Genomic DNA, 57,671 nt, shown 5'->3' on the forward strand with positions numbered 1-57,671 from the left:
CATTGTCTGTGAAGTGATTCACATCCGCCGTGTCGATGGAGGCGCATTATAGGGAGCCGCCGAGGAATGACAAGCGGAAAAATGCATTTTTATTTCAACCGCTCACCTTTTCACCAAAAAGGCTATTTTTGGTGCTTTTTAATCTCTTTTGGCAGATCGGCCAGACTATTAATCACCCAATCCGCCGCATTCTCAGCTTCTGGCGTCACTGGCTTGCCGGTACGCACTAATATTTTAGTCCCTACACTCGCGGCTGCGGCTGCCTGCATATCTTCCAGTTTATCGCCCACCATATAAGAAGCCGCCATATCAATGTGCAGGAACTCCTGCGCAGAGATAAACATCCCCGGATGCGGCTTACGGCAATCACAGGTCTGACGATACGCTTCTACGGTTCCCTGCGGATGATGCGGACAATAGTAGATACCATCCAGATCCACACCGCGGTCGGCAAGTGACCAGTCCATCCATTCCGTCAGCGTCTCGAACTGCGCTTCGGTGAATTTACCGCGTGCAATACCAGACTGGTTCGTCACCACCACCAGCGCATAGCCCATCTCTTTCAACTGGCGCATGGCATCTATTACGCCCTCGATAAACTCGAACTCATCAATCTCATGGACATAACCGTGATCCACATTAATAGTGCCGTCACGATCGAGAAAAATTGCGGGTACTGATTTTGCCACCGGTTTGCTCCTGAAAAAGGCATGTTCAGCTAGTATCTCATGAATCGCAGCGCAATAAAGTGCTCATCGTACAGAGTTGGATTGATTTAGACGTCTGGATGCCTTAACATCCGTTTTGTTTACGGTCATCACCCGTATCTGGCAGAAGAAAATGCCACGGCTAACTTACATACGATAAAAATAATCTAATGATTAAACTTTCCAATATCACCAAAGTGTTCCAGCAGGGGAACCGAACCATTCAGGCGCTGAACAACGTCAGCCTGCATGTTCCTGCTGGTCAAATTTATGGCGTCATTGGCGCATCGGGTGCAGGTAAAAGTACGCTGATCCGTTGTGTTAACCTGCTTGAGCGCCCAACCCAGGGCAGCGTAGAAGTTGGCGGCCAGGAACTTACCGCCCTTTCAGAGAAAGAACTCACCAAAGCGCGTCGTCAGATTGGCATGATCTTCCAGCACTTTAACCTTCTGGCTTCCCGCACCGTGTTCGGTAACGTTGCCTTACCGCTGGAGCTGGATAACACGCCGAAAGAAGAAGTGAAGCGTCGCGTCACCGAGCTGCTCGACCTCGTAGGTCTGGGCGACAAACAGGATAGCTACCCGGCAAATCTGTCCGGTGGGCAAAAACAGCGTGTGGCCATTGCCCGCGCGCTGGCAAGCAATCCTAAGGTGCTGCTGTGTGATGAAGCCACCAGCGCACTGGATCCGGCAACCACGCGTTCTATTCTGGAACTGCTGAAAGACATTAACCGTCGTCTGGGCCTGACGATCCTCCTTATTACGCACGAGATGGATGTGGTGAAACGCATCTGCGACTGCGTGGCGGTCATCAGTAACGGTGAACTGATCGAGCAGGACACGGTAAGCGAAGTGTTCTCGCATCCGAAAACCCCGCTGGCGCAGCAGTTCATCCAGTCCACGCTGCATCTGGATATTCCGGAAGACTATCTGGAACGTCTGAAAACAGAAGCAACAGCAGACAGCGTCCCGATTCTGCGCATGGAGTTCACCGGCCAGTCCGTTGATGCTCCCCTGCTTTCCGAAACCGCACGTCGCTTTAACGTGAATAACAACATCATCAGCGCGCAGATGGATTACGCCGGTGGCGTGAAGTTCGGCATCATGCTGACAGAAATGCACGGCACACAAGAAGAAACCCAGGCAGCCATTGCCTGGCTGCAAGAACATCACGTAAAAGTAGAGGTACTGGGTTATGTCTGAGCCGATGATGTGGCTGCTGGTTCGCGGCGTTTGGGAAACGCTGGCAATGACCTTTGTCTCTGGCTTCTTTGGTTTTGTGATTGGCCTGCCGGTCGGCGTGTTGCTGTACGTGACGCGTCCGGGTCAAATCATTGAGAACGCGAAGCTGTACCGTACGCTCTCTGCGCTGGTGAACATCTTCCGTTCTATCCCGTTCATTATTCTGCTGGTGTGGATGATTCCATTTACCCGCGTGATCGTCGGAACGTCTATCGGTCTGCAGGCGGCGATCGTTCCGCTGACCGTTGGCGCTGCGCCGTTTATCGCCCGTATGGTGGAAAACGCCCTGCTGGAGATCCCTACCGGTTTGATCGAAGCGTCCCGCGCGATGGGCGCCACGCCGATGCAGATCGTCCGCAAGGTTCTGCTGCCTGAGGCACTGCCAGGGCTGGTGAATGCGGCAACCATTACGCTTATCACCCTGGTCGGTTATTCCGCGATGGGCGGTGCCGTAGGCGCGGGCGGTTTAGGTCAGATTGGTTACCAGTACGGCTATATTGGATATAACGCGACCGTGATGAATACCGTTCTGGTATTGCTGGTTGTTCTGGTTTACTTAATCCAGTTCTCTGGCGATCGCATCGTCCGGGCTGTTACGCACAAATAACGTTACACACAACATAAACTCTACGAGTTAAGGATAAAACATGGCGTTTAAATTAAAGACCTTCGCAGCAGTAGGCGCGCTGATCGGCTCTCTGGCACTGGTGGGTTGCGGTCAGGATGAAAAAGATCCGAACCACATTAAAGTGGGCGTTATCGTAGGTGCAGAACAGCAGGTTGCAGAAGTTGCTCAGAAAGTAGCGAAAGAGAAATATGGCCTGGACGTGGAGCTGGTGACCTTCAACGATTACGTTCTGCCGAACGAAGCGCTGAGCAAAGGTGATATCGACGCGAACGCCTTCCAGCATAAACCATACCTGGACCAGCAGATCAAAGATCGCGGCTATAAACTGGTGGGCGTGGGTAACACCTTCGTTTATCCAATTGCCGGTTACTCTAAGAAAATTAAATCCCTGGACGAGCTGCAGCCGGGCTCTCAGGTTGCCGTCCCTAACGACCCAACTAACCTTGGTCGTTCTCTGCTGCTGCTGCAGAAAGTGGGCCTGATCAAACTGAAAGACGGTGTTGGCCTGCTGCCAACCGTTCTGGATGTCACCGAGAACCCGAAAAATCTGAAAATTGTTGAGCTGGAAGCACCGCAGCTGCCACGTTCTCTGGACGATGCGCAGATTGCCCTGGCCGTTATCAACACCACGTACGCCAGCCAGATTGGCCTGACCCCAGCTAAAGACGGTATCTTCGTTGAAGATAAAGACTCTCCATACGTAAACCTGATCGTGACTCGCGAAGACAACAAAGACGCGGAAAACGTGAAGAAATTCGTACAGGCCTATCAGTCTGACGAAGTTTACCAGGAAGCCAACAAAGTGTTTAACGGCGGCGCTGTTAAGGGCTGGTAATCTCACCTCAGTGTAATATCATCAGGACGGGCTTATGCCCGTCTTGTCATTTGTGCAGTCAACTGATTCAATATCTGACGTTTTGATTATCCATTGAGGAAATATTATGCGTGCTTTACCGATCTGTCTTTTAGCACTCATGCTGAGCGGCTGTTCTATGCTAAGCAGATCTCCCGTTGAACCTGTTCAAAGCACGGCAACCCCGCCAAAGACCGAGCCTGCGAAACCGAAAGTGGTTCGCCCTGCGCCGGTTCGCATTATCACGAAAGCGGATGAACTCGTCGGTAAACCGTTCCGTGAACTGGGCGAAGTGAGCGGCGAATCCTGTCAGGCGACCAATCAGGACTCACCACCGAATATCCCGACAGCGCGTAAACGCATGCAGATTAATGCCGCAAAAATGAAAGCCAACGCGGTCCTGCTGCACAGCTGTGAAGTCACCAGCGGCACGCCGGGCTGCTACCGTCAGGCGGTGTGCATCGGTTCTGCGCTGAACATCACGGCGAAATGAGTGCATTTCAGTTCGAGCAGATAGGCGTTATCCACTCTCCTTACAAAGAGAAGTTCGCCGTCCCCCGCCAGCCCGGTCTTGTCACCAGCGGACGCGGTGAGCTTCACCTGATTGCGCCTTACAATCAGGCCGATGCGGTACGCGGGCTTGAGGCGTTCAGCCACCTGTGGGTGGTGTTCGTGTTTCACCAGACGATGGAAGGCGGCTGGCGTCCTACCGTGCGTCCTCCTCGTCTTGGCGGCAATGCGAGAATAGGGGTGTTTGCGACGCGCTCGACCTTCCGTCCAAACCCGGTTGGCATGTCGCTGGTTGAACTGAAAGGCATACGCTGCCAGAAAGATCGGGTGATACTGGAGTTAGGTAGCCTGGACCTTGTCGACGGCACGCCGGTGATCGACATCAAACCCTATTTGCCCTTCGCCGAAGCCCTTCCGGACGCGCGTGCAAGCTATGCTCAGGACGCCCCACAGGCGGACATGCCTGTATATTTTACGCCTGAGATAACCGCTCAGTTCGGCCAACTGGAGAAACGCTATCCTCGCTTACGGGATTTCATCACCGAAGTTCTGGCACAGGACCCGCGTCCGGCCTACCGTAAAGAAGAGGAAGCAGGCAAAACGTACGCCGTCTGGCTGCTCGATTTTAACGTTCGCTGGCGCGTCACCGAGGCAGGTTTTGAAGTGTTTGCCCTTGAACCCAGGTAATTTTGTTCTCCTCTCTTTTGGCATCTTTGCCACACTGGTAAACTAAACCACTTTTTTTGTGTCAGGCTGGTGTTTCAGCCTGTTCCAATCGTCGAAATGGAACCGTAACAACATGCGTACTAGCCAATATCTGCTCTCCACTCTGAAGGAGACGCCTGCCGACGCCGAAGTGATCAGCCATCAGCTGATGCTGCGCGCCGGGATGATCCGCAAGCTGGCCTCCGGGTTATACACCTGGCTGCCGACCGGCGTGCGCGTCCTGAAAAAAGTCGAAAACATCGTGCGTGAAGAGATGAACAACGCCGGTGCTATCGAGGTGTCCATGCCCGTGGTTCAGCCCGCTGACCTGTGGCAGGAGAGCGGTCGTTGGGAACAGTATGGTCCTGAACTGCTGCGCTTCGTCGATCGTGGCGAGCGTCCGTTCGTTCTCGGCCCAACGCATGAAGAAGTCATCACCGACCTGATTCGTAATGAGCTGAGCTCTTACAAACAGCTGCCGCTGAACTTCTTCCAGATCCAGACCAAGTTCCGTGACGAAGTTCGCCCGCGTTTCGGCGTCATGCGCTCTCGCGAATTCCTGATGAAAGACGCCTACTCTTTCCATACCTCTCAGGAATCCCTGCAAGAGACCTACGACGCAATGTACGCGGCGTACAGCAAAATCTTCTCCCGCATGGGTCTGGATTTCCGTGCTGTGCAGGCTGATACCGGCTCCATCGGCGGTAGCGCATCTCATGAATTCCAGGTACTGGCGCAGAGCGGTGAAGACGATGTGATCTTCTCTGACTCTTCCGATTACGCGGCGAACATCGAATTCGCAGAAGCGCTTGCACCAAAAGAACCGCGTGCTGCGGCAACGCAAGAGATGACGCTGGTTGATACGCCAAACGCGAAAACCATTGCCGAGCTGGTTGAGCAGTTCAACCTGCCGATCGAAAAAACCGTGAAGACGCTGCTGGTGAAAGCCACCGAAGGGAGCGCTTACCCGCTGGTTGCCCTGCTGGTGCGTGGCGATCACGAGCTGAACGAAGTGAAAGCTGAGAAGCTGCCGCAGGTCGCCAGCCCGCTGACGTTCGCCACGGAAGCGGAAATCCGCGCCGTGGTCAATGCTGGCCCAGGTTCTCTTGGTCCGGTGAATATGCCGGTTCCTGTTGTTATTGACCGCACGGTAGCCGCGATGAGCGACTTCTCCGCCGGTGCGAACATCGACGGTAAACACTACTTCGGCATCAACTGGGATCGCGACGTGGCGACGCCGGAAGTAGCAGACATCCGTAACGTGGTCGCAGGCGATCCAAGCCCGGACGGTCAGGGTACCCTGATGATCAAGCGCGGCATTGAAGTCGGTCACATCTTCCAGCTGGGTGATAAATACTCGCGCGCGCTGAACGCCGCTGTTCAGGGTGAAGATGGCCGTAACCAGATCCTGACCATGGGTTGCTACGGTATCGGGGTGACGCGCGTGGTAGCTGCCGCCATTGAGCAGAACTATGACGAGCGCGGCATCGTCTGGCCAGACAACATCGCGCCGTTCCAGGTTGCGATTCTGCCAATGAACATGCACAAGTCTTACCGCGTGCAGGAGCTGGCCGAGAAGCTGTATGCCGAGCTGCGTGCACAGGGTATCGAAGTGCTGATGGATGACCGTAAAGAGCGTCCGGGCGTGATGTTTGCCGATATGGAACTGATCGGTATCCCACACACCGTCGTGATCGGCGACCGTAACCTCGACAGCGACGAGATTGAATACAAATACCGTCGCAGCGGCGAAAAACAGATGATCAAGACCGGCGACATTCTTGATTACCTGGTGAAAGCCATCAAAGGCTAAACAAAAAACCCCGCTCAGGCGGGGTTTTTTAATGGCTCAGCGTCAGCTTATTTACTGTTACAGTCTTTACCCGCAACAAACTTCGCGTCTTTATCTGCCACCAGCGTTTTCACCATCTCTCCACTATCCGGGTTTGGCTCCAGCGTAAAGTGACCGTCCACCGTCAGCAATACCGGTTTGCTGTCATTGCCGCGCGCCACCGCGTAATCACGTTCAAGCTGCGCATTGTTTGCCACGCTGACCTTCTTACCGGTTGCGCAGTCGGTAAAGATCGCCGCATCCGCCATATAGAAGTACATCCCCCGCATCGCCATCGGCGTCGCGGGCAGAGCCGCTTTTACCGGCGCCAGCGTGTAGTTAAACTGGGATTCAATTGGATTGCCTTCACGATCCAGCATCTCTATCCCCTCGCCTTTGGCGCGGAAATAAGTTTTCTCGCCAGCGGTATCCGTCAGAACCAGCTTCTCCGCCGTTCGCGCCCATGTTCCATAAGTTGCAAAAGAAGAAGGCTCTTTTGCGCCCTGATAGCGCTGGTTCATCACCCAGGTGCCGTCTTTTTGCAGGAACAGGGACGTTTCAATGCCTTCACAGTCCGCGCAAGGCAATACGCCGCGCCAGCTCTGCTGCATCGGTTTTAATTCTTCCGTCTGCGTGGGTTGTAAAACCTGCGTTTCGGAGCGGTTGTTACACCCGAAAAGCGCAAACAGCGTACTCACTGCCAGCGCTGACCATAATGCTTTTTTCACAATGAATTCCTTATGAAAAGTGTGTTCCCTTTCGTCACTCTGTGGGGCGACGAACTTTACCGCGTAGTGCTTTCACTGTGGATTTTTGGGCCTTCGAGGCCAGCCGACGCTCTTTCGATGCGCGGGTTGGCCGCGTTGCCCGGCGGCTTTTTTGTACTGCCGTTAATTCTTTGATGACCGCCACCAGCCTGGCTATCGCCGCTTCCCGGTTGAGCTCCTGGCTGCGGTATTCCTGGGCTTTGATCACCATCACGCCATCGCTGGTGATCAGGTGATGGCTGGCAGCAAGCAGACTTTCTTTATAATACTCTGGCAGGCTTGAGGCCCGAATGTCAAAACGCAAATGGATTGCCGTTGAGGCCTTGTTGACGTGCTGCCCACCTGCCCCCTGAGCACGGATGGCGGTGATCTCCAGCTCGTTGTCCGGAATGCTGACGTTTCGGGACAGGACGATCATGAGGCCGGTTGCCACGCCGTAAAATGAATTTCCAGATTATTCTGAGAATCAGAGAGCCAGATGGCACCGTCCTGAATCGTCGCCTGCAACACCATGGTCCGGCTGGCAAAGTCGCTCAGCTGCGCCAGTTGCTCATCATCCAGATACCAGACCGTGAGATTTTTAAACTGTCCGCACTTGCTCTTGTTTTGCTGCCACCAAATCTCCGCAGCGCGCTGATTATACGCGAATAAGGCCACTTCAGCGGACTGAGTGCAGGCCTTCTTAATTCTGCGCTCGTCCGGCAGTCCAAGTTCGATCCACAAATCGATACCCAGATGATCGTTGCGCAGCCAGGCTTCTGGCTCGTCTTCTGCGCTTAACCCACGGGTAAACTGCAGACGCTCGTCAGCGTACTTAATCCACGCCAGCAGGCGCAGCATCATGCGCTCCTGGGTTTCGGAGGGGTGGCGAGCCAGCGTCAGCGAGGCGTCCAGGAACTGGTTGCGATCAAGATCGGCCACATTGACCACTGCTTTATAAATTGTCGCTTTCAGCGCCATGAGAGAACTCCATTCGAATCAGGCGCTCATTGTAGCGAAAACCGCGGCAAAAGGCTGTTGTAGGGTGATAAATACACCGCTATCAAGGCGCTGATATTGCTTAAATGAGTATGGTATAGTCACCTTGCTAAACCGAGTTTATCTTCGTAGGCTTAATGATATCTCACAGTAAGTCAGTGCGCTGGCGGGAGGGGATGTGAATAATTATTGTGAGTTAATTCGCAAACGGTATGCGGAAATCGCCAGCGGAGATCTGGGGTATGTCCCGGACGCGTTGGGCTGTGTATTGAAAGTGCTTAATGAAGTGGCCTCTGATGAGGGCCTTTCAGAGTCGGTCAGGGAAAAAGCAGCGTATGCTGCGGCGAATTTACTGGTGAGCGATTATGTCGATGAATGATACTTATCAACCCATCAATTGTGATGACTATGACAACCTCGAACTCGCCTGCCAGCATCATTTATTACTGACGCTGGAGCTAAAAGATGGCGAAGTGTTGAAGGCGAAGGCCAGCGATCTGGTTTCACGTAAGAATGTGGAATACCTGATAGTGGAAGATGCCGGTGCGACGCGTGAGCTGCGCCTGGATAAAATAGCCAGCTTCAGCCACCCGCAAATCGGCACCGTCGTGGTGAGCGAATCCTGATGACATTAACGGGCAGCCTGGCTGCCCGTTACGCTTTCTGCCACTCAAACCTGACCCCCTCTTCCGCCCATCCCGCTTCCGTGATGAAAATGCCCGCAGCAGCAATCAATGTTTCACCATAGAACAGCAGCGGCGTGGTGTCGCGCAGCCACGGCGGCACGTTGCACTCCTGCCAGATTTTCTTCAGCTTGCGTCCCCCGTTGCGCCCGACAATATGCAGCATGCCGCCAGCCTTAAAGCGTACCGTTACCGGTTCTCCTGCCTCTGGCAGCCTCACATGACCAGACGGTATAAGAGAGACACGTCCTGCCTCACTGGGCAATATCAGCGGAAGCGCAGGAGAAAGCCAGTCGAGCACCACACTGGTCAGTGAGGGCGTTGATTTTACCCACCAGAGTTCCCCTTTGTAGCGCCTTACGTCAAAACCGTTCAGATGGACGCACGGGGAAGCATCCTCCCGCGCCAGGGCAACTTCGTCCCAGATACGGTTTAGCATCGCCCGCGACGGCATCGCGGCGTGATGAGAGGCCAGCCAGCGCCGTAGCAGCGCAGCGCGGCGCACCGGGCTCATCGCTTTCAGCGGTGCAATCGCCAGCGCTCCGTCTTCAGAAATCAGTTCAGCCAGCTCGTCACTCAACAGCTCGTCCAGCAGCGATTCCTGTTCGGCGCACAGCATAGCGCTTCTTGCCGTCGCGTCGGCGAAATGCGGCCAGCGCTCGCTCAATAGCGGGAGGACGCGCAGACGCAGAAAGTTACGGTCATAGCCGTCATCCTGGTTGCTCTCATCTTCAATCCAGCTGAGCTGATGTTCTCGCGCCCAGGCCTCAAGCGAGGCGCGCGTCTCGCCAAGCAGCGGACGCAGTAACGTTGTACCGGCAAACTCAGAACGCTCAGGCATTGCTGAAAGCCCTGCCGGTCCGCTGCCCCGCTTAAGCGCCAGCAGAAAGGTTTCACACTGATCGTCCAGGTGCTGGGCCGTGACAAGCGCTTCTCCTGTACGCAATGCCCCGGCAAAGGCGGCATAGCGAGCTTTACGCGCCTGCGCCTCAATGCCCAGCCCTTCCTCTGCAAGCGTGACGCGCTCGACGAGAAGCGGGATCGCCCACGCCGCACACATAGCTTCGCAGTGCGCCACCCACATCTCTGCGCGAGGACTTAATCCGTGATGAATATGTATCGCGCGCAGCTGGACGTCAGGCTCCCGATCGCGCCAGCACTTAAGGCGATGAAGCAGAACGGTGGAATCCAGGCCACCGCTAAACCCCACCAGCAGCTGGCGGTACGGTGAAACGGCGTGTGCGATAGCGGGTAAGGTCATAGGGAATTACACATAAAAAATGCCCGAACTGAACGGGCATTATCACACAGGACGAAGATTACTGCTGATAAAGCTCCAGCGGCAGGCCGTCCGGGTCGTTGAAAAAGGTAAAACGCTTGTCGGTGAACGGATCGACGCGGATCGCTTCACACGTCACGCCGTGCGCTTCCAGATGTTTTACTGCGCTATCCAGGTCATCGACGCTGAAGGCAAGATGGCGCAGGCCACAGGCTTCCGGGCGGGACGGACGCGCAGGCGGAAAAGGAAAAGAGAACAGTTCAATCACATACTGCCCGTTTAACGCCAGGTCGCCCTTCCAGGAGTCGCGCTCCTCACGGTAGGCCTCGCTCAACAGCGTAAAGCCGAGAATGTCGCAGTAGAAGGCCTTACTCTTCGCGTAATCGGTCGCAATGATCGCAATATGATGAACAGCTTTTAAACCCAGCATAGCTTCTCCTTTTTATGATGCCTGAACGTTACAACCGAAAACCCGCACCTGGCAAGCGGTCACTCTTATTTTAGGACTCGCACCCAGTACACGCCGTTTTCGTCGCGCTTCGCACCGTGGATATCCGTCTCAAAACCGGGATAGTGACGCCCTACCGAACAGAGCATCAGCAGGAAATCGAGCACGGCCCGACTCTCTTCGGTAATCATCTCTCCCGGCATGAGGAGCGGTACGCCCGGCGGATACGGCAGGATCATGTTTGCCGATACGCGCCCAACCAGATTTTCCAGCTCGACGGTTTCGACCTCCCCCCTCACCTGGCGCTGCCACGCCTTGTGCGGGGTAAACTTCATCTCCGGCAACACATCGAACGCCTGTAGCATCAGACGCGGCAGATCGTGCTGACGGATCAGCCTGTGGATCCCCTGGGCCAGATCCTGAATACGCATGTTACGGTAGAAGTCAGGATCCTCCGCGTAGAGATCCGGCAGCATGTTCTTCACCCGCAGGTTGAGATCGTAGGCGCGCTTAAATTCCATCAGACCGCGCAGCAGCCCCATCGCCCGGGTTTTATCGATCCCGATACTGAACAGGAACAGCAAATTATAGGGGCCTGTTTTCTCCACCACCACGCCGCGTTCATCAAGGAATTTCGCCACCAGCGCAGCCGGGATCCCTTCCTCGCTCATCTTGCCCTGCTCATCCATACCCGGCGTCAGGATCGTCACCTTAACCGGGTCGAGGAACATATGGTCACTATCGGCATCCCGGAAGCCATGCCAGTCTTCGGCGGGCGAAACCGGCCAGCATTCTGCTTCATCAATCTCTTCCGGCTGCCAGATATCAAAGAACCAGCCGTCGGCTTCCTCTTTCAGCCGCTGAACCTCTTTACTGAAATGCAGTGCGCGCTCCACAGAGCGATTGATAAGACGTTTACCGGGATTGCCGCGCAGCATCGCCGCAGCCGTTTCGATAGACGCCACCAGCGGATAGCTTGGTGAGGTGGTGGTATGCATCATAAAGGCTTCGTTAAAGGTCTCTTCGTCGTATTCGCCTTTGATGTGAATCAGCGAAGCCTGGGAAAACGCGGCCAGCATTTTGTGCGTCGACTGCGTTTCGAAGAACACTTTACCCGGCACGCGTTCACCGCTCATGCCGCTTTTACCCGCGTAAATCGGGTGGAAATTGGTGTACGGTACCCACGCGGAATCGAAGTGGATCGACGGCACGTCCAAAGTCTTTTTGATCCAGTCCGTGTTGTACAGCAGACCGTCATAGGTCGAGTTGGTGATCACCGCATGGACAGGCCAGCCTGCACCGGGCACTGCCGCGACCTTGCGTTCAATGGCTTCATGCGTGAACTCCCGCCGCGGAATACCGCCCAGAATACCGAGCGCGTTGCGCGTGGGCGACAGCCAGAGCGGTACGACGTCGCTCATCATCAGCAAGTGCGCCAGCGACTTGTGGCAGTTACGGTCAATCAGCAGGGTGCTGCCCGCAGGCGCGGCGTACATCCCGACGATTTTGTTCGAGGTCGAGGTGCCGTTGGTCACCATATAGCTCTGCTCGGCCCCAAAGGTGCGGGCGATATACTCTTCGGCTTCCAGATGCGGTCCGGTATGATCCAGCAGCGAGCCTAGTTCGGTGACTGAAATGGACACGTCCGCTTTCAGCGTGTTGCCACCAAAGAAATCATAGAACAGGCAGCCCACCGGGCTTTTTTGGTAGGCCGTTCCCGCCATATGCCCAGGCGTACAGAAGGTATATTTCCCCTCTTTCACGTAGGTGAAGAGCGCCCGGGTAAAGGGCGGCGTAATGTTATCGAGATATTCATTCGTGTATTGCTGAATTCGGGTTGCAATGTCTTCCGCCACGCCGAGGGAATATTCAAAGAACCACAGCGCCATACGCATATCATTGGCGCTGACGTCCATGGTTGAGTGGGTATTAATAAACGCGTACAGCGGGAGATATTCGTTCAGCTTGTTGATGTCGCTGCACAGTTCGAGGTCATATTCATCCCAGTCGAAGATCACGCCGCAGATACGCGGGTTATGCTCGATGAACTTCAGCAGATCGGCGCTGTTGTGCGGCCAAATTAGCTGATACCCGCGCGACTGCAGGGCTTGCTCCAGCTCCTTAATCGGCTCATCTTTATAAAAGACGCCGTGTGGCCCCATAACGGCAATGATATTCATGGGCTTCCTCCTTAAAAAACATTAGCTAAGCATAGTCCGGCTAAACCGCAGGTATAAAAAAAGCCGCAACATTGTGCGGCTTTTCAGATAATTGTGAGGCTTACGCGTAGCCGTAGGTCATCAGACGCTGGTAACGGCGGTTGAGCAGATCTTCTTTGCTCAGCGCGTCCAGGTCTGCCAGATCGGCCAGCAGCTGCGCTTTCAGGGACGCCGCCATCACTTCCGGCTTACGATGAGCCCCACCCAGCGGTTCCGGGATGATGGAATCGATCAGCTTAAGCTCTTTCAGACGCGGCGCAATGATGCCCATCGCTTCGGCAGCCAGAGGCGCTTTGTCGGCACTCTTCCACAGAATGGACGCGCAGCCTTCCGGGGAGATTACGGAATAGGTGCTGTACTGCAGCATATTCACTTTATCGCCCACGCCAATTGCCAGCGCGCCACCGGAACCACCCTCACCGATAACGGTACAGATGACCGGCACCTTCAGACGAGACATCTCGCGCAGGTTGCGCGCGATAGCTTCAGACTGACCGCGCTCTTCCGCACCCACGCCAGGGTAGGCACCCGGGGTGTCGATGAAGGTGATGATTGGCATGTTGAAACGCTCAGCCATCTCCATCAGACGCAGGGCTTTGCGGTAGCCTTCTGGGGCTGGCATACCGAAGTTACGACGGATTTTCTCTTTGGTTTCACGACCTTTCTGATGACCAATGATCATCACCGGGCGTCCGTCCAGACGCGCGATACCGCCTACGATAGCTTTGTCGTCAGCGTATGCGCGATCGCCTGCCAGTTCGTCAAATTCGTCAAACGCCAGGCGGACATAATCCAGGGTGTACGGACGCTGTGGATGGCGTGCCAGCTGGGCTACCTGCCATGCGCCGAGATCGGCAAAGATTTTGCGCGTCAGTTCTACGCTTTTCTCACGCAGACGATGCACTTCTTCGTCGATGTTAATATCCAGTTTTTCATCCTGACGGCTTACCGCTGTCAGAGAATCGATTTTCGCTTCCAGCTCAGCAATCGGCTGTTCGAAATCAAGGAAATTCAGACTCATAGTATTCCTGTATTAGTCAAACTCCAGTTCCACCTGCTCCGAACCAATGAGGCCACGGAGATCGTTCAGTAAACGATCGCTCGGAGAGACACGCCACGTTGCACCAAAGCGCAACCGCGCACGTGCATCCGCCCTCTGATAGTAGAGATGTACTGGAATTGTCCCCGAGCGGTGGGGTTCCAGAGACTGACGGAGTCGGTTTAAAAGCTGGTCATCAATTTGCCTGTCCGTCAGCGAGATAGCAAGCCCGCGAGCATATTTTTCCCGGGCTTCGTCAATGTCCATCACTTCGCGGGCGGTCATTTTAAGCCCCCCACTGAAGTCATCAAAGCTGACCTGTCCGCTGACGATAAGTATGCGGTCTTTTTCCAGCAATTGCTGGTATTTATCCAGCGCGTCGGTGAACAACATCACCTCCAGACGCCCGGAACGGTCATCCAACGTACAGATGCCGATACGATTGCCGCGCTTGGTGACCATAACCCTTGCAGCAATCACGAGCCCCGCAGCCGTGGTGATTTTACCACGTTCTGTCGGATGCATGTCTTTCAGCCTGTGGCCGCCGACATAGCGCTCAATTTCTTTAATGTACTGGTTGATCGGGTGCCCCGTCAGGTACAGGCCTAACGTCTCACGCTCGCCGTCCAGCACCACCTGTTCTGGCCACGGCTGGCAGTTGGAATAAGATTGCTCGATCTGCTCTGGCTCTTCCGCCAGCACGCCGAACATATCCGCCTGACCAATGGCTTCCGCTTTCGCGTGCTGATCCGCCGCTTTCAGGGCGTCGCCCAGCGAGTTCATCAGCGCGGCGCGGTGCGGCCCCAGCCTGTCGAACGCGCCGGACATGATCAGTTTTTCCAGCACGCGGCGGTTCAGCTTTTTGGTATCGGTACGGGCGCAAAGATCGAACAGCTCGCGGAAATACCCGCCGTTGTTGCGCGCTTCGATGATCGCCTCGATCGGCCCCTCGCCCACGCCCTTGATCGCGCCGATCCCGTAAACGATCTCCCCGTCGTCATTGACGTGGAAATGGTAGAGACCTGAGTTAATATCCGGCGGCAGGATCTTCAGCCCCATGCGCCAGCACTCATCCACCAGGCCCACCACCTTCTCGGTGTTGTCCATATCGGCGGTCATTACCGCAGCCATAAACTCCGCAGGATAGTGTGCCTTCAGCCACAGCGTTTGATACGACACCAAAGCATAGGCGGCTGAGTGAGATTTGTTAAATCCGTACCCGGCGAATTTCTCCACCAGGTCGAAGATTTTCATCGCCAGCTCGCCGTCGACGCCGTTTTTCTTCGCCCCGTCTTCAAAGATGGAACGCTGCTTGGCCATCTCTTCCGGCTTTTTCTTACCCATCGCACGACGCAGCATGTCCGCGCCGCCGAGCGTATAGCCGGAAAGCACCTGGGCGATCTGCATCACCTGTTCCTGATACAGGATGATGCCATAGGTTGGCTCCAGTACCGGCTTCAGGCTTTCGTGCTGCCACTGAACGTCCGGGTAGGAAATCTCTTCGCGCCCGTGCTTACGGTCGATAAAGTTATCTACCATCCCTGACTGCAAAGGGCCCGGACGGAACAGAGCCACCAGTGCGATCATATCTTCGAAGCAGTCGGGCTGCAGGCGCTTAATCAGATCTTTCATGCCGCGGGATTCAAGCTGGAAGACGGCGGTGGTCTCCGAGCGCTGCAGCATGTCGAAACTTTTCTTGTCGTCCAGCGGGATGGCCGCGATATCCAGCGGCGGCTCGCCGTTCTTCTCGCGGCGGGCGTTGATCATCTCCAGCGCCCAGTTGATGATGGTCAGCGTACGCAGGCCAAGGAAGTCGAACTTCACCAGCCCAGCGTATTCTACGTCGTTCTTGTCGAACTGGGTGACCGGATGCTGGCCCGCTTCATCGCAATACAGCGGCGCGAAGTCGGTGATTTTGGTCGGGGCGATAACCACGCCCCCCGCATGCTTACCGGCGTTACGCGTGACGCCTTCCAGCTTGCGCGCCATGTCGATCAGCGCTTTGACCTCTTCGTCCGCTTCATAGATTTCCGGCAGCTGCGGTTCAGCCTCAAAGGCTTTTGCCAGCGTCATGCCCGGATCGGGTGGCACCAGTTTAGAGATGCGATCGACAAACCCGTACGGGTGGCCCAGCACGCGGCCCACGTCGCGGATAACCGCTTTCGCCGCCATCGTACCGAAGGTAATGATCTGCGATACCGCATCACGGCCGTACATATCGGCCACATGCTCGATCACCTGGTCACGTTTCTCCATGCAGAAGTCAACGTCGAAGTCGGGCATCGAGACACGTTCCGGGTTGAGGAAACGTTCGAATAGCAGGTCGAATTCCAGCGGATCGAGGTCGGTAATTTTCAGCGCATACGCCACCAGCGAACCTGCGCCGGAGCCACGCCCCGGTCCAACCGGCACGCCGTTATCCTTCGACCACTGGATGAACTCCATAACGATCAGGAAGTAGCCCGGGAAGCCCATCTGGTTGATCACCTGGAGTTCAATGTCCAGGCGTTCGTCATACTCCGGGCGACGCTTTTTACGCTCTTCTTCATCCGGGAACAGGAATTCCAGACGCTCTTCCAGACCTTCTTTCGATTTCATGACCAGGAAATCTTCCGTGGTCATGTCACCCGTCGGGAACTGCGGCAGGAAGTATTCGCCAAGGCGGACGGTGACGTTGCAGCGCTTGGCAATCTCTACGCTGTTTTCCAGCGCTTCGGGGATATCGGAGAAGAGCTCACACATCTCCTCCTCGCTGCGCATGTACTGTTGTGCGGAGTAATTACGCGGCCGCTTCGGATCGTCGAGGGTAAAGCCATCGTGGATCGCCACGCGAATTTCGTGAGCGTCAAAATCGCCCGCCTCAAGGAACCGCACGTCGTTGGTGGCCACTACGGGCAACCCGCGCTCCTCTGCGAGCGCCACGGCGGCATGAAGATAGCTCTCTTCATCCTGACGACCGGTACGGATCAACTCCAGATAATAACGATTCGGGAAATATTCTTCATAGAACGAGACGCATTGATCCACCAGCGCGCTGTTACCGCGCAGCAGTGATTTTCCGACGTCACCCATGCGGCCGCCGGAGATCAGCAGCAGCCCTTCGTTGAGCTCGGCCAGCCAGTCACGGTCGATCCACGGCCCCAGCGCGCCATAGCCGCGCTGATAGGCTTTTGAGATCAGCAGGGTAAGGTTTTGATAGCCCGCGTTGTTCATCGCCAGCACGGAGATTTGCGTCAGTTCATCGCCGATGAGATCGCTCTGCACATGAAAATCTGCCCCGACAATAGGCTTCATCCCCGCGCCGTGCGCCGTTCCGTAGAACTTCACCAGGCCACACAGGTTGGTAAAATCGGTGATCGCCAGCGCAGGCATGCCAAGCGAGGCCGCCTTTTTTACCAGCGGCCCGGTCTTCGCCAGCCCATCGATCATGGAGTAGTCGCTATGCACCCGCAGGTGTACGAAACGTGGTTCAGCCATCTTCAGATTCCGCGTTACTTAATTGCTTGCGTAATGATTCAGGACACCCGTCCCAGGGCGCGTTTTACCGGGCCAAAACTGCGCCGATGGTGTTCGGTTGCGCCATGTTCAGCCAGCCTCTCCAGGTGGAAAGGTGTGGGATATCCCTTATGCTGGGCGAAACCATACTGAGGGTAAGTGAGATCCAGCGCGGCCATTTCGGCGTCGCGTGTCACTTTGGCAATAATAGAAGCTGCGCTAATTTCTGCGACCCGGCTATCGCCTTTGACCACTGCCATTGAAGGCATGGGCAATGCCGGACAGCGGTTGCCGTCAATCAGGACATATTCAGGGGAAATTTTCAGCCCCGCCACCGCACGCTGCATCGCCAGCATCGTGGCATGCAAAATATTCAGCTCGTCTATCTCATGCGGTTCAGCGCGCCCGAGGCTCCAGGCCAGCGCTTTCTCCTGAATCTCACTAAACAGCGCCAGCCGGCGCTTTTCAGACAATTTTTTTGAGTCGTTCAGCCCGACGATCGGCCGAGCCGGATCGAGGATCACCGCAGCGGTCACCACGGCTCCCACTAACGGACCACGACCCACTTCGTCCACCCCCGCCACAAGGTGGGTGTGAGGATAAACAAATTCCATCATTTTGCTAACTCCAGCACCGCATCGGCCGCTTGCTCATCAGCATTACAGCGGATCAGTTGATGCAGTTCGCGGAAGGTATCGTGCATCTGGTGGCTGGTTTTACCGTTGGCGAGCAGCGGCAGCAGGGCCTCCGCCAGCGCCTGCGGCTGGCATTCATCCTGCAGCAGCTCTTTCACCAGCTCGCGCCCGGCAAGCAGGTTTGGCAGGGAGACGTAATCTGTTTTCACCAGACGTTTTGCCAGCCAGAAGGTAAACGGCTTCATGCGGTAACCGACCACCATCGGGCATTTCGCCAGCATACACTCCAGCGCCGCCGTGCCGGAGGCCAGCAGTGCGGCATCGCTCGCATACATCGCTTCCCGCCCCTGCCCGTCCAGAAGACGGACGTGAAGATCCGGGGCGACGTCAGCTTTGATGCGCTCAAACTGCTCGCGGCGTTTGGCATTCACCAGCGGCACGACCACTTCAAGATCGGGATAGGTCTGGCGAAGAATTTGCGCAGTCTTAAGAAAATCGGCGCTCAGCATCTCAACTTCTGCGCCACGGCTGCCTGGCAGTAAGGCCAGACAGTGCACATCATGCGGGATGCCCAGCGCGTCGCGCGCCGCGTTTTTATCCGGATCCAGCGGCATCGCATCCGCCATGGTATGACCGATAAAACGGCACGGAACATTAAATCTGTCGTAAAACGCTTTTTCGAAAGGCAGGAAAGCCAGCACCAGGTGGGTGGACCGTCCGATTTTGAAAACGCGTTTCTGTCGCCACGCCCAGACGGACGGACTGACGTAGTGAATCGTCTTAATGCCCTGCTTTTTCAGATTCCCTTCGAGGGTAATGTTGAAATCAGGTGCATCGATACCGACAAACACATCGGGTTTAAGTTCGGTAAAGCGGCGGGTGAGATCGGCACGGATGTGCAGCAAACGGCGTAACCGTCCCAGCACCTCAACGATCCCCATCACGGCCAGCTCTTCCATTTCATACCAGGCTTCACAGCCTTCGGCCTGCATCAGCGGGCCAGCAACACCGACGAAGCGAGCATTGGGTACGCGAGCCTTAAGCGCACGGATGAGACCGGCACCAAGAATATCGCCGGAGGTTTCTCCGGCGACCAGGGCTATCGTAAGCGGACGACTGTCGACCATTAACGAATCAGACCCCTTGTTGAACGGTCAAAGAACTCCATGAACGCGTCCACTTCCGGGTGCTTTTTCGCCAGTTCGGCAATTTCCGGCTTCGCCTCTTCCAGCGTTTTACCGCTACGGTATAGCAGTTTGTACGCGTTGCGGATGGCAGTAATCGCTTCGCGACTAAAACCACGACGCTTGAGGCCTTCGATGTTCACGCCAAACGGCGTGGCATGGTTGCCCTGCGCAATCACATACGGTGGGACGTCCTGCGCCACACCGGAGCATCCGCCGACCATCACGTGCGCACCAATGATGCAGAACTGATGGACTGCGGTCATGCCGCCAATAATTGCGAAGTCATCAACTGATACGTGTCCTGCCAGCGTGGCATTGTTGGCAAGGATACAGCGGTCACCCACGGTACAGTCGTGCGCGATATGCGCATTCACCATAAACAGGTTATCGCTGCCCACCTTCGTCAACCCACCACCCTGTACTGTTCCACGATGAATGGTGACGCTTTCGCGAATACGGTTACGATCGCCGATTTCCACACGGGTCGACTCACCAGCATATTTCAGATCCTGGTTAACTTCGCCGATGGAGGCGAACTGATAGATCTCGTTATTGCAGCCAATGGTCGTGTGACCATTCACCACAACGTGAGATTTCAGTACTGTACCCTCACCAATTTCGACATGGGGTCCAACAATACAAAACGGGCCAATGTGGGCGTTAGCACCAACGATGGCACCCGTTTCCACAATGGCGGTAGGATGAATAAAGGCGGATTTATCAATCACGTATCAGGACTCCCGGCTACGAGCACACATCATCGTCGCTTCGCAAACAACTTTACCGTCAACCAGCGCTACGCCTTTGAAGCGAGTCAGGCCACGACGCGTTTTTTCAAAAGTGACTTCCATGATCATCTGATCACCAGGCACGACAGGGCGCTTAAAGCGCGCTTCGTCAATACCCGCGAAGTAATACAGCTCACCGGGTTCCAGTTTACCGACGCTTTTAAACGCCAGAATACCGGTAGCCTGAGCCATCGCTTCCAGAATCAACACACCCGGGAAGATAGGTTTACCAGGGAAGTGCCCCTGGAAGAACGGCTCATTCACGGAAACATTTTTCACTGCGCGCAGAAAACGACCTTCTTCAAAATCCAGCACACGGTCTACCAGCAGAAACGGGTAGCGGTGCGGCAGAAGTTCTAAAATCTCTTCAATATGCAGAGTATGAGTGTCAGTAGTCAAAATACTCTTCCTGTCAAAATGTACTGATAACAATAATAACACGGCCTGCCGGTTTATTAGAAAGCCGACAGGCCGGGAAAAATAGCGTTAAACGGATGACGCTTAGTCTTGTTGATCGATCTTGCGCTCAAGAGACTTGAGGCGCTTGCTCATATCATCAATGTTCATCACCAGAGCTGCTGTTTTACGCCATACCTTGTTGGGCTGGAGCGGAATGCCGGAGGAATAGACGCCAGGTTCAGTGATAGGACGCATTACCATGCCCATTCCCGTCACGGTCACCTTGTCGCAGATTTCCATATGGCCATTAATCACGCTCGCACCGCCAATCATGCAATAACGGCCAATTTTCAGGCTGCCCGCCATGATGACGCCACCCGCAACCGCGGTATTGTCGCCAATCACAACGTTATGCGCAATCTGGCACTGGTTATCGATGATAACACCATTGCCAATGATCGTGTCGTCAAGCGCGCCACGGTCAATGGTGGTACAGGCGCCGATCTCCACGCGATCGCCAATAATAACGCGACCAAGCTGCGGGATCTTAACCCAGTTACCGCGATCGTTAGCGTAACCAAAGCCATCAGAACCAATCACGGTGCTGGACTGGACGAGGCAGTTTTCGCCAATTTCAACGTCATGGTATACGGACACATTCGCCCATAAACGGGTCCCGGCGCCGATTTTCGTATTTTTCCCAACGAAGCAGCCCGCGCCAATGACGACGTTATCGCCCAGCTCGACGCCGGATTCGATAACCGCATTCGCACCAACGGCGACGTTGTTACCCAGCCTGGCCGTCTCATCAATCGCTGCGCTGGCAGCAATGTTCTGGGCCGGTTGCGGCGTGGTATCAAGAATTTGAGCCATGCGTGCATACGTCAGGTAGGGGTTTTTCACTACCAGCGCGCTTACAGTGGCAAATGGAAGATCGTCCTGCGTCAGAACAACAGCTGACGCCTGGCATTGAGCCAGTTGCTCACGGTACTTAGGGCTTACCATGAAGGTAATCGTGCCAGCTTTAGCAGATTGCATGGACGCAACAGCGGTGATGACGATATCGCCATCACCGTGTAATTCTGCATCCAACTGCTGAGCTAAATCAGCCAGTCGAATTGAAGGCATTACTTATTTAACCTGTTTCAGAACGTCAGCAGTGATGTCTTTAACATCTTTGCTGTTGAAAGCGACGGCGTTCGCATCAACAACCAGATCGATGCTCTGATCGGCAGCCACTGCTTTAACAGCGGTCTGAATGCGAGTCACCAGCTTGCCGCGTTCTTCGTTAGAACGACGCTGACGATCCTGCTCGAAAGCCTGCGCTTTCTGGGAGAACGCCTGGCGCTGAGCCATTACGTCTTTTTCCAGCTTGCTGCGGTCGCTTGCCTTCATGGTAGAACCATCACGCTGCAGACGCTGCATTTTGGACTGAAGATCGTTTTCCATACCCTGCAGTTCGCTTGCACGGCCTTTGAATTCGTTTTCCAGAGTCGCAGAAACACCTGTTTTCTGTGCAACCTGCTGGAACAAATTACCCATGTTGACGATTGCAATTTTGTCTGCTGCCTGAGCAGAAGTTGCCATCGCTAAACCGAGACCTGCAGCTAATAACCACTTTTTCACAATTAACTCCTTACCATCCCATTGGCACCAGAAGGTACCGTTCTTTGCGTGGCAAGGCGACCGTATTACCGATCGCCAGTTGTCAGCGCTACACTGCCAACGCATTCCTTTGCAGCGGATTATTACCAGGTTTTACCAATGTTAAACTGGAATTGCTCCGCTTTGTCTCCATCATATTTTTTAAACGGCTGGGCGTAAGAGAAGACCAACGGCCCCAGCGGTGACATCCATTGTAATGCGATACCGGCAGACATGCGAATATTGCTCGGATCGCTGTAGTCAGGAACGCCAGCTGCACGCATCTGGGCAGTGTTCTCCCAGTTGGTATCCCACACCGTACCCGCATCCCAGAAGAAGGATGTACGGACGGAGTTCGCATATTTATCACTAATAAACGGCGTTGGCGTGATGAACTCCAGGCTCGCCACGGCCATAGCGTTACCGCCGACTGCGTCATCAGAACTACAGACTTCTGATGAGGAAGACTTATCGCAGTTATCTTTGTCGTTCCCGCCGTAGTAAACCGCTTTCGGACCAATGTTGTTGGACTGGAAGCCACGAACGGTACTGGAACCACCGGCATAGAAGTTTTCATAGAACGGCATCTCTTTGCCGCCTAAACCATCACCATAGCCCCAACGGGTACGACCCAGAACCACCCACTTGTGATCGTCATCGATCGGGAAGTAGGACGCAGTATCCAGCGTCACCTTATAGAACTCGTTATCGGAACCCGGGACGGTGACTTTACCGTTCAGGTTGACGCGAGAACCTTCCGTTGGGAAGTAGCCACGGTCGAGACGGTTATAGGTCCAGCCGTAGTTGAAGGTGAAGTCATCTGCAGCGAAACCGTTGTTATCGCTGTTTTTGCTCGCCGACTGGCCAATAGAGTCCAGGTAACGCCACATGGCCACCTGCGGTTGCATATTGGACAGGTCGTTATGCACGTAACCTAAGCCCGCTCGCAGGGTGTTGTATTCGTTAATCGGGAAGCCAAGCGTACCGTCCACACCGTAACTCTTGTTGGTGTAGGAGGACAGATCCGCATCGTCTGCTTTAAAGTCGTTGTAGAAGATACGACCGCCCAGGCTCACACCGTCAACGGTGAAGTATGGGTTCGTTACAGAGAACTCAGAGTAGGTCTGGTAGTCGTTTTTGGTACCGTTAATTCCGACAGAGTAACCCGTACCCAGCCAGTTATCCTGCTGCACGCCAACCTGGAAGCTGACGCCGCTTTCAGTACCGTAGCCCACACCAAAGTTAAAGCTACCGGTGTTACGCTCTTTCACTTTATAAACGACATCAACCTGATCCGGGCTGCCCGGTACGCGCTGGGTATCAGTATCAACCGTTTCAAAATAGCCCAGACGGTTCAGACGCTCTTTACCCTGATCAACGAGATCGCTACCTAACCATGCGCCTTCCATCTGACGCATTTCGCGACGCAGAACGGAGTCTTTGGAGGTGTCGTTACCGACGAAGCGGATCTTACGCACGTAGAAACGGTTACCCGCGTCAACATTCACGTGCAGCTTAACGGTTTTATCCGCGTCATTGATTTCCGGCTGAGTCTGTACGCGCGGATAGGCATAACCATAGCGGCCGAGCAGCTTCTTAATGCTGTCTTCCATTTTGGTGACTTTGGATCCGCTATAGAGATCGCCTGGCTGAATTTTGGTCAGCGATTCGATTTCAGCAGAATGCCCCGCCAGGTTACCACTCACCTCAACACCCGAAAGCTTGTACTGATCGCCTTCCGTGATGTTGATCGTAATGTAGATGCCTTTCTTGTCCGGCGTCAGGCTCACCTGCGTCGAGTCGATGTTGAAACGCGCGTAACCACGATCCAGATAGTAGCTGCGCAGGGTTTCAAGGTCGCCCGCCAGTTTCTGTTTCTGGTATTTGCGATCGCCCACCACGTTCCACCACGGCACTTCATCGCGCAGCTGGAAGGTGGAGATCAGCTCGTCGGTGCTGAACGCGTGGTTACCAACAATGTTGATCTGCTGGATCTTAGCAGAGACACCTTCCTGGAAAACCAGCTTCAGGTCAACACGGTTACGCGGCAGCGGAGTCACAACCGCTTTCACGCTGGCGCTGTATTTACCGACGCTGTAGTAGAAGTCTTCCAGACCTTTTTCAATGTCTGAAAGGGTTGTGCGGTCCAGAGACTCACCCACACGAACACCGGATGCTTCAAGGTTTTGCTTGAGCATATCATCTTTCACCGACTTGTTACCGGAGAAAGTGATACTGGCGATCGTTGGACGTTCTTTTACCTGTACCAGCAGGGTATCACCATCACGCAGGACGCGGACATCCTCGAAGTTGCCGGTGGCAAACAGAGCACGGATGGTATTACTGATATCATCATCATTAACCGTATCGCCGGGGCGCACAGGCATACTGAGGAGGGCCGCACCAACGGCGACACGCTGAAGGCCTTCGAAATGAATGTCTTTCACTACGAACCCGTCAGCACCGTATACGGTGGCGCTGCTAAACAGCAGCGACGCTATGAGCAACTTTTTCATCGCCATCGTTATTATGCGTTCTTCCTAACTAACTCTCTTACAACCGAGAGAAATCATTGAAAAGTGCAAGCCCCATTAACAGCACCAGCAAAATCGAGCCAATGCGATAACTAAAGTCTTGAACTCGCTCGGATACCGGCCCGCCTTTTAGCTTTTCAATCGCTAAAAACAGCAGATGACCCCCGTCTAAAACGGGAAGCGGGAACAGGTTGATTATCCCAAGGTTCACGCTAATGAGCGCGAGGAACATGAGATAGTAAATCACCCCGAATTCCGCTGACATCCCAGCCCCCTGGGCAATCGAAATTGGCCCACTGAGGTTGTTCAGTTTCACATCACCGGTTATCAATTTCCCCAACATGTTGACCGTCAGCTTCATCAGTTGCCATGTTTTATCCGTGGCTTCAAGGATGGCGCTGAACGGCCCATACTGGCGTATTGTCTTGTACTCATCTGGCAGCGGGATCACTTTTGGCACAACGCCTGCAAACCCTTCTGCCTTCTTGCCGACCGACTTCGTATCCGGGATAAGCGTCAGCGAAAGCGGACTGCCCTGCCTTTCAACTTCCAGCGCGAGAGACGTACCCGGATTATCGCGCACCAGAGTAACAAAGGTCATCCACTCTGTTAATGGTTGACCATCGACTTTAACGATCCTGTCGCCTGCTTGCAAACCCGCTTTGCTCGCCGCCGAGTTTGCCTGTACTTCGGCTAATACCGGCTCGATCTGCGCGCCGCGTGGACGAATGCCCAGCGCAGCGACGGGATCCTCTTTGTCTGGCTCGAAACGCCATTGACGTAAATCGAGCACTTTGTCCTGACGGGCGTCTGACCCAAATGGCGATACGCTGATGGTGGTCTGCGGATCGCCAATTTTAGCAACCAGCTGCAGTCGCACGGCATCCCAATCAGGGGTTTCGATGCCATCAATCGCTTTAAGTTCCATTCCGGATGTAATTTGCGCACTCGCCGCGATGGAGTTGGGGGCAATGTCACCTACTACCGGACGCACGCCAGGGACGCCGATGATAAACACCAGCCAGTAAGCGAAAATCGCAAAGATGAAGTTGGCTACCGGTCCGGCAGCGATGATGGCGGCGCGTTGTCCAACGGTTTTATTGTTGAATGCGCTGTGTCGCAGTTCAGGCGCGACAGGCTCGACGCGTTCGTCGAGCATTTTGACGTAGCCGCCCAGCGGGATAAGGGCGATGACAAATTGCGTACCGTGGCGGTCGGTGCGCGTCCAGAGTGATTTACCAAAACCGATGGAAAACCGCTCTACGCGCACGCCACAGCGGCGAGCAACCCAGAAATGGCCAAATTCATGCACGGTAATCAGTACACCCAGTGCAACTATGAACGCCGCCAGATTCCAGAGAATGCTCAGCATAAAACCTTCCGTTAAATCGTCCCGAATACCAGTAAAAGCAAACACGCAAACACTGGAACAGCCGCTGTCAGGCTATCAATGCGATCCAGTATACCGCCATGCCCTGGAATCAGGTGTCCACTGTCCTTAATCCCTGCTTCACGCTTGAACATACTTTCGGTTAAATCACCGAGCACGGAGGCAAGCGCAGCAAAAATCGAGCACACCAGCAGTATTGATGGTGCCACTTCAAGATTCGCCCAGACGCCGTAGCCCCAGGAGATGATCGCGGCCGTAAACAAACCGCCGATAAATCCTTGCCAGGTTTTGCCCGGAGAAACCTTCGGTGCCAGCTTATGTTTGCCAAACAGTTTACCAAACATATAGGCCCCGGAGTCAGCCCCCCAGACGAGAATCATCACATAAAGCAGCCAGATCGCACCGCTGTAGTGGTTTTCGTCGTAGTGCCAGGCGCGCAGCGCAACCATACCCCAGAAAAAAGGAATAATAGTGAGCAAACCAAAAATCAGTCGCAGCACTTTTGAATTACGCCACAACGCCGCGGAGCCGGGATAAAACAGCACCAGCAACAGCGCGGCAACCCACCAGGCCAACGATATCCACAAGGAACCAGCCACCAGAGGCTGATGAATATCATGATGATATTCAGGCAACGTGAACAGCATTACGGCCAGAATAAAGCCACAAAGTACCGCAAGCCATACTCGCTGCGTACGCGAGGTAAAGCCGCTAAACTGTCCCCATTCCCACGCGGCGAGCATGCACACCACCAGCGTAACAATAGCGAATCCCACCGGGGGCAGTAAAAACAGCGCCGCAATGACAATGGGTATTAATACAAAAGCGGAAATCAGGCGATACTTCAGCAAAAGCTACCCCCATCAGGCGTTGTCGCCACCAGGCTCGGTGCCGCCGAAACGACGCTCTCGATTGGCAAAGGCATGCAGCGCACCTTCAAAGTCTTGTTCATCAAAATCGGGCCAAAGAACATCTGTAAAGTAAAGTTCGGCATAGGCAATTTGCCATATCAAAAAGTTACTTATGCGATGTTCTCCCCCTGTCCTAATTACTAAATCCACAGGTGCCAGTTCATTCATGCAGATTTGCTTGCTCAGCGCTTCTTCATCAATTTGGTCGGGTCTCAACAGCCCTTCCTGAACCTGTTCGGCGAGATGCCGAACGCCCTGGATAATATCCCAGCGTCCGCCGTAATTCGCCGCAATATTCAGCGTCAGACCGGTATTATTTTCAGTCAGCGCCTCTGCTTTACGAATCCGTTCCTGCAAACGTGAGTTAAAACGACTGGTATCGCCAATGATACGCAGGCGGACGTTGTGGCGGTGCAGGCTTTTTACTTCGCTGTCTAGCGCCCACACAAACAATTCCATCAACGCAGTCACTTCCTGCAGCGGTCGATTCCAGTTTTCACTGCTAAAAGCATAGAGCGTTAACGCATCAATGCCGTTATTGGCGGCAAAAGAAACGGCGCGGCGAACGGATTTCGCCCCAGCTTTATGCCCAAAGGCTCGTATCTTCCCTTGTCTTTTCGCCCAGCGGCCATTGCCATCCATAATGATTGCTACATGACGGCAGCCATGAGCTGGCAAGTTTTCGCTTATTGGTTGATTCGCAGACAACATAACGCGTTTTTTGTCCCTGAAAAGGATTTAACGGTACTCAGGAATACTGAAGCCGATACATAAAAAAGCCGTGTCAAACCACGGCTCACCTGACCACGTAAAGTCAAATACCTGCGATCAGGTGGCGCAGACTATATCACTGAAGCCCAACGCTAACAAATAGCACGACGACTAGTGGTTGCTTTATCACCAGCTTGCGAGACGTGTCACCTGTTGGCGCGCAATATTACGCGCAGCTGCATCCACCGTCAGCACCTCTTCCACGCTCTGTGGTTCGCGCAAATCCATCATCTCCAGTACCGATAAATTTAACGCCGCAATATCGGTAAAACGAATTTGCTGATTCAGAAATGCTTCAACGGTAATTTCATTGGCTGCATTCAGTGCCGTTGTCGCCGCCTGCCCCTGGTCAAAGGCCGTCATTGCAAGCTTCAGACAAGGGTAACGGTCATAGTCTGGTTCACTGAACGTCAGGGAACTTAGCTTGCAGAAATCAAGCGGCTTCACGCCGGACTTCACTCGATTCGGCCACGCCATGGAATGGGCAATCGGCGTACGCATATCAGGTTCGCCTAACTGCGCCAGCACGCTGCCATCCTGATAACGCACCATCGAATGAATCACCGATTGCGGGTGAATCAGTACTTCCATCTGTTTCGCTGACGCATTAAACAGCCAGCGCGCTTCAATGTATTCCAGACCTTTGTTCATCATGGTGGCAGAGTCAACGGAGATTTTACGCCCCATCGACCAGTTCGGATGACGGCACGCCTGATCCGGCGTCATCGCACGCAGTTCAGACAGTGGCGTTTCACGGAACGGGCCACCAGACCCGGTAAGCAGAATCGACACGACGCCATTCTGCTCCAGGTCAGCGTACCCCAGGTTCTGTTGAAAAGGTTGCGGTAAACTCTGAAAAATCGCGTTGTGCTCGCTGTCGACGGGCAAAAGACGCGCCCCGCGCTGCTTCACCGCCTCCATGAACAGGCGTCCGCAGGTGACCAGCGACTCTTTATTGGCCAGCAGAACGTCCTTACCGGCATCAATCGCGGCAAGCGTCGGCAATAATCCTGCCGCCCCGACAATGGCCGCCATCACCTGATCCACCTCATCCAGCGCCGCCATCTCGCAGGCCGCCTGTTGGCCACTCAGCACCTCGGTTCGACTGCCCTTCTCAAGCAGCTGTGCTTTCAGCAGGCGCGCGCTCTCTTCGTCATCCATCACCGCATAGCGGGGCGTAAACTCCAGGCACTGCTCAACCATTCGCTGCACATTCTTACCGGCCACCAGCGCTGTCACGGTGTAAAGTTCAGGATTATGGCGAACAACGTCGAGAGTGCTGCAACCAATAGAGCCGGTTGAGCCAAGGAGTGTTAAATGCTTCATGAGATGCCCGAAAAGTTAGACCAGATAAAAGCAAAACGCCGCCAGCAAGACCCAAAGTCCCTCTGAACGGCGTTTATCAGTGTACGACAGAAATCAGAACTGCATCAGTTCCGCTTCTTTATCTGCCAGCGCCGCATCAATTTTCTTGATGGCAGCGTCAGTCATTTTCTGAATGTCGTCCTGAGAACGACGATCGTCATCTTCACTGATCTCTTTTTCTTTCAGCAGCGCTTTTACTTTATCATTCGCGTCGCGACGGACGTTACGCACGGATACACGACCCTGCTCAGCTTCGCCACGTACCACTTTGATCAGGTCTTTACGACGCTCTTCGGTCAGCGGTGGCAGTGGAACACGGATGTCAGCACCCGCAGAGCTTGGGTTCAGACCGAGGTCAGACGCCATGATCGCTTTCTCAACCGCCGGGCCCATAGAACGATCGAATACGTTGATTTTCAGCGTACGGGTATCTTCTACCGTCACGCTCGCCAGCTGACGCAGAGGGGTTGGCGTACCGTAGTACTCGACGATGATGCCATCCAGCAGGCTTGGTGAAGCACGGCCAGTACGGATTTTGCTGATTTGGGTTTTGAACGCTTCTACGCATTTTTCCATGCGTACTTCAGCATCTTTTCTGATGTCGTTAATCACGTTACGAATCCTTGAAAACTTGTCTCAGGCAGACTATCCGCCAGCACAGCGCTACAGGTGTGCTAAGTATAGTCGCGTTTAATTCATGACAACGCCAAAGGCGCGCCCGGGTAAGATACCACTACAAAATAAAGCGGAATCTTACCTGTATTTATCGTCAACGGAAATTATTCCGTGATCAAAGTGCCTTCTTTTTCGCCCATGACCACGCGACGCAGTGCGCCAGGTTTGTTCATGTTGAAGACACGAATTGGCAATTTGTGGTCGCGAGCCAGCGTGAAGGCGGCAAGATCCATCACTTTCAGCTCTTTATCCAGCACTTCGCTGTAGCTCAGCTGATCGTACATGGTGGCAGAAGGATCTTTTGCCGGGTCGGCAGTAAACACGCCATCGACTTTGGTCGCTTTCAGTACCACATCAGCTTCGATCTCGATACCGCGCAGGCAGGCAGCGGAATCGGTCGTAAAGAACGGGTTACCCGTACCGGCGGAGAGGATCACCACGCGGTTGTTGCGCAGCAGGCTGATAGCTTCTGCCCAGCTGTAATTATCGCATACGCCATTCAGGGGGATCGCGGACATCAGGCGGGCGTTCACATAGGCGCGATGGAGCGCATCACGCATCGCCAGGCCATTCATCACGGTTGCCAGCATACCCATGTGGTCGCCCACAACGCGGTTCATCCCCGCTTTCGCCAGACCAGCACCACGGAAAAGGTTGCCACCGCCAATGACCACGCCAACCTGGATACCCAGTTCGACCAGTTCTTTGATTTCCTGTGCCATGCGATCAAGGATGCTTGCGTCAATACCGAAGCCTTCCGATCCCTGCAGCGCTTCGCCACTCAGCTTAAGCAGAATGCGTTTGTACACGGGTTTTGCATTGGTAGCCATGTTTCTTTCCTGAGACTGTCAACGATTAAGATGGGGGTTAATTCTGGCGACATGATATGCCGCAAATCAGTACAGCGATACTGGAGCCTGTCTGATTTCCTGTGACGGGTGACAAAAAGAAGCCGCCCTCAGGCGGCTCCTTTTCAATCATTAAGACTGCTTGGACATTGCAGCAACTTCTGCTGCGAAGTCAGTCTCAACTTTCTCGATGCCTTCGCCCACTTCGAAGCGGATGAAGCCAGTTACGTCAGCGTTGTGCTCTTTCAGCAGCTGAGCAACAGATTTGCTTGGGTCCATTACGAATGGCTGGCCAGTCAGAGAAACTTCGCCGGTGAATTTCTTCATGCGGCCTTCAACCATTTTCTCTGCGATTTCTTTTGGTTTACCAGACTGCATCGCGATGTCCAGCTGAACCTGGTACTCTTTCTCTACCACTTCAGCAGACACGTCTTCTGGCTTAACGAATTCTGGCTTGCTTGCAGCGATGTGCATTGCCAGCTGTTTAACCAGCTCTTCGTCAGCGCCTTTAGCCGCAACCAGAACACCGATACGAGCACCGTGCTGGTAAGAACCCAGAACGTCGCCTTCCAGAGAAGCAACGCGACGGATGTTGATGTTCTCACCGATTTTAGCAACCAGCGCAACACGCTCTTCTTCGAACTGTGCTTTCAGAACTTCAACGTCAGTGATTTTGCCAGCAACAGCTGCGTCCAGAACTTTGTTAGCAAATGCCTGGAAACCACCATCTTTAGCAACGAAGTCAGTCTGGCAGTTAACTTCCAGAATGATGCCGTAGGTGCCGTCGATCTTAGTGATGATCACGCCGTCAGCAGCAACGTTGCCTGCTTTTTTAGCTGCTTTGATCGCACCGGATTTACGCATGTTTTCGATTGCCAGCTCGATGTCGCCGTTCGCTTCAGTCAGCGCTTTTTTGCAATCCATCATGCCTGCGCCAGTACGCTCGCGCAGCTCTTTTACCAGGGATGCGGTAATTTCAGCCATTCTTAAATCCTCGGGAGATGTGAACTGCCCGGCCGGGGGCCAAACAGTGTAAATTGAAAAAAGGGGCCGGTAATGGGCCCCTATTCATACACGGTACTAATAAGGGGTAAAACCTTATTATTCAGCTTCTACGAAGCTTTCTTCCGCCTGAGAAGCCAGATCCTGGGAACGGCCTTCACGAACGGTAGCAGCTACAGCGCTCAGGTACAGGCTAACAGCACGGATTGCGTCGTCGTTACCCGGGATAACGAAGTCAACACCGTCCGGATCGGAGTTGGTATCAACGATAGCGAATACCGGGATACCCAGGTTGTTAGCTTCTTTGATAGCGATGTGCTCGTGGTCTGCATCGATTACGAACAGCGCGTCTGGCAGGCCGCCCATATCTTTGATACCGCCCAGGCTGTTTTCCAGCTTGTCCAGTTCACGAGTGCGCATCAGCGCTTCTTTCTTAGTCAGCTTGTCGAAAGTACCGTCCTGAGACTGGGTTTCCAGATCTTTCAGGCGCTTGATGGACTGACGAACAGTTTTCCAGTTGGTCAGCATGCCGCCCAACCAGCGATGGTTCACGAAGAACTGGTCGCAGCTGTTAGCAGCATCTTTCACAGCTTCGCTTGCAGCGCGCTTAGTACCAACGAACAGAATCTTACCTTTACGGGAAGAGATCTTGTTCAGCTCAGCCAGGGCTTCGTTGAACATTGGTACAGTTTTCTCAAGGTTGATGATGTGAACTTTGTTACGTGCGCCGAAGATGAAAGGCTTCATTTTCGGGTTCCAGTAACGGGTCTGGTGACCAAAGTGAACACCAGCCTTGAGCATGTCGCGCATGGAAACAGTTGCCATGTTTAAAACCTCTATATTGAAAGTTGGGGTTATGCCTCCACGTATCCCATATTACCGACCCCGAAGGGCACCCCGGAATATGTGCCGATACGTGTGTGTTGTTACACAAAGTGAGATTTGTCGCTTCCGTCCAGCCTGTGTATCTGAGATGGATCGGAAGTCCGGCGCGCTTTATACCACAAAACACGACCAGAAACCAACAGTTGTTGGCGGAGTGTGCTGTTAATGATTCTCAATTTGGCACGGAGCGTGCCTGACTGATACCATTGACGACACTTAGACTAGTATTGTCGAAAAAATCGACACCGATGGACAGATTACATGGCTATCTCTATTAAGACACCTGAAGAAATTGAAAAGATGCGCGTCGCCGGTCGTCTGGCCGCGGAAGTGCTGGAAATGATCGAGCCGTTCGTGAAGCCGGGCGTCAGCACGGGTGAACTGGACCGCATCTGTAACGACTATATCGTGAACGAGCAGCACGCGGTTTCCGCCTGCCTCGGCTACCACGGTTTCCCAAAATCCGTCTGCATCTCTATTAATGAAGTGGTGTGCCACGGCATTCCTGACGATGAAAAACTGCTGAAAGACGGCGATATCGTCAACATCGACGTGACCGTCATTAAAGACGAGTACCACGGTGACACCTCAAAAATGTTCATCGTTGGCAAGCCGACCATCCTGGGCGAGCGCCTGTGCAAAGTCACCCAGGACAGCCTCTACCTGGCGCTGAAAATGGTGAAGCCGGGTATTCGCCTGCGTACTATCGGCGCCGCAATTCAGAAATTTGTGGAAGCGGAAGGGTTCTCCGTGGTGCGCGAATACTGCGGTCACGGTATTGGCCGCGTCTTCCATGAAGAGCCGCAGGTTCTGCACTACGATGCAGACGACGGCGGCGTTGTGCTGCAAAAGGGCATGACCTTCACCATTGAACCGATGGTCAACGCCGGTGACTACCGCATCCGCACCATGAAAGACGGCTGGACGGTGAAAACCAAAGACAGAAGCTTGTCTGCCCAGTACGAGCATACTATTGTGGTAACAGACAACGGCTGCGAAATTATGACGTTGCGCAAGGATGACACCATCCCGGCGATACTGACGAACATTGAGTGATAAGAAGCCGGCAAATGCCGGCTTTTTTAATGGCGATAGCTTTTTCTTATGGGTGGCGCACGATGAGTAATCTTTTACCCGAACAGTATGCTAACACAGCCCTTCCCACCCTCCCCGACCAGCCCGATAACCCGGGCGTCTGGCCGCCGCACGAGCTGACCTGCGCGCATATTAAAGCCCATATGGATGTTTTCCATCGCTGGCTGGGTAGCGCGTTCGATGCAGGCGTATCTGCCGAGCAGCTCATTGAGGCGCGCACCGAGTTTATCGACCAGCTCCTGCAGCGTCTGTGGATCGACTACGGTTTCGGGCAGGTTAGCGACGTCGCGCTGGTTGCCGTCGGGGGCTATGGCCGCGGTGAGCTGCATCCGCTTTCCGATATCGATCTCCTGATCCTAAGCCGCAAAAAGCTGCCGGACGAACAGGCGCAAAAAATCGGCGAGCTTCTGACCCTGCTCTGGGACGTGAAGCTGGAAGTCGGCCACAGCGTTCGCACCCTGGAAGAGTGTCTGCTGGAAGGGCTATCGGACCTGACCGTTGCCACCAACCTGATTGAAACCCGTCTGCTGATTGGCGACGTCGCGCTGTTCCTGGAGCTGCAAAAACACATCTTCAGCGACGGCTTCTGGCCGTCAGAAAAGTTCTTCGCCGCGAAGGTCGAGGAGCAAAACCAGCGCCACCAGCGCTACCACGGCACCAGCTATAACCTTGAGCCTGACATTAAAAGCAGCCCCGGCGGCCTGCGCGACATCCACACGTTACAGTGGGTCGCCCGTCGCCATTTCGGCGCCACCTCGCTGGACGAGATGGTTGGCTTCGGCTTTTTAACCGAGGCGGAGCGTAACGAGCTCAACGAGTGTCTGCACCTGCTGTGGCGCATCCGCTTTGCCCTGCATCTGGAGGTCACCCGCTACGATAACCGTCTGCTGTTTGACCGCCAGCTCAGCGTGGCGCAGCGCCTGAATTACCAGGGCGAAGGTAACGAGCCGGTTGAGCAGATGATGAAGGATTTCTTCCGCGTCACCCGCCGGGTGACCGAGCTGAACCAGATGCTGTTGCAGCTGTTCGACGAGGCCATTCTGGCCCTGACGGCGGACGAAAAGCCGCGCCCGATCGATGACGAATTCCAACTGCGCGGTACGCTTATCGATCTGCGCGACGAAACGCTGTTTATCCGCGAGCCGGAAGCGATCCTGCGGATGTTCTACACCATGGTGCGCAACAGCACCATCACCGGGATCTACTCCACCACCCTGCGCCATCTGCGCCACGCGCGCCGACATCTGACGCAGCCTTTGTGTTACATCCCGGAAGCGCGCTCGCTGTTCCTGAGCATGCTCCGCCACCCGGGTGCCGTCAGCCGCGGGCTGCTGCCGATGCACCGCCACAGCGTGCTGTGGGCCTATATGCCGCAGTGGTCGCACATTGTCGGCCAAATGCAGTTCGACCTGTTCCACGCCTACACGGTGGATGAACACACCATCCGCGTGATGCTCAAGCTGGAGAGCTTTGCCAAAGAAGAGACGCGCTCCCGCCACCCGCTGTGCGTCGAGCTGTGGCCGCGCCTGACCCATCCGGAACTGATCCTGATTGCCGCCCTGTTCCACGACATCGCCAAGGGCCGCGGCGGTGACCACTCGGTACTGGGCGCCCAGGACGTGCTGAAATTTGCCGAACTGCACGGCCTGAACTCACGTGAAACGCAGCTGGTGGCCTGGCTGGTGCGCCATCACCTGCTGATGTCGGTCACCGCGCAGCGTCGGGACATTCAGGACCCGGAAGTCATTAAGCAGTTCGCGGAAGAAGTTCAGACGGAAAACCGCCTGCGCTATCTGGTCTGCCTGACGGTGGCGGATATTTGCGCCACCAACGAAACCCTGTGGAATAGCTGGAAGCAGAGCCTGCTGCGCGAGCTGTACTTCGCTACCGAAAAACAGCTGCGTCGCGGGATGCAGAACACGCCGGACATGCGCGAGCGCGTGCGTCACCACCAGCTTCAGGCGCTGGCGCTGCTGCGGATGGATAACATTGATGAAGAGGCGCTACATCAGATTTGGGCCCGCTGCCGCGCCAACTATTTTGTCCGCCACAGCCCAAACCAACTGGCGTGGCACGCGCGGCATCTGCTCAAGCACGATCTGTCCCAGCCGATGATCCTGCTAAGCCCGCAGGCCACGCGCGGCGGAACGGAGATTTTCATCTGGAGCCCGGACCGGCCTTATCTGTTTGCTGCCGTCTGTGCCGAGCTGGACAGACGTAACCTGAGCGTGCATGACGCGCAGATTTTCACCACCCGCGACGGCATGGCCATGGACACCTTTATCGTGCTGGAGCCGGACGGCAGCCCGCTGTCGTCGGACAGGCATGAAGGGATACGTTTTGGTCTGGAGCAGGCGATTACCCAGCGCAGCTGGCAGCCCCCGCAGCCGCGTCGCCAGCCGGCAAAATTGCGCCACTTTACCGTGGATACCGAGGTCAATTTTCTGCCGACCCACACCGATCGTAAATCGTTCCTGGAGCTGATCGCGCTCGACCAGCCAGGGCTGCTCGCCCGCGTCGGCCAGGTTTTTGCCGATCTGGGAATTTCGCTTCATGGGGCCCGAATTACAACGATTGGCGAGCGAGTAGAAGATTTATTTATAATCGCCACCGCCGACCGGCGTGCCCTTAATAATGACCTGCAGCTTGAAGTGCAACAACGGTTGACAGCAGCCCTCAATCCAAACGATAAAGGGTGATATGTTTTTTAGTGAAATGGAAAGAGTAAACAATGCAGCAGTTACAGAACGTTATTGAGTCCGCTTTTGAGCGTCGCGCCGAGATTACCCCGGCAAATGTGGATACCGTGACCCGTGAAGCGGTAAACCAGGTGATTTCCCTGCTGGATTCCGGCGCACTGCGCGTGGCAGAAAAAATCGACGGTCAGTGGGTCACTCATCAATGGCTGAAGAAAGCCGTGCTGCTCTCTTTCCGCATCAACGATAACCAGGTTATCGACGGAGCAGAAAGCCGCTACTTCGATAAAGTGCCAATGAAGTTCGCTGACTACGACGAAGCGCGTTTCCAGAAAGAAGGTTTCCGCGTGGTGCCGCCTGCGGCGGTGCGTCAGGGTGCCTTCATCGCACGCAACACCGTGCTGATGCCATCCTACGTGAACATCGGTGCCTACGTTGATGAAGGCACAATGGTGGATACGTGGGCAACGGTTGGTTCCTGCGCACAGATCGGGAAAAACGTTCACCTGTCCGGCGGCGTGGGCATCGGCGGTGTTCTGGAGCCACTGCAGGCTAACCCAACCATCATCGAAGATAACTGCTTCATCGGCGCGCGCTCTGAAGTGGTGGAAGGCGTGATCGTGGAAGAAGGTTCCGTGATCTCCATGGGCGTTTACATCGGCCAGAGCACCCGTATTTACGACCGTGAAACCGGTGAAGTGCATTACGGTCGCGTTCCGGCGGGCTCCGTGGTGGTTTCCGGCAACCTGCCGTCAAAAGATGGCAAATACAGCCTGTACTGTGCGGTTATCGTGAAGAAAGTGGATGCGAAAACGCGCGGTAAAGTGGGCATCAACGAATTGCTGCGCACCATCGATTAATCGGGTATAACAAAAAGCGGGGGCAACCCCGCTTTTTTTATATCTGAGGGTGGCGAAAATAGATTTTTTCGTTAATTATTCAAAGGTTATGTTGAGATCAAGGGTACCGCTATGTACGATAATCTGAAAAGTCTGGGCATTACCAATCCTGATGAAATTGATCGTTACAGCCTCCGCCAGGAAGCCAATAACGATATTTTGAAAATCTATTTTCACAAGGACAAAGGAGAGTTTTTCGCCAAAAGCGTGAAGTTTAAATACCCACGCCAGCGTAAGACCGTTGTTGCTGACGGTGTAGGACAGGGATACAAAGAAGTACAGGAAATCAGCCCTAACCTGCGCTATGTGATCGATGAACTCGATCAGATCTGCCAGCGCGACCGCACCGAAGTCGATCTCAAGCGCAAGATCCTTGACGACCTGCGTCACCTTGAAAGCGTTGTTACCAATAAGATCAGCGAGATTGAAGCGGATCTTGAGAAATTAACCCGCAACAAATAAGCCGTTTTATTGCCCGGTGGCGCTTCGCTTACCGGGCCTACGAACGCATGTAGGCCGGGTAAGGCGAAGCCGCCACCCGGCAAACAGCATCATCTCTGTTCATCCAACTGCAGCGCCACATACAGCAGCAGCCTGTCATCGAAATTTCCCAGATCTAACCCCGTCAGCTCTGAAATTCGATTTAACCGATACTCCAGGGTATTGCGGTGGATAAACAGCGCTTTTGACGTCGCCAGCGGCTGCACGTTATGACGGAACCACGCCTGCAGCGTCCGGCGCAGCAGGCCGTTATTGTCCATGGCTTTCAGGCGCGCCAGTGGCCGCGCCAGCTCATTAGCCTGCCAGCCACCGCGCAGGCTGTCGAGCAGCACCGGCAGCATCAGGTCCTGATAGAAATAACTGCGACTTTCCGGCATTCGCTGCTTACCCACCATCATGGTGGTGCGCGCGGTTCGCCAGGAGCGGGCGATACTGCCCGGACCGGTAAAGTAGTTGCCCAGCGCAACGCGAAAACGCAGCTGACCATTCTCTTTCATACGGGAAATTAACTGCTCCACGCGACGGCGATGATCGTCCGCATCCCAGCGGCCAAACGCATTGAGCGCCGGTTTGAGCACCACCATCTCCGTCAGAGAGACGATCGCCACCAGGTTGTCGCGCTCCGGCGTCGCCAGTGCATTTTGCAGCTGCTGCAGCTCGGCCATCGCGCTGTCTACGCCCAGCTGGCCGCTGTCGACCTCAATGACCGCCACCACGCGCGGCTGGTTTAGATCGATCCCCAGACGCTGCGCCCACTCGCTCAGCGCAGGCGTATGCTCCTCTGCCTGAATAAGGTTCATCACCAGCTCTTCGCGCAGGCGGCTGTCCTGAGCCAGCAGGTGCATCAGCCGCGACTGCTCGAGCATCATCTCCGCCGTCATGCAGACCAGCTCACCGTATTTTCGCAGTGACTCAGGCTCGCCGGTGAGGCCGATGACCCCCACAATCTCGCCTTCAAGGCGCAGCGGTAAATTGATGCCCTGACGGACGCCGTGCAGGTGTTTCGCTACCGCATCGTCGATATCAACCACGCGCCCCTGGGAGAGCACCAGCAGCGCGCCTTCGTGCAATTCCCCAATACGCTCGCGATCGCCACTGCCAATAATGCGCCCGCGGGCATCCATTACGTTGATATTGGTATCAATGATGCGCATGGTGCGCGCCACAATATCCTGCGCCATTTTGGTATCAAGATGCCAGCCAGCCATAGAACCCTCCCGTGAGCAGAGCTCAAGCATAGGGAAGTTCAGCGACGCCCGCATTGTGCAGATGCACAAAGAGAGAGGAAGAAGTGTGGACTTGTGTGAAAGGTCACAGAAACGAGAAAAGCCCCTGCGAACAGGGGCTTCAGAGGATTACTGCATCAGCAGGTAAATAGAGGTGTCACCACGCTGGATATTGAGCGCCAGCACGGAAGGTTTGCTGTCGAGGATCTTACGCAGTTCCGCGATGTTTTTCACCGGCTGCTGGTTAGCGCCCATGATCACATCGCCTTTTTTCAGGCCGATACGGGCTGCCGGTGAATTCGCCTTCACGTTATTCACCACTACGCCTTTATCTGCGCCTTTGTTGCTCATCTCGGCACCTTCAATCCCGCTGAAGATGGTGCTGGAGTCCACCTGATTCTGGCTGCTCTGCTGCAGCTCCAGGCTGACGTTAACCGCCTTGCCGTCGCGCAGCAGGCCGAGGGTGACTTTACTGCCAATCGGCATGGAACCCACTTCCGCACGCAGGGCAGCAAAGCTGCTGATCGGTTTACCGTTCAGGGAGGTGATCACATCCCCCGCTTTAATACCCGCTTTCGCCGCAGAGGAGTTCGGCATCACCTGGCTGACGAATGCCCCGCGCTGGGCGTCAACTTTCATTGCCTTAGCCAGTTCGGAGTTCAGTTCCGTACCCAGGATACCCAGCTCACCGCGTTTCACCTGGCCATACTGCACCATCTGCGCGGTCAGGTTTTTCACCATGTTACTTGGGATAGCAAAGCCGATCCCGATGTTGCCGCCGTCCGGTGCCAGGATCGCGGTGTTGATACCGATCAGCTCGCCGTTCAGGTTGACCAGCGCACCGCCGGAGTTACCGCGGTTGATCGCTGCATCCGTCTGGATGAAGTTTTCATAGTTTTCGGCATTGAGGCCGCTGCGGCCCAGTGCAGAGACGATACCCGAGGTCACGGTTTCACCCAGACCGAACGGGTTACCGATCGCCACGGTATAGTCACCCACGCGCAGCGCGTCGGAGTCGGCAATTTTAATCGCCGTCAGGTTTTTCGGATCCTGAATCTGGATCAGCGCGATGTCGGAGCGCGGATCTTTGCCGACCACTTTGGCGTCAAACTTACGGCCATCGCTCAGCTGAACCTTAATGCTGCTCGCGTTATCAACAACGTGGTTGTTGGTGACGACATAGCCTTTCGCTGCATCAATGATTACCCCCGAGCCAAGCGCCATGAATTTCTGTTGCTGGCCGCCGCCCTGGCTGTCATCCCCTGCGCCACCGCCCTGACAGAACGGAGAGCTCTGGAATGGCGAACCGTCCTGGCAGAACGGCGAGTTGTCGCCGAAGAACTGCTGGAAGTTACGCGGCATGCGCGGCGTATTGACGGTCGTGCTACCCTCAACGTTAATACTCACCACCGATGGCATCACTTTTTCGAGCATCGGTGCCAGGCTTGGCATCTGCTGCGCGGTTGCTGCCGACGACGCGGTCTCGGCTGCAGTAGCAGTCAGAGGAGACAGCGCTAAACCTAAACTCAGAGCCAGTGCACTCATTGCTAATGTGGTTTTTTTCATGTTTCTCAATCTCGATTTACAGGTAACGCAAAATTGCTGTGTAACTCAGATTCGTTTTATACCGCTTAGTTCCGGCGATAAGTTTATGGAAAAGGTAAAAATTTATTGGCCGTCTTTACAAAACTCCGGAATTATTCCACCGCCATCAGCTTGCGGTATTCATCCCAGGCATACAAATCCGTCATGCCGCTGATATAGTCCTGGATAAGACGGCAGCGGTAATAATATTCCATCACCGGCCACTGCGGTGACTGGCGATCCAGCTTGCCAATCGCTTCGACATACGCCAGACGATGTCGGGTAGAAAGTTTTTGATAAAGTCGTGATTCAATGGGAATACGGCGCACGCGCTCGTGTTCTACCAGCTCGCTGAATTCGTCGACCGACAGCTGGAGCAGCGGAGCATAAATTTCCAGTAACCCACTGATCACCCTATATCCCTGCAGCTCTAACTGTTCGACATCCGGATGGCTGAATACATGCCGCATCGCCACATGTTTATAAAGCTCGAGGAGCTGGCTGAAACTGCTGTCATCTTCCAGCAGGGCGTGGTTGAATTCCCCGCTGAAAATCAGCGGCAAATTATCAATAAAGCGTGACGCCGCGTACGGCACCAGCTTATTTAATGTATTGACCCGCAAATACATAAAGAACTGGTCTTCCGTACTGCGGCTTAATGTATTTGAGCGCGATTTTTCCCAGGCATTTTCGACAACCTGCGCAAACAGCGAGCCTTTTTCATGGGTGCCCCAGGCCGTATAAAGATGCTGATAAAGCTCCTCGACGCTGAAAATTCTTTTCTCAACGGCGTCTTCCAGATCGGCCACGCAATAGGAAATATCATCGGCGGCTTCCATAATCCAGGTCAATGGAAAACGGCCGTTTGGCGTCAATGAAAGTTCTTTACGTAACCGTTCAATATAAGCCTCTTCGGAAAGGTAATAGCCCGGTTTTTTCATTAAATAACTGTGGGACGCGGGCGTCTCCCCCATCCACCACGCGGGGCGCGTATATTTAAGAATGCAGCCGACCTGCGCCCAGGTCAGGTTCATACGCATCAGGGAATGCACCAGCCGGATCCCCTGCGCGTTACCCTCAAAGTGACAGAGGTCCTGGCGCACCTTGCGGCGCAGATCGTTCAGCCCCTCTTCACCTTCACGCAGGCGTAAATCGCGTACGATGCAGCGGTCGTCGCTCAGCGGCTGGCTTACCGCATCCGAAGGGTAAAGCCGTTGCTTAAACCAGTCATTGATAGCCGCCTCTCCAAAGTGACCGAAAGGCGGGTTGCCGATGTCATGCATCAGGCAGGCCATCTCAACGATGCTCTCAAAAGGCCCCGTCAGCTCGTCCAGACCATAGGTTTCCAGTAAGCGCTGCTCTTTGAGACGGCTTAAAATCTCTTTGGCGATGTAGCGCCCGACCTGCTGCACCTCCATGGAGTGGGTTAAGCGCGTGCGCACCGCGGCGTTACGCTCCAGCGGAAAGACCTGGGTCTTTTGCTGCAGACGGCGGATGGCGGGCGAGTTAATGATCCGCCCGCGATCGCTTTCGAAGATACGCAGGATCTCATGTTCGCTCTTGTCGCCCTGCGGCGAACGGAAACGTCGGTGCCAGTTAATTTTGGTGCGAAAATCGATTGGTGACATGTGCTCCCCCGCGTGAGAATGCGTTTCCCCTTAACCGCATGATAGACTATGCATCTTAACAAGGCACATCGCGAGTAAATCTATGAAAATCGGCATTATTGGTGCAATGGAAGAAGAAGTTACGCTTCTGCGTGACAAAATTGAGAACCGTCAGACCCTCTCTCTGGGAGGTTGTGAGATCTATACCGGTCAGCTAAACGGTGTTGACGTGGCTCTGCTGAAATCAGGCATCGGTAAAGTCGCTGCGGCGCTGGGCGCCACCCTGCTGCTTGAGCGCTGCAAGCCGGACGTGATCGTGAATACCGGCTCTGCGGGCGGCCTGGCGCCGACGCTGAAAGTGGGTGACATCGTTGTTTCCGACGAAGCGCGCTATCACGATGCGGACGTTACCGCGTTCGGCTACGAGTACGGCCAGCTTCCGGGCTGCCCGGCAGGGTTTAAAGCGGACGACAAACTGATTGCGGCGGCAGAGACCTGCATTGCGGAGCTCAACCTCAACGCGGTACGCGGTCTGATTGTCAGCGGTGATGCGTTCATCAATGGCTCCGTTGGCCTGGCGAAAATCCGTCATAACTTCCCTCAGGCGGTGGCCGTTGAGATGGAAGCGACCGCGATCGCGCACGTTTGCCATAATTTCAACGTACCGTTTGTAGTGGTTCGCGCCATCTCTGACGTGGCAGATCAGCAGTCCCACATCAGCTTCGACGAGTTCCTGACCGTTGCGGCAAAACAGTCCACCGTGATGGTGGAACGCCTGGTGCAGAACCTGGCACGTGGCTAAACATCCCCTCAGGGCGCTGGCCGCCCTGCTTCTGCTCGCACCGGCGTGGCTTTTTGCCGCGCCGCGTGTGATTACCCTCTCTCCCGCCAATACCGAACTGGCGTTTGCCGCCGGGATCACACCCGTTGGCGTGAGCAGCTTTTCGGATTATCCCCCTCAGGCGACAGGCATTGAACAGGTGGCAACCTGGCAAGGGATGAACCTTGAGCGCATCGTGGCGCTGAAACCGGATCTCGTGCTGGCCTGGCGCGGCGGCAACGCCGAGCGGCAGGTCAACCAGCTTACCTCCCTTGGCATCAAGGTCATGTGGATTGATGCCGTCAGCATTGAGCAGGTCGCTCAGGCGCTACAGGCCCTGGCACCCTATAGCCCTACGCCCAAAAAAGCCGAGGCTGCAGCGAAACAGATGCTCAGCGACTATGCCGCGCTGAAATCCCGATACGATACCCCTGTTAAAAAGCGCATCTTCCTGCAGTTTGGCAGCCAGCCGCTGTTCACCACCGGTAAAGGGTCGATTCAGAATCAGGTACTGGAAGTCTGTGGCGGTGAAAACATCTTTGCAGCCAGCCGGGTACCGTGGCCTCAGGTAAGCCGTGAGCAGGTTCTGGCGCGCCAGCCACAGGCCATCGTGGTGGTCGGAAATGCGAGCGAAATTCCCAAAATCGAGCAATTCTGGCAAAAGCAGCTAAAAATACCGGTAATACCCCTCAACAGCGACTGGTTTGAACGCGCCAGCCCGCGTATTATCCTCGCCGCAAAACAGCTCTGTGCCGCGCTGGCAGAGAGTCACTAACATAAGACCCTTTTCGAGGATTTAACGATGCTCGTTTATTGGCTGGATATTCTTGGCACAGCCGTTTTTGCTATCTCCGGCGTCCTGCTCGCCGGAAAACTACGCATGGATCCGTTTGGCGTGCTGGTGCTGGGCGTGGTGACCGCCGTGGGCGGCGGGACTATCCGCGATATGGCGCTGGCCAATGGCCCGGTGTTTTGGGTGAAAGATCCGACCGACCTGGTGGTCGCGATGGTCACCTGTTTGTTAACCATTGTGCTGGTTCGCCAGCCCCGCCGATTACCAAAATGGATATTGCCGGTACTGGATGCCGTCGGTCTGGCCGTGTTTGTCGGTATTGGTGTCAATAAGGCGTTTAATGCGGGCACCGGTCCGATGGTGGCGATCTGCATGGGCGTGTTAACCGGCGTGGGCGGCGGGATCATTCGCGACATTCTGGCACGGGAGGTGCCGATGATCCTGCGTACTGAAATTTACGCGACGGCCTGTATTGCGGGCGGCATTGTCCACGCGACCGCGTATTACACCTTTGCCATTCCGCTGGAAAACGCCGCGATGCTCGGGATGATCGTGACGCTGGCGATACGTTTAGCGGCGATACGCTGGCATCTGAAGCTGCCGACGTTTGCGCTGGATGAAACTTCAAGATAGGCGTCGTTTATAAGCCCGGTGGCGCTTCGCTTACCGGGCCTACAATCCGCATTCAGGCTTAAATGCTGAACGAAGACCCACACCCGCAGGTGCTTGTTGCGTTCGGGTTGGTGACCACAAAGCGTGAACCTTCCAGACCTTCGGTGTAGTCGACCGAACCACCTACCAGATACTGCAGGCTCATCGGGTCAACCACCAGCGCGACGCCCTGTTTCTCAATGGTCATATCGCCATCGTTAACCTGATCGTCAAAAGTAAAACCGTACTGGAAGCCGCTGCAGCCGCCACCGGTAATATAGACACGCAGTTTCAGATCCGGATTGTCTTCGTCGGCAATCAGGGTTTTCACTTTGTTGGCTGCTGCTTCGGTAAATTCCAGCGGCACAGCTACGTCATCACTCATCTTATGCTCCCATGAATACTGCTATTGGGTAAAATTCACCCAATTCTTTTCGTCATTATCTAATACCCTGGTAATTCATTCAAGTATTCTGCGCGGCGGCCCGCTCCGCCTCTTGTTTTGCCAGGGTACGCGCGAGGATGGTGGAGTATAGCGGTTTTCCCCCCAGGAACTGGGCTAATAGTGTCGCCCCGAGACAGGTAATGATCATTGGCAAAATGAGCTGGTAATTGTCCGTCATCTCCAGCACCAGCACGATCCCGGTCAACGGCGCGCGCAGGGAGGCGGCCAGCAGCGCCCCCATTCCGGCTACCGCAAAGGTCCCTGCATCAAGGTGATAGGCGGGAAAGCCCGCTTCAGCCGCCATACCAAACGCGGTGCCCAACAAGGTTCCCAGCGCCAGCATCGGGGCGAATATCCCGCCGGGCGCGCCGGAGGAAAAACACAGCACCGTCGTGATGACGCGGGAGATAAACATAAACAGCAGCAGACCCACGCTGAAGTTCCCCGCCGCCGCAATGGGGATCAGCCCGAAGCCGCCGCCCGCGGCATTTGGCTCGATAAACCCGAGCACGCCACAGATTCCGCCAAGCAGGCCGCCCATCAGCACCCATTTAGTCGTATTCCCACCGTGAATACGCTGGAACATATCCTGAGCGCGCAGGATAAAGGTGTTAAACAGCGGTCCCACCACGCCAAAAATCATGCCGAGGATCAGGTAAAGCCACAGGGTGTTAACCGGCGCGTTGGTCAGTTTACCCACCTCAATGACCGCCCCTTCGCCATTAAAGAGGCGAAACACGATGCTCGACATAATGACGCCGGTAAACACCGCTTTAATGGAGATCAGGTTGTAGCGAAACTGCGCGCGCATCTCTTCGATGATAAACAAAATGCCCGCCAGCGGCGCGTTAAACGCCGCCGACAGCCCCGCCGCCGCACCGGTAGCCAGCAGCGTATGGCGCGCTTCGGCGCTGCGCATCCGAAAGAGATCGCCCACCATGCGGCCGACGTTCCCGCCCAACTGAACCGTGGGTCCTTCCCTGCCGAGCACCATTCCCGCGCCCAGCGTACCCATGCCGCCGATAAATTTCACCGGAATGACTCGCCACCAGCGCACCGGACGCAGCTCCTCCAGCGCCCCTTCAATTTCCGGGATGCCGGACCCGCCCGCCTCCGGCGCAAATTTACGCACCAGAAAATACCCCACCATGGCGAACAGCGCCGACAGCCCGAACGCCGCAACCCAGACCAGCCATCGGCTGTCGGCGAAACCGGCCACGGTTCCCACTCGCCAGTTGAGCACGGCATTAACCGCTTTTTCAAACGCCACGCCCACCAGACCGGCGAGTGTTCCCACCACGGCAGCGGCCAGCAGGATCGCCAGCGGCGTTTTATCGCGATTGAGCAGCCGTCGAATACTGATTCGATGCTGGGCGCGCGTAAACTGTTGTTCTTCAAAAGACGGAGAATCTGATTTCATATCCTGTACTTATTCGTCATACAAAAAGCCGCGTGGATTTTACCAGAGACAGCCCCACCGTCTCCTGAAAATTACTTAACAAATCTTAAAGCATTACCAGGCTAAAAATTTCATAACCTTCCCCGAATCACTTAGAATAGTGGGCTTAATCATTTTATACGAACCAGGAACGACGCCATGAGCAAGTCTGAAAACCTCTACAGTGCAGCCCGCGAGCTTATTCCGGGTGGCGTGAACTCACCTGTGCGCGCCTTTACCGGCGTGGGCGGCACGCCGCTGTTTATCGAACGTGCTGACGGCGCGTATCTGTATGATGTCGATGGCAAAGCCTATATCGATTACGTCGGCTCCTGGGGGCCGATGGTGCTGGGTCACAACCACCCGGCCATTCGTAACGCGGTAATTGAAGCCGCCCAGCGCGGCCTGAGCTTCGGTGCGCCTACCGAAATGGAAGTGAAGATGGCGGAACTGGTCACCGAGCTGGTCCCGACCATGGACATGGTGCGCATGGTGAACTCCGGTACCGAAGCCACCATGAGCGCCATCCGACTGGCGCGCGGTTTTACCGGCCGCGATAAAATCATCAAGTTCGAAGGCTGCTACCACGGCCACGCGGACTGCCTGCTGGTGAAAGCGGGTTCCGGCGCGCTGACGCTCGGCCAGCCAAACTCGCCTGGCGTACCTGCGGATTTCGCGAAGCATACCCTGACCTGCACCTATAACGATCTGAACACCGTTCGCGCGGCGTTCGAGCAGTATCCGCAGGAGATCGCCTGCATCATCGTTGAGCCAGTTGCGGGCAACATGAACTGTATCCCACCGCAGCCTGACTTCCTGCCGGGCCTGCGCGCCCTGTGCGATGAGTTCGGCGCGCTGCTGATCATCGACGAAGTGATGACCGGCTTCCGCGTGGCGCTGGCGGGCGCCCAGTCTTATTACGGCGTGGAGCCGGACCTCACCTGTCTGGGTAAAATCATCGGCGGCGGCATGCCGGTCGGCGCGTTCGGTGGACGTAAGGACGTCATGGAAGCGCTGGCTCCAACCGGCCCGGTTTACCAGGCGGGCACGCTCTCCGGTAACCCTATCGCCATGGCGGCGGGCTTTGCCTGCCTGACCGAAGTGGCTCAGCCTGGTATTCACGAAACCCTGACCGACCGGACCACGCAGCTGGCAAACGGCCTGCTGGAAGCGGCAGAAGAGGCCGGTATTCCGCTGGTGGTTAACCACGTAGGCGGGATGTTCGGGATTTTCTTCACCGAGGCGAAAACCGTGACCCGCTATCAGGACGTGGTGAAGTGCGACGTTGAACGCTTCAAGCGCTTCTTCCACCTGATGCTGGAAGAAGGCGTCTACCTGGCACCGTCCGCATTCGAGGCGGGCTTTATGTCCGTGGCGCACAGCGAAGAAGATATCAACAACACCATTGACGCGGCGCGTAAGGTGTTTGCGAAGCTCTAAGAGCATTGCCGGGTGGCGCTAACGCTTACCCGGCCTACGGTATTCTCCCTCTCCCCGTGGGAGAGGGCATCAAGCCGCACCTGATTACCGACTCTGCTTTCTCAACAGATAAATAAAATACGGCGCACCAATAAAGGTCGACAGCAGCCCCGCCGGGATCTGATACGGGAACAGCACCATTCTTCCGCACCAGTCTGCAAACACCAGCATCACCCCGCCCGTGAGGGCCGACATGACAATATGCGGCATCGTCCGGCGGAACCCCATCATTCTGGCGATATGCGGCGCCATTAACCCCACAAAACTCAGCGGGCCAATCGTCATGGTGGCCGTCGCCGTCAGGCACGCGGCGAGCAGCAGCAGCGCTACACGCGCTGGCGTCAGCGCCATGCCCACCGCACGTGCGGTTTCACCGCCGAGCGGCAGAATAGTCAGCCAGCGTCGGCACAGCGGCACCATCGCCAGCAGTACGATCATCACGAGCCCGGACCCGATCGCCTGGCTGCCGGTCGCGCCGTACGTTGAGCCGGATATCCAGGTCAGGATCTTCGCCATACGCGGGTCGCCGCTTGCCTGCAGCATCATCAGCAGCATGGTGAACGCGGTGCTGAGCGCCATCCCCGCCAGCAGCATGCGGTGCGGTGAAAACCCGCCTCGACCAGCGGCAATCAGGATAATCAGCAGCGTAACCGCCGCCCCGAGACTGCCGGCAGGCATCAGCCAGCCAAACGCATTGCCCGGCACAAAGAACAGCATCAGCACCACGCCAAAGGCGGCGCCAGAGCTGATCCCAAGCACTTCCGGGCTCGCCATCGGGTTGCCGGTCAGACGCTGAATAATGCACCCCGCCACCGCCAGCATTACCCCTGCGATCAGCGCAGCAAAGATACGCGGCCAGCGCCACTGCAGCAGATCGTTGAGTAAATCGCCCGTTGCCCAGTGCCAGCCCGCGGCATCGCGACCGAATGAGAGCGCCGCGAACGAGGCAATAACCAGCACCGCCAGCCCGGCAAGGCTAAACCACAGTACCGACTGACGTTCAGCATGGACTTTATCGCCCGCATCCATCGCCGGTGCGCTCATGCTGCGCAGACGCGGCAGCAGCCAAAGCAGCAGCGGCGCACCGATAAGCGCCGTGACCGAGCCGGTAGAGACTTCCCGCCACACCCGCGCCAGCCAGAGAATAAGCTGATCGGAAAGCCAGAGGATCAGCGCCCCAATCAGCGAGGCCAGCAGCAGACGCGCCAGCAAACGACGCGCCCCGAGCATTTTCGCCAGCAGGGGCGCAAACAGGCCGATAAACCCGATGATGCCGACCGCGTTCACCAGCAGGGCGCTTAATACAATCGCCAGCGTCAGCGCCGCCAGGCGAGCCAGTGACAGCGCCAGCCCCAGGTTACGCGCCACGCCATCATCCAGTCCCATCAGCGTAAGAGGGCGCAGGAGCAGTAGCGTCAGCACGACACCGCCAGCCAGCTGCGGCCACAGGCGCAGCACAACGCTCCAGTCGGTTTGGGTGAGCGTACCGGTACTCCACAGGAACATGCTTTGCAGCCGATCGTGGTGGAAAAGCACCAGCAGCTGGTTAATGGCGCCACAGTAGAGGCTCACCACCAGCCCGGCCAGAATGAGCGTCACAGGGGAAAGGCGTTTGCCCCAGGCCACGCCAAAGACCAGTGCGCCCACTACGCACGCCCCCGCGAGTGCCGCAAACTGCGAGGTTAACGCTCCCGGCAGCGCCCACAGCGTGGTGATAGTGATCCCAAGCTGTGCGCCGGTCGCGACGCCGAGCGTGGTTGGCTCCGCCAGCGGGTTACGTAACACCTGCTGGAACAGCACGCCCACCAGCCCTAAGCCGGCACCGACTAAAAGGGAGATTGCCAGACGCGGCAGCAGGCTGTAGTGGAACAGCATCTGCTGAATATTGTCGATATCCGGCGAGGCCAGCGCGGCTCCCCATTGCGCGCGCGGTAACGCGGCAGAGAGGTTGAACCCGGTTAACGCCAGCGCGGCAAGAAAAATCAGCATCAGCAGAAGCGCCGGGAAACGGGCAATACGCGTATTCATGCTTTACCTCCCAGGGCGTTATCCAGCACGCGGGCAAAATGCATCGCCGACAGCGTCGCGCCGTAGAACCAGACCGCCGGAGCGCGCTGGAAGCGCCGCTCGCGCACAAACGGCATCGCCTGCCAGAGCGGGGTCGCCATCAGGGTTTGCATGTCGCGCTCGTTGCCGTGATCGAAGCACAGCACATCCACATCGCGAAACGCCGCGAGGCGATCGATACCCACAGCGGTACTGCCCCAGAACGTCATCTCCCCTTCCCAGGCGTTGCGAATGCCGAAGCTGTCCAGCACCTCCTGGAACAGGCAGTTTTTACCAAAGACCAGCATATGGCGGGCATCCAGCAGCGTCACCATCAGCAGCGGACGATCGCCCCGGTGAGCAAAACGCGGCTTCAGGGAGTCGATCAGGGCATCAAATTCGTCGAGATGCCGTTTGGCCTCCGCTTCCCGGTTAAGGAAATGCGCCATCTCGCCAATCGAATTTTTCGCTACGGCCAGCGGTTTTTTACCGTCGCTGAAAGCGAATCCGCGCCCGGGCGCAATGCGCGCCATCACCTCTTCTGACGGACCGTAGCCCGCGGACCAGAACAGGAACGAGGGTTTCATCTGGGTGAGCAGCTCGAGGTTTGGCTCCGTACGCAGGCCGACGTCGATCACCGAGTCCGGCAGCTTCGGCTCGTTCACCCAGAGGTTATAGTTGGGAATGTCCGCGACGCCGTAGGGCGTAACGCCGAGCGCCATCATCAGCTCGACCGGCAACCACTCCAGCGCCACTATGCGGTGCGGATCGACGGCGGCGGCACGCGCCGTATTCATTTTTAACAGCAGCGGTGAGAGGGCCATCGCCGTCAGCAGGCGACGGCGGCTAATGCGCATGTTGTCCAGCATCAGTACACGAAGCTCACCGGTGCAGCCCCGGCCGGGTGAGGCAGAATACCCATCGGAATACCGTAAATGTGTTCCAGCGTTTCGCTGCGCATCAGCTCGGACGGCGTTCCCTGCGCAATCATTTCGCCGCCGCGCAGCGCAACAAGGTAATCGCAGTAGCGTGCCGCCATGTTGATATCATGCAGCACCGCAATCACCGTCAGACCGCGCTGCTGGCTCAAGCGGTGCACCAGCGCCAGAACATCGACCTGATGGGCGATATCAAGTGCGGAGGTGGGTTCGTCGAGGAGCAGGCAGCGGCTGTCCTGGGCCACCAGCATTGCAATCCACGCGCGCTGGCGTTCACCGCCGGACAGGCTATCCACCAGACGGTGCGCCAGCGGCTTAAGCCCGACCAGCGCAATCGCCTCTTCCACTTTCTCTCTGTCGGCCACGCCAAAGCGTCCAAGCGCGCCATGCCACGGATAACGCCCAATCGCCACCAGTTCTCGCACCGTCATCCCCTCCGCCTGCGGCAGCTGCTGCGGCAGATACGCCACTTTGCGCGCAAAGGCTTTACTGCTCCAGCTCTCCAGCGGTTGGTCATCCAGCAGGATGTCGCCTTCTGACGGCGGCTGATGTCGTCCCAGCATCTTGAGCAGCGTGGACTTACCGGAACCGTTGTGACCAATCAGGCCAGTGACTTTACCTGCGGGAAACGTCAAAGAGAGCGGATGCAGCAAGGTGCGCCCGGGTACGCGAAAGGAGAGATGGTTGAGCGTAAAGGTGGTGTCGGGTTGCGTTTGATTATCCTGCATATCAGCCAACTTAAATAAAAAGGGCACGGCGAACCGTGCCCGAAGAGAGATTAGAAGCGGAATGTCGCGGTAGCAACAACCTGACGTCCTGCTCCCCAGTAGCAGGCATATTCGCTGTAGCAGCTGGAGACGTATTCGCGATCGAAGATGTTGTTCACGTTGACGCCGACAGAAGAGCCGGGAAGTCCAAAGCGTGCCAGATCGTATTTCACGGTGGCATCCGCCAGGGCATAGCCCGCGACGTTGAATGACTGGTAGGCTTTTGGCGACGAGGCAGAGTAATAGGACACGGTGTTACCAATGTAACGGGTGCCAGCCCCTACCGTCAGACCGCTCAACGCCGTCTCATGGAAGGTATAATCTGCCCACAGAGACGCCATATTGCGCGGCACTTCCGCCGGACGACGGCCTTCATACCAGGTATCGTGCGTGTATTTGGCATCAGTAAAGCTATAGGAAGCCGTCACGTTCACGTTGGCAGAGACGGCAGCTTTCGCTTCCAGTTCGAAACCGCGAGAGCGAATTTCACCGCCCTGCACGCTAAAGCCGCTGGTCGGGTTCGCCGGATCGGCCGTCAGGTTGTTGTTTTTGGTTAACTGATAAACAGCAGCCGTGACCACAACAGGCAGATCTTTCGGTACGTATTTCACGCCTGCTTCATACTGCTTGCCGCGTGCAGGATCGAACGGTTTGCCGCCCTGAGTGGTACCCGAAATCGGTTCGAACGATTCGCTATAGCTGAAATAAGGCGTGATGCCGTTGTCGAACAGGTAGTTAATCCCGCCGCGCCACGTGAATGCCTGATCGTTGATTTCCGCGGTAGTACCGGTTGTACGCGTCAGTGCTGAGGTTTTCGCAAAGTCATAGCGGCCACCCATTGTGAGTACCCACTTATCCCATTCAGCCTGATCCTGCGCATAAAGGCCGGTTTGTTCCTGACGGTTGAGCACTTTGTAAAGGTAGTAAACGTCGACATTTGGATTGCCGTACGCAGGCTTCGTCATACTGATGGGATCGGCCGTGCCGTAGTCAGCATCAATATCATTACGCATGCGGAGGTAATCAACGCCCGTCAACAGGGTATGATCCACTGCACCCGTCGCAAATTTGGACTGAAGCTGAGTATCAACGGTAAACGAGTTGAGGTCCTCATCGGAGCGCACATACGCGCGGCTGATCTGAGCCGGTGCAATATAGCCGTTACCGTAGACGGAACGGTAAAGCGTATTGATTTTGGTGTAACGCAGGTTTTGACGCACGGTAAAGGTGTCATCAAACTGATGCGAGAAGCTGTAACCCACCATTTTCTGACGACGGGAGATCTTGTTATCTTCTTCACCTTCGTTGAAATCGGTCGGCAGCTTGTGTGCTTTGCCGTTGGCATCGTAGTAAGGCACAACGGTACCTTCCCGCGGCAGCCAGCCGTAATAGCCTGCATCCGGATCGCTCTGGAAGTTGCTCAGGAAAGTAAAATCGGTTTTATCGTCAGGACGCCAGCTGAAAGCAGGTGCAATGGCGTAGCGGGAAGATTTCACCATCTCCTGCTGCGCATTTTCGCTGCGCCCCAGACCGGTCAGACGGTATGACCACACGCCGTCATCATCAATCGCATCGCTGAAATCAAACCCAGTCTGCCACAGGTTATCGGTACCCATTTTGAACTGAATTTCTTTCAGTGGCTCGGTGGTTGGGCGCTTGCTGACCATGCTGACCACGCCGCCCGGGTGGCTTTTACCGTACAGAACGGACGTTGGGCCACGCAGCAGCTCGACGCGCTCAAGGAAATACGGATCCATGGACGCTTCAGAATAGTTATCTCCCTGCAGCTTCATCCCGTCCAGATACTGGTTAGTATTCACGGTACTGGAGGTGGTGAACCCACGAATAGAAACAACGTCATACGTTGTAGACGCCCCGCGTGTTGCGAACACGCTCGGCGTATAGGCCAGCGCCTGTTTAACCGTGCCCGGCTGCTTCATGTCCATCTCTTCACGGGTGACGACAGAAATAGACTGCGGGGTTTTCTCAATCGGGGTATCGGTCTTGGTCGCGGTGGCGGTGCGTTTAGCCGCAATCGTGGGTGCCGGTCCCCAGGCACTTTCCTGTGCCGCAGGTGCTGCGGTTACCGTAATGGTTTCTTCTTTTTTCGGGGTTTCGGCAGCATGTGTATAAGCCGACATGCCGGCAACCGCTGTGGCGACGACGACCGCGATTTTACGCAGCGACGTATTGATTGGCTGAGCAGTATTGGAAAGCGCCATGGTGTATCTCTGATGGAAAAGTGAATGATAACGTAAACGAGAATTATTATTATGACCGCAGCATAATAGGCGAAACGCTGACTGCATAGCAAGCAGTAAGCGGCCCTACGAGAATTAAGGGTTTAAGAAATAACCAAGAGAGAACGAAGGGTTAATCAATATTAAAAAGAGGGTTAAAAAAAGGGGGGGAATGGGTAAAAAAATCCCCCCTTGCGGGGGGACCTCACGCGGTTAGTTACCGCCGAACATATCTTTAATCCAGCCTGCGACACCATCGCTGTCTTTCTTCTCGTTCTGCTGCTGCGGCTGTTGCTGCTGCGGCTGCTGTGGCTGAGAAGACTGCTCGAACGGGTTACCCGTTGGCTGTTCTGGCTGGCTTTGCTGGCACAGGGAATCCGGGTTGGTTGTCCAGACCGGCAGAGTACGCATTCCGCCGCCGCAGACGAAGTTACCGGAACTGTCCACGCCCATATCGACGATATCTTCCGGCGCAACCAGGTTCAGCGGCACCGGGGACTGATTCGCCAGATAGCGCTGGTAAATCGACATCGCCCCGCTCGCGCCGTACAGCTTGGTCGGCTGGTTGTTGTCGCGGCCTACCCAGGTGATCACCACTTCACGACCATCAATACCGGCAAACCAGGTATCAACGTTGTTGTTGGTGGTCCCGGTTTTACCCGCCAGATGCAGGCCCGGATACTTCGCCCCCAGCTGACGGCCGGTACCGCGCTGCACCACCTGCTGCATCGTCCACAGCGTCATATAGGCTGCCTGCGCAGGAACGGCACGTTCCGCCTGCGGGAAGCTCTGATACAGCACGGAGCCATCTTCGGCAATCACTGAACGCAGGGCGGAGAGCGGCGCGCGGTTACCGCCGCTGGCGATCGTCTGGAACGCCTGCGCCACTTCGATCGGCGTCAGGTTGAGCGCCCCCAGGATCATCGCCGGTACCGGGTGCAGCTGATCTTTCGCCACGCCCAGCTTCTGCCAGGTATCGACAATCGCTGGCAGACCCAGCGACATGCCCAGGTTCACCGTCGGCACGTTCATGGAGCGCGTCAACGCATCCACCAGCATAACCTGACCGCTAAACTGCTTGTCGTCGTTCTGCGGTGACCACACCTGGCCGTTAGGCTGGCGCAGGGAGATCGGCGCATCCGCAATCCAGGTATTCAGACGATACTGGTTTGGCTGACTCAGGGCAGTGAGATAGGTTGCCGGTTTTGCCAGAGAGCCGATCGAGCGACGCGCCTGCATGGCACGGTTATAGCCAGCAAACTGCGGCTCGGCACCGCCCACCATCGCACGAACTTCGCCGGAGTTACGGTCAACCACCACCATCGCGGTTTCAAGATCGGAGAGCTTACGCTGTTTCTTCAGCGCCGGAATGCCTTCCACCGCCGCTTTTTCTGCCGCATCCTGCGCCACGGAGTCAAAGGTCGTAAAGATCTTCACGCCGGAGAGATCTTTCACTTTGTCACCCAGCTTGCTTTGCAGCTCCTGACGCACCAGCTGCATAAACGCAGGCTGAGGCGAGATCACCCCACCGCGCGGCTGCACGCCGAGCGGACGCGCGCTCAGCATGTCGTACAGCTCCTGGTCAATCACCTGCTGCTGTTGCAGCAGACGCAGAACGAGGTTACGACGCTCCAGCGCCAGTTTCGGGTTACGCCACGGGTTATAAATGGACGCCCCTTTCACCATGCCCACCAGCAGCGCCTGCTGATCCAGACTCAGCTCTTCAACCGGACGACCAAAGTAGTACAGGCTCGCCAGCGGGAAGCCGCGGATTTCGTTGTCGCCGCTCTGACCGAGGTACACCTCGTTCATATACAGCTCAAGGATACGATCCTTGCTGTAGCGCGCATCCATCAGCACGGCCATATACGCTTCGTTCGCTTTACGCCAGTAAGAGCGCTCGCTGGAGAGGAACAGGTTCTTCACCAGCTGCTGGGTCAGCGTACTTGCCCCCTGCACGGTACGGCCCGCGGTCAGGTTAGCCAGGACCGCACGGCCAATCGAGTAGAGGCTGATGCCGTCATGCTCGTAGAAGTGGCGGTCTTCGGTTGCCAGCAGGGTATCAACCAGCAGATCCGGGAAGCCGTTACGCGCCACGAACAGACGCTGTTCGCCGTTCGCCGACGAGAGCATGGTGATCAGGCGGGGATCGAGACGGAAGAAACCGAACTGACGGTTGTTATCCATGTTCTCGATGGTATCCAGACGATCGCCGTCAAAGGTCAGACGCGCGCGCACCTGACCCTCTTTGCTGTCCGGGAAATCAAACGGACGGCGGATCATCTCAATGCTGTTGGCCTGCACGGTGAATTCGCCAGGGCGCGTCATTTTTGACACCTGACGATACTGGGTAGCTTCCAGCAGTTTTACCATTTCGTTTTTCGTGATGGACATATCTGGCTCAAGGTTCACCATGCGGCCATACACGGCCGCAGGTAACTGCCAGACTTTACCGTCGATACGGCTGCGGATCTTCTGATCCAGATAGACGCCGTAAATTGCCATCAGCACAACAAAAACAATAAAGAGCTTCAGCAGCAGCCAGAACCAGCCGCGTTTGCCCCGAGGCTTGCGCCCTTTGCCTTTCCCTTTACGCGGCATCGGTTCTTCATCCTCATCATCGTCTTCATAGTCATCGTCATAGTCCTCATCTCTGAGGCGACGACGGCTTACCTTTTCTTTCGCCGGACGCGTTGGTCTTCCCTTACGTCCTATTGGCTCGCGGTCATTCCCCGCCATGCTTTTTCTCCGCAACTTTCAGGCGCAAAGGCCCGATTCTCTTTTCTTCCACCGGTCTGTGAAAGAAGAAATCTCTCAAAATTAGTTCTCCCTCTCCCTGTGGGAGAGGGCCGGGGTGAGGGCATCAGGCCGCACATCCCTTTCAGGAATACTTCTTCGTCCGCTTCGTCGGCGCCGTATTCGCCGGATCGTCCGGCCAGACGTGTTTGGGGTACCGCCCTTTCATCTCTTTTTGCACGTCACGGTAGCTCCCCGCCCAGAACGCCCCCAGATCGCGAGTGATCTGCAAGGGTCGATGCGCGGGCGACAGCAGTTCAAGCACCAACGGCACGCGCCCTTCAGCGATAGACGGCGTGGTTGCCTCACCAAACATCTCCTGCATTCGAACCGCCAGCGCCGGCGGATTATCCTCATGATAACGGATGGCAATCCGGCTTCCGGTCGGCACAGTGTAATGCCCTGGCAGTTCACTATCCAGACGTTGACGCAATGACCAGTCCAGTAAATTCTGTAACGCGACCTTAACATCAAGCGCTTTCAGCGCCCGCAGGGAGTGTACGCCGCTCATCTGCGGCAGTAGCCAGGCCTCCAGCGACGCGAGTAACGTTTCGTCATCCACCGCTGGCCAGGCGTACTCCGGCAACCAGCGAGCGGCGCAGTGCAGGCGAATGCGGTACTGCTCAGCCTCCGGTGTCCAGTTCAGCACGCTCAGCCCTTTTTCCCGAATGCCGTTCAGCATAGCCTGATGGAGCTCGTCTTCCGACGGCTTCGCCAGCGGCTTCGTTCCGAGTGTCAGTTTGCCAATCTGGCTGCGACGAAACGCCTTCAGCGTGCCCTGGGCGTCATCCCACTCGACGATGTCCGATTGCTGGAGCAGATGCGGACAGGTACGGGTCAGGGCGTCAATATCGACGGCAATCGCCTGCAGGATACGCGCATCCGGTGAGTTGCTCCCCTGCAGCAGGAGCGGCGCAATCAGCCACTCATGACGCGTCAGGGCATCATCGCTGTCCAGCATCGCCCCCATACCGTTTGCCAGCTGGTAGCGACCGTCCAGCCCGCGCCGACGCGCAATCCGGTCCGGAAACGCCTGCGCTAACAGCCGGGAGATGCTCTCACTGTCTGGCACGCCGCCGCGGCTGTTAAGCCGCTTACAGAGCTGCTGGGCCCGCTGCTGCCAGTTCCCCTGATTGCGCGAAAACGCCTGCCCCAGATCGCTACTGCCTCCGCGCGGCGGCTCCTCAAGGATAGCCGCCAGTTTGGCTGCCGTGGCAATCTCATCCTCCCCCT

51 protein-coding genes (1 of these 51 running past the window's edge) are annotated in these 57,671 nt (G+C 55.8%); 16 read left to right on the forward strand and 35 right to left on the reverse strand.

Translation table 11 applies throughout. The annotated features are described in order from the left end of the window. Nucleotides 1-122: 122 nt before the first annotated feature. Nucleotides 123-689 carry a D-glycero-beta-D-manno-heptose 1,7-bisphosphate 7-phosphatase gene (gene gmhB, locus ACVCAM_RS14605; RefSeq protein ID WP_025912204.1) on the reverse strand — a complete coding sequence of 189 codons (567 nt, stop codon included), beginning with the start codon at nt 687-689 and terminating at the stop codon, nt 123-125. 188 nt (nt 690-877) lie between these two features. Between gmhB and metN the strand changes: the two genes are divergently transcribed. The 6 genes from metN to proS all read left to right on the forward strand — a co-directional run bounded on the left by metN (nt 878) and on the right by proS (nt 6,457). Continuing rightward, nucleotides 878-1,909, forward strand: a complete 1,032-nt coding sequence (gene metN, locus ACVCAM_RS14610) for a methionine ABC transporter ATP-binding protein MetN (RefSeq protein WP_407223076.1) — start codon at nt 878-880, stop codon at nt 1,907-1,909. Further along, a complete protein-coding gene (locus ACVCAM_RS14615) occupies nt 1,902-2,555 on the forward strand; it encodes a methionine ABC transporter permease MetI (RefSeq protein WP_003856130.1) in 654 nt (217 codons plus the stop codon). Before metN ends, ACVCAM_RS14615 begins: the two co-directional genes overlap by 8 nt. A gap of 40 nt (nt 2,556-2,595) precedes the next feature. Beyond that, the gene (gene metQ, locus ACVCAM_RS14620) at nt 2,596-3,411 is read left to right on the forward strand and encodes a methionine ABC transporter substrate-binding lipoprotein MetQ (protein WP_014168729.1); all 816 of its coding nucleotides are present in this window, start codon (nt 2,596-2,598) and stop codon (nt 3,409-3,411) included. Between the two features lie 106 nt (nt 3,412-3,517). Further along, nucleotides 3,518-3,922, forward strand: a complete 405-nt coding sequence (gene rcsF, locus ACVCAM_RS14625; protein ID WP_008501883.1) for an Rcs stress response system protein RcsF — start codon at nt 3,518-3,520, stop codon at nt 3,920-3,922. Beyond that, complete coding sequence (tsaA, locus tag ACVCAM_RS14630; RefSeq protein ID WP_025912203.1) at nt 3,919-4,626, forward strand: tRNA (N6-threonylcarbamoyladenosine(37)-N6)-methyltransferase TrmO; 708 nt, start codon at nt 3,919-3,921, stop codon at nt 4,624-4,626. Before rcsF ends, tsaA begins: the two co-directional genes overlap by 4 nt. Before the next feature lie 112 nt (nt 4,627-4,738). Next, on the forward strand, nt 4,739-6,457 hold the full coding sequence (gene proS / locus ACVCAM_RS14635) for a proline--tRNA ligase (protein ID WP_025912202.1): 1,719 nt from the start codon (nt 4,739-4,741) through the stop codon (nt 6,455-6,457). Between the two features lie 47 nt (nt 6,458-6,504). Here proS and nlpE read toward each other — a convergent pair whose 3' ends face one another. From nlpE to ACVCAM_RS14650, 3 genes are read right to left on the reverse strand one after another with little or no spacing between them, the layout of a single operon-like run. Next, complete coding sequence (gene nlpE, locus ACVCAM_RS14640; RefSeq protein WP_407223075.1) at nt 6,505-7,203, reverse strand: envelope stress response activation lipoprotein NlpE; 699 nt, start codon at nt 7,201-7,203, stop codon at nt 6,505-6,507. 34 nt (nt 7,204-7,237) lie between these two features. Beyond that, a complete protein-coding gene (gene arfB / locus ACVCAM_RS14645; RefSeq protein ID WP_008501887.1) occupies nt 7,238-7,660 on the reverse strand; it encodes an alternative ribosome rescue aminoacyl-tRNA hydrolase ArfB in 423 nt (140 codons plus the stop codon). Continuing rightward, nucleotides 7,657-8,202 (reverse strand): YaeQ family protein, encoded by a 546-nt coding sequence (locus tag ACVCAM_RS14650; protein ID WP_025912201.1) that lies wholly within the window; start codon nt 8,200-8,202, stop codon nt 7,657-7,659. Before ACVCAM_RS14650 ends, arfB begins: the two co-directional genes overlap by 4 nt. 196 nt (nt 8,203-8,398) lie before the next feature. On the opposite strand from ACVCAM_RS14650, the gene ACVCAM_RS14655 reads away from it, so the two are divergent. Next, on the forward strand, nt 8,399-8,599 hold the full coding sequence (locus ACVCAM_RS14655; protein WP_032667327.1) for a YaeP family protein: 201 nt from the start codon (nt 8,399-8,401) through the stop codon (nt 8,597-8,599). Beyond that, the gene (rof, locus tag ACVCAM_RS14660) at nt 8,586-8,846 is read left to right on the forward strand and encodes a Rho-binding antiterminator (protein WP_008501890.1); all 261 of its coding nucleotides are present in this window, start codon (nt 8,586-8,588) and stop codon (nt 8,844-8,846) included. Before ACVCAM_RS14655 ends, rof begins: the two co-directional genes overlap by 14 nt. Nucleotides 8,847-8,874: 28 nt before the next feature. On the opposite strand, the gene tilS is transcribed toward rof, so the two are convergent. From tilS to rpsB, 20 genes are all read right to left on the reverse strand, one after another. Then, complete coding sequence (tilS, locus tag ACVCAM_RS14665; RefSeq protein WP_407223074.1) at nt 8,875-10,164, reverse strand: tRNA lysidine(34) synthetase TilS; 1,290 nt, start codon at nt 10,162-10,164, stop codon at nt 8,875-8,877. A 58-nt stretch (nt 10,165-10,222) separates the two neighbouring features. After that, a complete protein-coding gene (locus ACVCAM_RS14670) occupies nt 10,223-10,612 on the reverse strand; it encodes a VOC family protein (RefSeq protein WP_008501893.1) in 390 nt (129 codons plus the stop codon). 65 nt (nt 10,613-10,677) lie between these two features. Then, complete coding sequence (locus ACVCAM_RS14675; RefSeq protein WP_447093618.1) at nt 10,678-12,810, reverse strand: lysine decarboxylase LdcC; 2,133 nt, start codon at nt 12,808-12,810, stop codon at nt 10,678-10,680. A gap of 100 nt (nt 12,811-12,910) precedes the next feature. After that, nucleotides 12,911-13,870 carry an acetyl-CoA carboxylase carboxyl transferase subunit alpha gene (gene accA, locus ACVCAM_RS14680; RefSeq protein WP_407223073.1) on the reverse strand — a complete coding sequence of 320 codons (960 nt, stop codon included), beginning with the start codon at nt 13,868-13,870 and terminating at the stop codon, nt 12,911-12,913. A gap of 12 nt (nt 13,871-13,882) precedes the next feature. Next, nucleotides 13,883-17,365: a DNA polymerase III subunit alpha gene (gene dnaE, locus ACVCAM_RS14685; protein ID WP_023326729.1), complete on the reverse strand. Its 3,483-nt coding sequence runs from the start codon at nt 17,363-17,365 to the stop codon at nt 13,883-13,885. 38 nt (nt 17,366-17,403) lie between these two features. Continuing rightward, nucleotides 17,404-18,000 carry a ribonuclease HII gene (gene rnhB / locus ACVCAM_RS14690; protein WP_008501897.1) on the reverse strand — a complete coding sequence of 199 codons (597 nt, stop codon included), beginning with the start codon at nt 17,998-18,000 and terminating at the stop codon, nt 17,404-17,406. Further along, on the reverse strand, nt 17,997-19,145 hold the full coding sequence (gene lpxB / locus ACVCAM_RS14695) for a lipid-A-disaccharide synthase (protein WP_023293232.1): 1,149 nt from the start codon (nt 19,143-19,145) through the stop codon (nt 17,997-17,999). Before lpxB ends, rnhB begins: the two co-directional genes overlap by 4 nt. After that, complete coding sequence (gene lpxA, locus ACVCAM_RS14700; RefSeq protein ID WP_008501899.1) at nt 19,145-19,933, reverse strand: acyl-ACP--UDP-N-acetylglucosamine O-acyltransferase; 789 nt, start codon at nt 19,931-19,933, stop codon at nt 19,145-19,147. Before lpxA ends, lpxB begins: the two co-directional genes overlap by 1 nt. Nucleotides 19,934-19,936: 3 nt before the next feature. After that, nucleotides 19,937-20,392: a 3-hydroxyacyl-ACP dehydratase FabZ gene (gene fabZ, locus ACVCAM_RS14705; protein ID WP_010426706.1), complete on the reverse strand. Its 456-nt coding sequence runs from the start codon at nt 20,390-20,392 to the stop codon at nt 19,937-19,939. Nucleotides 20,393-20,494: 102 nt separating this feature from the next. After that, on the reverse strand, nt 20,495-21,520 hold the full coding sequence (lpxD, locus tag ACVCAM_RS14710) for a UDP-3-O-(3-hydroxymyristoyl)glucosamine N-acyltransferase (RefSeq protein ID WP_407223071.1): 1,026 nt from the start codon (nt 21,518-21,520) through the stop codon (nt 20,495-20,497). 3 nt (nt 21,521-21,523) lie between these two features. Further along, nucleotides 21,524-22,018 (reverse strand): molecular chaperone Skp, encoded by a 495-nt coding sequence (skp, locus tag ACVCAM_RS14715; protein ID WP_008501902.1) that lies wholly within the window; start codon nt 22,016-22,018, stop codon nt 21,524-21,526. Nucleotides 22,019-22,140: 122 nt separating this feature from the next. Then, on the reverse strand, nt 22,141-24,558 hold the full coding sequence (bamA, locus tag ACVCAM_RS14720; protein WP_008501904.1) for an outer membrane protein assembly factor BamA: 2,418 nt from the start codon (nt 24,556-24,558) through the stop codon (nt 22,141-22,143). Nucleotides 24,559-24,589: 31 nt separating this feature from the next. Then, nucleotides 24,590-25,942, reverse strand: a complete 1,353-nt coding sequence (gene rseP, locus ACVCAM_RS14725) for a sigma E protease regulator RseP (protein WP_008501905.1) — start codon at nt 25,940-25,942, stop codon at nt 24,590-24,592. 11 nt (nt 25,943-25,953) lie between these two features. Beyond that, nucleotides 25,954-26,811 carry a phosphatidate cytidylyltransferase gene (cdsA, locus tag ACVCAM_RS14730; RefSeq protein WP_407223070.1) on the reverse strand — a complete coding sequence of 286 codons (858 nt, stop codon included), beginning with the start codon at nt 26,809-26,811 and terminating at the stop codon, nt 25,954-25,956. Nucleotides 26,812-26,823: 12 nt separating this feature from the next. Continuing rightward, nucleotides 26,824-27,582 carry a (2E,6E)-farnesyl-diphosphate-specific ditrans,polycis-undecaprenyl-diphosphate synthase gene (gene ispU / locus ACVCAM_RS14735; RefSeq protein ID WP_021240487.1) on the reverse strand — a complete coding sequence of 253 codons (759 nt, stop codon included), beginning with the start codon at nt 27,580-27,582 and terminating at the stop codon, nt 26,824-26,826. 186 nt (nt 27,583-27,768) lie between these two features. Then, entirely contained in the window at nt 27,769-28,968 is a 1,200-nt protein-coding gene (gene ispC, locus ACVCAM_RS14740; RefSeq protein ID WP_008501908.1) for a 1-deoxy-D-xylulose-5-phosphate reductoisomerase, read from the reverse strand. 93 nt (nt 28,969-29,061) lie between these two features. Beyond that, nucleotides 29,062-29,619 carry a ribosome recycling factor gene (gene frr, locus ACVCAM_RS14745; RefSeq protein ID WP_008501909.1) on the reverse strand — a complete coding sequence of 186 codons (558 nt, stop codon included), beginning with the start codon at nt 29,617-29,619 and terminating at the stop codon, nt 29,062-29,064. A 167-nt stretch (nt 29,620-29,786) separates the two neighbouring features. Then, nucleotides 29,787-30,512, reverse strand: coding sequence for a UMP kinase (pyrH, locus tag ACVCAM_RS14750; protein ID WP_008501910.1), 726 nt, complete (start codon nt 30,510-30,512; stop codon nt 29,787-29,789). 150 nt (nt 30,513-30,662) lie between these two features. Next, nucleotides 30,663-31,514, reverse strand: a complete 852-nt coding sequence (gene tsf / locus ACVCAM_RS14755; protein WP_014830708.1) for a translation elongation factor Ts — start codon at nt 31,512-31,514, stop codon at nt 30,663-30,665. Nucleotides 31,515-31,631: 117 nt separating this feature from the next. Continuing rightward, nucleotides 31,632-32,357 (reverse strand): 30S ribosomal protein S2, encoded by a 726-nt coding sequence (gene rpsB / locus ACVCAM_RS14760; protein ID WP_003856207.1) that lies wholly within the window; start codon nt 32,355-32,357, stop codon nt 31,632-31,634. A 321-nt stretch (nt 32,358-32,678) separates the two neighbouring features. On the opposite strand from rpsB, the gene map reads away from it, so the two are divergent. The 4 genes from map (at nt 32,679) to ACVCAM_RS14780 (ending at nt 37,569) form a co-directional block, all read left to right on the forward strand. Further along, nucleotides 32,679-33,473 (forward strand): type I methionyl aminopeptidase, encoded by a 795-nt coding sequence (gene map, locus ACVCAM_RS14765; protein WP_008501913.1) that lies wholly within the window; start codon nt 32,679-32,681, stop codon nt 33,471-33,473. A 62-nt stretch (nt 33,474-33,535) separates the two neighbouring features. Continuing rightward, nucleotides 33,536-36,211: a bifunctional uridylyltransferase/uridylyl-removing protein GlnD gene (glnD, locus tag ACVCAM_RS14770; protein WP_023345458.1), complete on the forward strand. Its 2,676-nt coding sequence runs from the start codon at nt 33,536-33,538 to the stop codon at nt 36,209-36,211. A gap of 32 nt (nt 36,212-36,243) precedes the next feature. Then, on the forward strand, nt 36,244-37,068 hold the full coding sequence (gene dapD / locus ACVCAM_RS14775; protein WP_008501915.1) for a 2,3,4,5-tetrahydropyridine-2,6-dicarboxylate N-succinyltransferase: 825 nt from the start codon (nt 36,244-36,246) through the stop codon (nt 37,066-37,068). Between the two features lie 111 nt (nt 37,069-37,179). Then, nucleotides 37,180-37,569 (forward strand): DUF3461 family protein, encoded by a 390-nt coding sequence (locus ACVCAM_RS14780; protein WP_008501916.1) that lies wholly within the window; start codon nt 37,180-37,182, stop codon nt 37,567-37,569. Nucleotides 37,570-37,658: 89 nt separating this feature from the next. Here the strand turns inward: ACVCAM_RS14780 and cdaR are convergent, their stop codons facing one another. The 3 genes from cdaR to dgt form a co-directional block, all read right to left on the reverse strand. After that, nucleotides 37,659-38,816 (reverse strand): DNA-binding transcriptional regulator CdaR, encoded by a 1,158-nt coding sequence (cdaR, locus tag ACVCAM_RS14785; protein ID WP_008501917.1) that lies wholly within the window; start codon nt 38,814-38,816, stop codon nt 37,659-37,661. A gap of 147 nt (nt 38,817-38,963) precedes the next feature. After that, nucleotides 38,964-40,400, reverse strand: a complete 1,437-nt coding sequence (gene degP / locus ACVCAM_RS14790; RefSeq protein WP_008501918.1) for a serine endoprotease DegP — start codon at nt 40,398-40,400, stop codon at nt 38,964-38,966. Between the two features lie 131 nt (nt 40,401-40,531). Next, a complete protein-coding gene (dgt, locus tag ACVCAM_RS14795) occupies nt 40,532-42,046 on the reverse strand; it encodes a dGTPase (RefSeq protein ID WP_008501919.1) in 1,515 nt (504 codons plus the stop codon). A gap of 82 nt (nt 42,047-42,128) precedes the next feature. Here dgt and mtnN point away from each other — a divergent pair, with 82 nt between their 5' ends. From mtnN to ACVCAM_RS14810, 3 genes are read left to right on the forward strand one after another with little or no spacing between them, the layout of a single operon-like run. Beyond that, nucleotides 42,129-42,827, forward strand: coding sequence for a 5'-methylthioadenosine/S-adenosylhomocysteine nucleosidase (gene mtnN / locus ACVCAM_RS14800; protein ID WP_008501920.1), 699 nt, complete (start codon nt 42,129-42,131; stop codon nt 42,825-42,827). Next, nucleotides 42,820-43,620, forward strand: coding sequence for a vitamin B12 ABC transporter substrate-binding protein BtuF (btuF, locus tag ACVCAM_RS14805; RefSeq protein WP_039265702.1), 801 nt, complete (start codon nt 42,820-42,822; stop codon nt 43,618-43,620). Before mtnN ends, btuF begins: the two co-directional genes overlap by 8 nt. Nucleotides 43,621-43,647: 27 nt before the next feature. Continuing rightward, on the forward strand, nt 43,648-44,271 hold the full coding sequence (locus ACVCAM_RS14810) for a TRIC cation channel family protein (RefSeq protein WP_008501922.1): 624 nt from the start codon (nt 43,648-43,650) through the stop codon (nt 44,269-44,271). 58 nt (nt 44,272-44,329) lie between these two features. Here the strand turns inward: ACVCAM_RS14810 and erpA are convergent, their stop codons facing one another. Together erpA and clcA are read right to left on the reverse strand one after the other, a co-directional pair. Further along, a complete protein-coding gene (erpA, locus tag ACVCAM_RS14815) occupies nt 44,330-44,674 on the reverse strand; it encodes an iron-sulfur cluster insertion protein ErpA (protein WP_008501923.1) in 345 nt (114 codons plus the stop codon). A gap of 79 nt (nt 44,675-44,753) precedes the next feature. Next, entirely contained in the window at nt 44,754-46,154 is a 1,401-nt protein-coding gene (gene clcA / locus ACVCAM_RS14820; protein WP_021240492.1) for a H(+)/Cl(-) exchange transporter ClcA, read from the reverse strand. A 177-nt stretch (nt 46,155-46,331) separates the two neighbouring features. Between clcA and hemL the strand changes: the two genes are divergently transcribed. Beyond that, nucleotides 46,332-47,612 (forward strand): glutamate-1-semialdehyde 2,1-aminomutase, encoded by a 1,281-nt coding sequence (gene hemL / locus ACVCAM_RS14825; protein WP_008501925.1) that lies wholly within the window; start codon nt 46,332-46,334, stop codon nt 47,610-47,612. An 84-nt stretch (nt 47,613-47,696) separates the two neighbouring features. Here hemL and fhuB read toward each other — a convergent pair whose 3' ends face one another. The 6 genes from fhuB to hrpB form a co-directional block, all read right to left on the reverse strand. Further along, a complete protein-coding gene (fhuB, locus tag ACVCAM_RS14830) occupies nt 47,697-49,679 on the reverse strand; it encodes a Fe(3+)-hydroxamate ABC transporter permease FhuB (protein ID WP_248202208.1) in 1,983 nt (660 codons plus the stop codon). Further along, nucleotides 49,676-50,566, reverse strand: a complete 891-nt coding sequence (gene fhuD / locus ACVCAM_RS14835) for a Fe(3+)-hydroxamate ABC transporter substrate-binding protein FhuD (RefSeq protein WP_023293241.1) — start codon at nt 50,564-50,566, stop codon at nt 49,676-49,678. Before fhuD ends, fhuB begins: the two co-directional genes overlap by 4 nt. Next, nucleotides 50,566-51,363: a Fe3+-hydroxamate ABC transporter ATP-binding protein FhuC gene (fhuC, locus tag ACVCAM_RS14840; protein ID WP_047346397.1), complete on the reverse strand. Its 798-nt coding sequence runs from the start codon at nt 51,361-51,363 to the stop codon at nt 50,566-50,568. Before fhuC ends, fhuD begins: the two co-directional genes overlap by 1 nt. Nucleotides 51,364-51,413: 50 nt before the next feature. After that, entirely contained in the window at nt 51,414-53,624 is a 2,211-nt protein-coding gene (gene fhuA / locus ACVCAM_RS14845; RefSeq protein ID WP_021240495.1) for a ferrichrome porin FhuA, read from the reverse strand. 231 nt (nt 53,625-53,855) lie between these two features. After that, nucleotides 53,856-56,381 carry a bifunctional glycosyl transferase/transpeptidase gene (gene mrcB, locus ACVCAM_RS14850; RefSeq protein WP_008501930.1) on the reverse strand — a complete coding sequence of 842 codons (2,526 nt, stop codon included), beginning with the start codon at nt 56,379-56,381 and terminating at the stop codon, nt 53,856-53,858. A gap of 142 nt (nt 56,382-56,523) precedes the next feature. Next, nucleotides 56,524-57,671 carry the end of an ATP-dependent helicase HrpB gene (gene hrpB / locus ACVCAM_RS14855; protein WP_407223068.1) on the reverse strand. It continues 1,282 nt past the right edge of the window, so the window shows 1,148 of its 2,430 coding nt (coding positions 1,283-2,430); its start codon lies beyond the right edge, outside the window; the stop codon is at nt 56,524-56,526.

This window comes from Enterobacter sp. CFEC122 (assembly GCF_052983755.1).

What these genes read in the sequence shown, in the direction of transcription:
- fhuB (WP_248202208.1), bottom strand. Translation starts at nt 49,679, where the DNA reads ATGAATACGCGTATTGCCCGTTTCCCGGCGCTTCTGCTGATGCTGATT.
- lpxB (WP_023293232.1), bottom strand. Translation starts at nt 19,145, where the DNA reads ATGGTCGACAGTCGTCCGCTTACGATAGCCCTGGTCGCCGGAGAAACC.
- mtnN (WP_008501920.1), top strand. Translation starts at nt 42,129, where the DNA reads ATGAAAATCGGCATTATTGGTGCAATGGAAGAAGAAGTTACGCTTCTG.
- fhuD (WP_023293241.1), bottom strand. Translation starts at nt 50,566, where the DNA reads ATGCTGGACAACATGCGCATTAGCCGCCGTCGCCTGCTGACGGCGATG.
- lpxD (WP_407223071.1), bottom strand. Translation starts at nt 21,520, where the DNA reads ATGCCTTCAATTCGACTGGCTGATTTAGCTCAGCAGTTGGATGCAGAA.
- fhuA (WP_021240495.1), bottom strand. Translation starts at nt 53,624, where the DNA reads ATGGCGCTTTCCAATACTGCTCAGCCAATCAATACGTCGCTGCGTAAA.
- ACVCAM_RS14675 (WP_447093618.1), bottom strand. Translation starts at nt 12,810, where the DNA reads ATGAATATCATTGCCGTTATGGGGCCACACGGCGTCTTTTATAAAGAT.
- ACVCAM_RS14650 (WP_025912201.1), bottom strand. Translation starts at nt 8,202, where the DNA reads ATGGCGCTGAAAGCGACAATTTATAAAGCAGTGGTCAATGTGGCCGAT.
- accA (WP_407223073.1), bottom strand. Translation starts at nt 13,870, where the DNA reads ATGAGTCTGAATTTCCTTGATTTCGAACAGCCGATTGCTGAGCTGGAA.
- clcA (WP_021240492.1), bottom strand. Translation starts at nt 46,154, where the DNA reads ATGAAATCAGATTCTCCGTCTTTTGAAGAACAACAGTTTACGCGCGCC.
- dapD (WP_008501915.1), top strand. Translation starts at nt 36,244, where the DNA reads ATGCAGCAGTTACAGAACGTTATTGAGTCCGCTTTTGAGCGTCGCGCC.
- erpA (WP_008501923.1), bottom strand. Translation starts at nt 44,674, where the DNA reads ATGAGTGATGACGTAGCTGTGCCGCTGGAATTTACCGAAGCAGCAGCC.
- metQ (WP_014168729.1), top strand. Translation starts at nt 2,596, where the DNA reads ATGGCGTTTAAATTAAAGACCTTCGCAGCAGTAGGCGCGCTGATCGGC.
- degP (WP_008501918.1), bottom strand. Translation starts at nt 40,400, where the DNA reads ATGAAAAAAACCACATTAGCAATGAGTGCACTGGCTCTGAGTTTAGGT.
- fhuC (WP_047346397.1), bottom strand. Translation starts at nt 51,363, where the DNA reads ATGCAGGATAATCAAACGCAACCCGACACCACCTTTACGCTCAACCAT.
- pyrH (WP_008501910.1), bottom strand. Translation starts at nt 30,512, where the DNA reads ATGGCTACCAATGCAAAACCCGTGTACAAACGCATTCTGCTTAAGCTG.
- cdaR (WP_008501917.1), bottom strand. Translation starts at nt 38,816, where the DNA reads ATGGCTGGCTGGCATCTTGATACCAAAATGGCGCAGGATATTGTGGCG.
- arfB (WP_008501887.1), bottom strand. Translation starts at nt 7,660, where the DNA reads ATGATCGTCCTGTCCCGAAACGTCAGCATTCCGGACAACGAGCTGGAG.
- ispC (WP_008501908.1), bottom strand. Translation starts at nt 28,968, where the DNA reads ATGAAGCATTTAACACTCCTTGGCTCAACCGGCTCTATTGGTTGCAGC.
- proS (WP_025912202.1), top strand. Translation starts at nt 4,739, where the DNA reads ATGCGTACTAGCCAATATCTGCTCTCCACTCTGAAGGAGACGCCTGCC.
- rpsB (WP_003856207.1), bottom strand. Translation starts at nt 32,357, where the DNA reads ATGGCAACTGTTTCCATGCGCGACATGCTCAAGGCTGGTGTTCACTTT.
- ACVCAM_RS14780 (WP_008501916.1), top strand. Translation starts at nt 37,180, where the DNA reads ATGTACGATAATCTGAAAAGTCTGGGCATTACCAATCCTGATGAAATT.
- tsf (WP_014830708.1), bottom strand. Translation starts at nt 31,514, where the DNA reads ATGGCTGAAATTACCGCATCCCTGGTAAAAGAGCTGCGCGAGCGTACT.
- ACVCAM_RS14670 (WP_008501893.1), bottom strand. Translation starts at nt 10,612, where the DNA reads ATGCTGGGTTTAAAAGCTGTTCATCATATTGCGATCATTGCGACCGAT.
- ispU (WP_021240487.1), bottom strand. Translation starts at nt 27,582, where the DNA reads ATGTTGTCTGCGAATCAACCAATAAGCGAAAACTTGCCAGCTCATGGC.
- rof (WP_008501890.1), top strand. Translation starts at nt 8,586, where the DNA reads ATGTCGATGAATGATACTTATCAACCCATCAATTGTGATGACTATGAC.
- bamA (WP_008501904.1), bottom strand. Translation starts at nt 24,558, where the DNA reads ATGGCGATGAAAAAGTTGCTCATAGCGTCGCTGCTGTTTAGCAGCGCC.
- ACVCAM_RS14810 (WP_008501922.1), top strand. Translation starts at nt 43,648, where the DNA reads ATGCTCGTTTATTGGCTGGATATTCTTGGCACAGCCGTTTTTGCTATC.
- rseP (WP_008501905.1), bottom strand. Translation starts at nt 25,942, where the DNA reads ATGCTGAGCATTCTCTGGAATCTGGCGGCGTTCATAGTTGCACTGGGT.
- metN (WP_407223076.1), top strand. Translation starts at nt 878, where the DNA reads ATGATTAAACTTTCCAATATCACCAAAGTGTTCCAGCAGGGGAACCGA.
- rcsF (WP_008501883.1), top strand. Translation starts at nt 3,518, where the DNA reads ATGCGTGCTTTACCGATCTGTCTTTTAGCACTCATGCTGAGCGGCTGT.
- map (WP_008501913.1), top strand. Translation starts at nt 32,679, where the DNA reads ATGGCTATCTCTATTAAGACACCTGAAGAAATTGAAAAGATGCGCGTC.
- dgt (WP_008501919.1), bottom strand. Translation starts at nt 42,046, where the DNA reads ATGTCACCAATCGATTTTCGCACCAAAATTAACTGGCACCGACGTTTC.
- tsaA (WP_025912203.1), top strand. Translation starts at nt 3,919, where the DNA reads ATGAGTGCATTTCAGTTCGAGCAGATAGGCGTTATCCACTCTCCTTAC.
- dnaE (WP_023326729.1), bottom strand. Translation starts at nt 17,365, where the DNA reads ATGGCTGAACCACGTTTCGTACACCTGCGGGTGCATAGCGACTACTCC.
- rnhB (WP_008501897.1), bottom strand. Translation starts at nt 18,000, where the DNA reads ATGATGGAATTTGTTTATCCTCACACCCACCTTGTGGCGGGGGTGGAC.
- hemL (WP_008501925.1), top strand. Translation starts at nt 46,332, where the DNA reads ATGAGCAAGTCTGAAAACCTCTACAGTGCAGCCCGCGAGCTTATTCCG.
- tilS (WP_407223074.1), bottom strand. Translation starts at nt 10,164, where the DNA reads ATGACCTTACCCGCTATCGCACACGCCGTTTCACCGTACCGCCAGCTG.
- mrcB (WP_008501930.1), bottom strand. Translation starts at nt 56,381, where the DNA reads ATGGCGGGGAATGACCGCGAGCCAATAGGACGTAAGGGAAGACCAACG.
- ACVCAM_RS14615 (WP_003856130.1), top strand. Translation starts at nt 1,902, where the DNA reads ATGTCTGAGCCGATGATGTGGCTGCTGGTTCGCGGCGTTTGGGAAACG.
- glnD (WP_023345458.1), top strand. Translation starts at nt 33,536, where the DNA reads ATGAGTAATCTTTTACCCGAACAGTATGCTAACACAGCCCTTCCCACC.